Source organism: Collinsella sp. LCP19S3_H3 (genome assembly GCF_052119145.1).
GTDB lineage: Bacteria > Actinomycetota > Coriobacteriia > Coriobacteriales > Coriobacteriaceae > Collinsella.
In genome coordinates this window covers 1-57,671 of sequence record NZ_JBQKFW010000001.1, presented here as the reverse complement: position 1 = coordinate 57,671, position 57,671 = coordinate 1, and the positions used below count along the sequence as shown (strand labels likewise).

Sequence of the window (57,671 nt, the reverse complement as noted above, 5' to 3'; positions counted from 1 at the left end):
TTGCCGCCAGCGCCAGGCATACACGACCTACGCCGACCTCGGCGACCGCGCCGGCAAAGCCCACGACGCCCATCATGCTCGACACAAACCAGATGCAGACGGTGATCACGGCAGCGGCCGCAAACACGGCAAGGGAGCGCTGGCGCTCGGAGATTGGGCCGGCCTCCATGCGGCGCACGCGCTCGGGTTCGTTCATGCCCGAGAACACCAGCCCCACCGACACGATGACCGACGAGATAATCGCGTACGCGCCAAAGTTGAAATACGACTCAAGCGTGGCGGCGGCTGTCGAGTCGACCTTGACCTGCTCGATCTCGACCTCCGCGCGCTTGGCGGCGGCATGCTCGGCGGCCTTGGCGACGTCACCGTCGGAGGCAGTAGGATCAAGTGCGGCCGCAGCGCCCGCGAGCGAAATCCAGCGCGAGGCCTCGGCAGACGAAAGCGCCGCCGCCATGGTGCCGGCACCGTAGGTCACATCGAGCTTGGGCAGGGGCTCCCCCGCTCGGGCGGCTGCAACGAGGTCGTCCTCAAACCCCTCCGGAATAAAGAACACGCAATCGGCGCTACCCTTGGCGCTGTTGCTCTTGGAGAGCGCGTCCGCAAGGTCGTAGGTGTCCTCGCCGATACCCGTGACCAGATCAAAGCGCGAGCCCAGGTGCTTGGTAAGCGCACGCGAAAGATCGCTGTCGTCGCGGTCGACCACGATCACGTTGGCATCGTAGGGCTCGTACTCGGTGAGCTGCGACGAGTTCCAGCTCACCGAGGCCGCGATGAATACGCCCATGAGCGAGATGAACACCGTATAGATGAGCAGGTAGAACGGGTGCGCCAGCGCCATGCGAAGCGCAGTCTTAAAGGTGCTCATAGCGGCTCCTTCCAAAGATCAGCGTGGCGGCGGCAACGAACAGCAACGCCATAAGGACCAGCGCGCCGGCACGAACGGCAAAGGGACCCAGGTCCTCAAAGAAATACAAGCGGTTGAACATGTCGCAGATAAGCTTGACGGGGTTGAGCCAGCACTCGGCCGGACAGGCGCGGGCGACGTCGTCGGCAAGCGCCATCGCCGGCTCGCCGTAGAGACCGGCGAACAGGGCGCACGTGGTGGCGAAGCCCGTGAGGATGCCCGACTTGGATGCCTTGCCGCCTTTAACGGGAAGCGTGCCCACAAAGAGCCCCAGGCCCGTCGCGGCAAGCGCGGAGGCAGCGCCGCCCACCAGGCAGAGCCCCTCGCGCCCGCCAAAGCCGACGCCCACGACCAGGCGCACGTAGCCGATCGCGATCGTCATCGAGGCAAAGGAGACCAACCACGCGCCCACAAAGATGCCGGCCAGCGACGCCGTCTTGGAAAGGCCGCCCACGCAGCGACGCGCACCAAGGCCAGACAGATTGGGCTGCAGGTCGACAACGCCCAAGGCAGCAAACTCGGCAGACATCATCGCAACCAGGCCAAAGAGCGCGTAGTAGTAGATGACCGTGCCATCGGGCGTGGCACGCGTCAGGCTCACACGGCGGGTTCCGCCCTCAAGCGACAGAGCGCGCGCAACCACCTCCGGGTCGGCGAGCGCCGCCTGGTTGTCCTGGGCAATCTGGCGCATGAGTTCGGCATTTTGCGTATACGAGCTTGCCACCGTCTCCAGGATGCTGCGGTCGGTGAGCACCGACGTCGCACGCGAGCTGTCATAGCTCGAAAGCAATGTGAGTTTGGGCGTGCCCGCGGCATCGACCGTATAGATGCCCGCGACCTCGCCGGCTTTAAGCGCACGGCTCGCATCGACTGCGTCGTCGCACTCGTGGATCTCGAGCAGTTGGTTGTCGCCTTCCTTGGCAAGCGACGTCGCCACGTCCTTAAAGGTTGAGGCGCCCCAGGCCTCATCCGCCACGACGGCCACCGGCACCGGGTCGACCGTTCCGTCGGAGCTCAGGTTCGCAAACATAAACATGAACATCGTGGAAAGCGCGACGGGAAAGATCGCGCCCCAAACCCACGTGCTCGGCCGGCGCAGCAGCGTCTTGACCGTGATAATAATGGTGTTGAACATGGCCGCCCCCTAGTCGCGCAGCTCGCGGCCGGTGATCTCGAGGAACACGTCGTTGAGGGTCGGCGGCTCGCTCCACACGCGGCCGAGCGCAACGTCGGCGGCGCGCAGCGTGTCGAGGATGTCGACCAGATTGTGCGGGCTCGCTTCGCAGGTGCAGACGAGCTCGCCGCCGGACAGCTCGACGCTGAGCACGTGCTCGAGGGCGCGCAGTCGCTCGACCGTGGCGAGATCGACGGCGCCGACCTCGACGGTCACGCGCTCACCCATCTGAATCATGCGCTTGAGCTCGTCGTTGGTGCCCTGCGCCAGCACGCGCCCGCCGTCCATGATCATGATGCGGCTGCAGATCTGCTCGACTTCCTCCATGTAATGGCTGGTATACACCACCGTGGCGCCCTCGTCGCGCAGGCGGCAGATGCCCTCCAGGATGGCGTTGCGGCTCTGCGGGTCGACCGCCACCGTGGGCTCGTCGAAGAAGATGAGCTCGGGCTTGTGCGCGATACCGCAGGCGATGTTGAGGCGACGCGCCAGGCCGCCCGAGAGCTTGCCGGGGCGAAACTTGGCAAAGTCGCCCAGGCCGACAAAGTCGATGGCCTCGTCGACCAGCGCGCGACGGCGTTTGCGGTCGTTGACGTAGAGGCTGCAGAAATAGTCGATGTTCTCGCGCACCGTGAGCTTGTCGAACACCGCCACCTGCTGCGGCACCACGCCGATGCGGCGCTTGAGGTCGTAACGCGTGGGCGTCATGGGCTCGCCGAACAACTCGATGGTGCCTTTGTCGTAGGCGAGCAGCTGCAGAATGCAGTTGATGGACGTAGTCTTGCCCGAGCCGTTGGGGCCCAGCAGGCCAAAGATCTCGCCGGGGGCGATGCTCAGGTTAAAGTGGTCGAGCGCGATAAGATCGTCATAGCGCTTGACGAGGTTTTCGACGTGGACGATGTCTGTCATGAGGTGGCCCTTCCGTTGATTTCGGCCCGGTACGATTGCATCATCGCAGGTGCGGGCGGCGCGCACCAGTGAGCTTTGTCACGAGTGCGAGGCTCGGTCGCGTGGCCTGCCGGCACCCCCGATTTGCCGCGTGGGAGGAATGTCACAGTTGCGCAGGCGGCCCCTCCACCACGCGCGGCTTCGCGTACAATACCCGTATGAACAGGCTTTTCGACAAATCGATCGTGCTGGCGTGCTGTATTGCGGCCGCCATGGGTCTTGCTGTGGACGCTCGCCTGGTCGCGGCGTTTTGCCTTGGCGTTATTGCCACCTCGCTGGCCGAGATGGCGCAGGACAAACGCACGCGCCGTGCAAGCGAGGCAGCGAGCTACGTTTACATCATCGCGGCCGTCTTCATACCGCCGTTTGTGCCGTTTGCGCCCCTCGCCCTCTATGACATCGCGCAACGCGTGCGCCGTGAACACGTTTGGGTCGCGCTGGGCGCCGGCGCCATCTTTGTCTGCGCACTCGTCGCATATGCCCACGCCGGCGCGCTTCCCACCCGTGCGCTGCTGTTGACCGCCATCCTTTCAGTCGCCGCCACCTTGCTGTCTCTGCGCACCGCTCAGCTGGAGCGCGAGCAGGAGCGCATGCGTCGCACCCGCGACGAGCTGCAGGAGCGAGCCCTCGCGCTCGAGGCGCGCAACCGCGACCTTGCCGACCGCCAGGACTACGAGGTCGAGCTCGCAACGCTCGCCGAGCGCGCCCGCATCGCACGCGAGATCCACGATAACGTGGGACACCAGCTCACGCGCGCCTCGCTGCAAACCGAGGCCCTACGCGTGGTCCACGCCAACGAGGCCGGCGTCGCCGCCGACTTCGCTGACGTCAAGCGCACCGTGGACGAAGCGCTTCAGCTCGTGCGCTCGAGCGTCCACGCGCTCAACGACAACGCGGCGAATCTCTCCGTACAGCTCGAGCGCATCGTGGAGGGCGCGCGCTCAGATGGCGGGCCGCAGATTGAACTTGAGGTTTTGGCCGAGCATGCGCCCGCAAATGTCGCCAACTGCTTTGCGGCGGTCCTGCGCGAGGCGCTTTCCAACGCCATACGCCACGCTTGCGCCCAGACCGTCACCGTACGATGCATGGAGCATCCGTCGTTTTACCAGCTCATCGTTACCGACGATGGCGCGGGCGGGGTCCAAGCAAGCAGCCGCGGCACCGCAGAGGGCATGGGGCTCGGCTCCATGCGCGAGCGCGTCGAGGCGCTTGGCGGCACCTTCACCGCCGGCCCGCGCGCTGGCGCCAGCGGCTGGCGTGTGTTTGCCACCGTTCCCAAACAGCAAGGAGATGAGGGCCGATGAGGCTCATCGTTGTCGACGACGACCGCCTAGTGGTCGATTCGCTCAAGATTATCCTGGGCGCCCAGCCGCAGATCGAAGTGGTGGGTACCGGTGCCAACGGCAACGATGCAGTGGCTCTTTATGCCGAACACGCACCCGATATTGCGCTGCTCGACATTCAGATGCCGGGGCGCGACGGGCTTTCGGCGGCCCGCGAGATCCTTGAGCGCGACCCTGCGGCGCGCGTGGTGTTTCTGACGACATTCTCGGATGACGAGTACATTGTGTCGGCGCTCAAACTGGGTGCCCGCGGCTACCTGATCAAAACCGATGTCGCCGCCATCCCGCCGGCGTTGGCCCAGGTCATGGACGGTAAACGCGTGCTCGAGGGCAAGGCAATCGAGGATGTCGACTTTGATGGGGCGGGCGTCGAGGTGGGCACGACCCGCCGGCCCGCGGCCTTCGTCAGCCTGACCGACCGCGAGTTCGAGGTCGCCGAGCTCATTGCCCGCGGCCTCGATAACAAGGAGATTGCCGCCACCGCCTATATGGGCGAAGGCACCGTGCGAAACCACATCAGCTCAATCCTGGCCAAAATGGGCCTGCGCAACCGCACCCAAATCGCCATCGCCTACCTGCGAGGGTAGTTGCCCGAAGACCGACCGCCCCGACATAACAAAATGTCTGCTACCGGTTTAATGCCATTTCAAAACTATGCCGGTTTACGGGGCCAAACTCAGGACCCCCATCCATACCCGCGTTTTCTGTAAAATGACGGCTCGTCTACCTGCGGTTTTATTTTCACGAATATCAGCATGGTTGGGGACTCGTGACTCAGCCCCGTAAACCGGCCTAGTTTTGTCCGAGCGGCCACGTCAAGTGTCTCCGCAAGCCGCTTCAAGCCAAAAATGATCCGTTTTCCTCCGTCCCCAAGGGATCAGCCGGAACCGCTCCACGAAATCGGCCCATCTACTACGTTTAACTCGATACCCCTGACCATACCTTCGTTTTGAGCAAAACCGCAGGCGTACTACCTGCGGTTTTGTTTTCGCGTTTTTTGACATGGTTGGGGGTAAGGGACTAAACGTAGTAGATGGGCCGGTTTCGTGGCGAGCCCTCCTCGCCTACGCACAAAAGTGCCGCCACGGAGGAGGGAGATACCTCCGTGGCGGCTTGGGGTGGGGGTGGGGGCTATGTTCTGGCTCCCCGCCGGCCGCCCGGGGCCTTTTGGCCCCGGGCGCTGCCAGCGTGCCTAGCGCTTACGGATACCCCAGACCAGGGCTCCGACGCCGGCCATGGCGATGACGAATGCCATGAGCAGTGCGGCGGCCTGTTGGTCACCCGTGGTGGGCAGGAAACCCTTGACCGTCTTGACGATGTTCGTCACGGTCTTGGGCGTGCCGGGATCGGGCGTCGGCACGGGCGTCTCGGGCTTCTTGTACGTGTTGTTGAACACGATACCCTCGACGCTCTTATCGCCCTTGGCAAAGGCGACATTCGCCTTGAGGTTGCCCTCGCCGTCGTCGACCACGTTGACGGTCGCGGTAAAGACGGACTTGTCGTAGGTCATACCGGCCTCGTCGCCCTTGACCTCGCTGATGGTGTAGACGTACGTACCGGGCTCGTCGTACTCGAACTTGTCGAAGTTGATCTTGCCGTCGGCATCGTTGGTGACGGTGGACTCGATGTCCTCGCCAACGAGCTTAAAGCTAAACTCGTCCTTCTTGAGCTCGCGTCCCTCGAGCACCTTGATGGCGCCGATGGAAACCTGCGTGGGCATAGCGTGGTACTTGTTGGTAAAGCCAGCCGACTCGGTAGTTCCCTCGAGCTTGTGCGTCGCGGTCAGCGTGCCGTCGCCGTTGTCGGAGACGGTGGTCACGACGGTGTAGGTCGTGCCGTCATAGGTGACGCCCTTGTACAGGCCGAGCGCGTTGGGGCAAGCCTCGCGCAGCGTGTACGTGTGCGTGCCGGGTGCCTCGTAGCGGATCGGGCTCAGCGTAACGGTGCCATTGGCGTCGTTGGTGCCGGTCGCGACAACCACGCCGTCCTCGAGCAGCTCAAACGTGAACTCGCCTGCTGCAAGGTCGCGTCCGGTCAGGCGCTTGACCGTCTTGACCTGATCGGTCACCACAGAATCGGTAGGCGTCACGCTGTAGGTGTTGGTGAACGTGAAGGCAGCGCCGTCGTCACCCTCGCGCACGACCTTCAGATGTCCGGCACCGTCGTCAGTCACGGTGTAGGAAACCTTACGCGTGGCGTTGGCGTCGTTAGTCACGCCAGGGGCGCTACCGGACTCGGTCACCGTGTAGGCAAAGGTGTGCGAGCGCGGGGCGGTGGGGGCTGCGGGCTCGGACTCGCCGCCGGACTCGTCGGCATTGGCGTCAGCGTCGGCGTCGGCCTCTTCAGCCTCCGCCTCGTCGGCCTCGACTTCGTCAGCTTCGTCTGCCTCGGCCTTATCGGCCGCATCGTCCGTCACGCCCAAGGCGCGGTTGAGGTCCTCGAGCGTAAAGTGGATATTGCCAAAGTCCACGTTGCCGGCCGCGTCGTTGGTTGCGGTCGTGCGCTCGGGCATCGGGGCGCCCGCCTCATCGGCGGTCACGGTAAAGGTGAACTTACCCGTGATATCGGCCGGGGTCAGGCCCTCGGCAGCCTGGAGCTTCTTGGCGCCGGCGAGCTCGGCGTCAACGGCATCGGCGCCGTAGACGTTCTCGAACACGGGCTCGGTGCCACCGTAGTCAGGATTCGCCGTCAGAGTGCCGTCGCCGTTGTCGACGACGATGACCTTAAAGCTAAAGCTCGACTTCGCGGCAGTAATACCCTTTGCTGCGAGCGGGGACGTGTACTCAAACGCCGTGTAGTTGATAGTCCACGCAAGCTTGGCATCCGTGTCGGTACGGATGGCGCGTCCGGCGCTCACCAAATCGGCGAGCATCTCAGTCGTGTAATGCAGCGTGCCAAAGCTCACCTGGCCGTTGATGTTGGTCGCCACAGTGCCGTCAATGGCTTCCGTCTCGCCCGCATAGGCGATGCCAAAGTAGAACTCGCCGTTGGCCAGCGGACGACCGGTCAGGGTCTTGGTGGCGACAATCTGCGCAAGCTCGCCGCCCGGGTTATCGGTCGATGCGTGGTAGCTGTTGGCGAACGAGACCAAGGCGCTCTCGACCTTATTCTCGCCGCTCTTGTGGACCGCCACAGGCGTGCCATTGGGTCCGCCAGAAACGGTCGTCGTAGCGGTGAGCGTACCAGCGCCATCGTCGGCGATAGCGATCGTCACGGTGCGCACGGCCTCGTCGTAGGTGTAACCGGGCTGGCCATCGTTCTTCTCGGCAACGGTGTACGTAAAGGTCTTGCCCGCGTCAGCCTGCGTAAACTTGACCTCATGGCCAGCCAGGATGTCGATCAGGCCAACCGTTGCCTCTGCCGTTGCAGGGGACTTGTACACGTTGGCGCCCTCGTGCAGGCCGAGCGCGATGGCCGAAGCCTCGTCGGCGGGCGTCACGGTAAAGGTGAACTGACCCTCGGTCATGGGACGTCCGTAGAGGCTCTTGCTGAGCTTGAGGCCGCCGGCCGCGGTGTAGTTGAGCTCAGTGCGGTACGTGTTGGTAAAGCTTCCGTTTTCCGTGGTGACGTTGGCGGTCAGGGTGCCGTCGCCGTTCTCGGTCACGGTCACTTCGGCGGTTGCGACATGCGCGTCATACGTCATACCGGCCGCGCTGCCCGCGTTCTCGCGGATCTCGTACTTGTAGGTTCCGGCAGCCGTGTAGTGGATCTTGCCGAACTTGATGGCGGCGATGCCTTCGTTATCCGCATCCTGCTTGGTCACGGTTACGGTTGCCGGGTCGGGCAGTGGGGTGCCCTCGGGGGCCGTGATGGTAAAGCTGAACTTGTCTGCATCCGTCCAGTCGCGACCGTCGATGGCCTTGCTCAGGTCAAAGTCGAGCTCTTCGTCGAGCGGGGTCACGCTGTAGGTGTTCTTGAACTCGACGGGCTCGTCGTCCTTCAGGACGTGCTCGGCCTTGAGGGTGCCGTCGCCGTTGTCGGTGATGGTGGTCTCAACGGTGTACTTGGCGTCGCTGTAAGTGACGCCCTTGCTGGTGGTTCCGCCGTTGACCTCGCGCAGTGTGTAGGTGTGCTTGCCGGGCTTGTCGTACTTCACGGCGCTCATCGTGATCTTGCCTTCGGCATTGTTGGTGCCGGTGGCGACGACCTTGGCGTCCTCGCCCTCGCCCTCGACGAGCTCGAAGGAGAACTCGCCGTCCTTGAGGTCGCGGCCGTCCAGGACCTTGGTCGCGGCGATCTGGTCGGTGACGCTGGAGCTAGACGGCGTCAGGTTGTAGGAATTCTTAAACTCGGCGGTCTCTGCGCCCTGCAGCTTGTGCGCAGCGCCGAGCGTACCGTCACCGTTGTCGGTGATGGTGGTCACGATGGTATAGGTCTTGCCGTCGTAGGAGATGCCGTTGCTGGCGGTTCCGCCCTTGGCCTCGCGCAGCGTGTAGGTGTGTTCGCCGGCCTCTGTGTACTCGATGGGGCTCATCGTGATCTTGCCGTCGGCATTGTTGGTGCCGGTGGCGACGACCTTGGCGCCCTCGCCCTCGCCCTCGACGAGCTCGAAGGCGAACTCGCCTTCCTTGAGGTCGCGACCGGTCAGGGACTTGGTCGCGGCGATCTTATCGGTGACGCTGAAGCTCTTGGGGGTCAGATTGTAAGCGTTCTTGAACTCGATACTCTTAACGTCCTCGGCGCCCTCCAGCTCATGCGTAGCAACCAGCTGGCCCTTGCCGTTGTCGGCAATGGTCGTCACGATGGTGTAGACCGTGTTGTCGTAGGCAATACCACCGGCGTCGCCCTCAACCTCGTGCAGCGTGTAGGTGTGCTGGCCGATCTCGGTGTACTTGATGGGCTTGAACGTCACCTTACCGTCAACAGCGTTCACAACGGTCTCGATAAGCTCAGAATCCTCGCCCTTACCCTCGCGCAGCTCAAAGCTGAACTCGCCGGCCGTAAGGTCGCGCCCGGTCAGGACCTTGGTAACTGTAATCTGATCGGTGACGCTCGACTCGGCGGGATTGGTGGTATAGGTGTTCTTGAACTCGGCCTCGCCCGAGGTCTTCTTCACGGAAGCCTCGAGCTCGCCCTTTGCGTTGGGCTTCACCGTCACGGTGAACTCTGCAACGTTCTTGCTGTAGGCGATGCCATGGACCGTGGTTCCGGCATACTTCTCGCTAACCTTGTAGACATACGTGCCCGGCTTGTCATAGGCAATCTCGCCAAAGCTAATGTCCGCATGGCCCTTGGTCGCAGTCGCAGTCTTGGACGCAGGCATCGGGGCACTGTTCTCAGACGTCAGGCCAAACTCAAACTTGTCCTCATCCGTCCAGTCGCGACCCTCGAGCACCTTGGTCAGGCCAAAGTCGGCAGTTGCCAACGTTGTCGGCGTGGTATTGAGCGTAAAGCTAATCTTGCCGTTGTTGCCCAGATAAACATTGACCTTCGTCGCGCCGGAAACAACCTTCGTGTTGTTCCACTGGGGATTGATTACGTCGCGTGCGGTGTCAGTCGGGTTTCCGCCCACACGTTCCTTGGTGGTGTGGAGCTGATTGATAAAGGCGAGGCGCGCAGTACCAGCCTTAATCGACCAGTGGTCGCCATCCTTTACTAAAGCGCCTTCAAAGCTTTCAAGCTCGCTTCCCTTAATCGGGATCGAAACGGAATCATCGTACGGCGCACCCGACGAGTTCTGCGCCATAAACTCATCTTTGTACCAATAGGTCTTAGAGCCCGAAGGCTTTTCCGTTGCTAGCTTGGTGCAAGCTGCGTCCGTATAGACGGGCGTTAGCTTTTGGAAGTAGTAGTAGCTGTTCGTAGCAGCAGGCTCAAAGCTCGCGACCGTATCACCCGCATCGTCGCCGGTCCACTTGTTGGCGTAGAAGCTAACGGTATTGGAATCGGCGTCCTTGTGCTCATTGATGTAATCCTGCAGTCCCGGTACGTTATTGGGAGTAAACAGGTTTTTGCGTGCAATAGCCTTTACACTCGATGCATAAGCAACGCGGATAGGCGAGATGGCATCCGTGGAGTCAACCACGAACGTGCCCGCCGACTCGTCAACGGTAAAGCGGCGCAGCGGAATGAGCGATGCGGGGATCTTGACCGTCACGATGTCACCGCGCTGAGGGTTTTGCTCGTCCGCACGGTCGACCGTGATCACCAGGTGAGCGAGCTCGCCATCAAACGTATAGGTATCGATATTGCCATCGGTCGACTTGGTGGCGGCGCCATAGGTCTTGCCGTTGTACTCGGCACCGGTAAAGCTATCGACCTGCATAAAGGCGCCCAGCTCGTCCTCGAATGTGATGTAGCCGGAACCGTTGGGATTGTTGCCCTCGACCTTGGTCGGGAAACCCTTGCCCGACGTAATGGCACTCGAGATGTCCTTAAAGACCTGATCAAGCTCGGCGGCGTTGGTTGCCGACTTGTAGTAGCTGGCACCGGCAACGGGGTTGCCAAAATTGACATTCCACTCCTCAGTTCCAAAAAAGCCATGGCTTACGGACGATGTGGCATCCGGATAGTTACTCGACACGGCATGCATGAATTTATTCTCGTTGCTCGTGCGGCTGCTTGTTGGATCGTCGCCCGGCTTCGCACCGTTGAAGATACCGATGGTATAAATGGTCGCCCCGCCACTCTTTATGGTCTTGGCGATATTGATGGCATCCTTAGCAACCTCGGCCTCAAAACCATTAGAACTCGTAGGAGAGCCATCGGTGAAGAACACAACGATCTTCTGGGCGTCTTCACGACCAGCGATGCCCTTGGCCAGGTCCATGCCATAGTCGGCACGAGTAGAGCCAGCAGGCTCGATTGAATTAACCGTGTTCTTGAGGCTCATTGCGTCATCACCCGAGCACGCCGTCAACTTCTGCATCGTCTGCGAGTAGTTGTAGGTGTTGCGGTCGGAGCGGTATGTATCATTACCGACCTTATCGCTCTTCTTACCCGCAAACTTTACGATGGCAACCTGGTGCTGCTTGCTCGCGTCCTTAACGTTCTTGTTTTGCTCGGCAATGGTGTCGATAAAGTGGTTGGCAGCATTCTTGAGCGCAACGATACGCTTAGGGGACCCTTTACCACCCATAGGATCATCCATTGAGCCAGAGGCATCGAGCACCATCACGATGTCGAGCGGCTTGGAAACCAGCGACGTCGTATCGGATGTCGAAGACATCGCCGAAAGCGTAGTCAAAAAGTCCGATTTCCCGTCATCGATTGCCTGGACCGTCTTGTCGGTCCAGATTCGGCCGACATGTTGGGTCGATACTTTATTGCCGCTATGGCCAGCCTCCCAGATTTCCCAGCGGCCGCTGGTATCGGGGTCGACGACCTTTCCGCTCATTGTCGGTCCGTCCATTCCGGTGCTGGACCTGGCGTTGGCCTCGGGCAGCATGGCAAATGCTGCAGCCGGCAATACCAGCACTACGGCCAGTATCACCGCCAAGAGACCCCTCGTGTACTTACCCATCGCGTCTCCCTTCTCGCAGGCTCAGACCTTGCATCAGCCTAAAGTTACGGAATGAGACACAATTTGAGCAGGTGACACACGTTCCAGATTCGGTTTTGAACGTGAGACAAATGTCTCACCAAAGTTGAGACACGGGATTTTTGCAGGTAAACGAATGCGAATGAGGACCGGCGGGCATTTTTGCCCCACCGGCCCCTATTCCAGCGCTATTCCGGCTTGGTTTCTACCGTGGGAGTCTTGTCCGCCGCGACTGGAGTGCGCGCGGTGTCCATAGTCAGGCAGTGCTTGGGGCAGCTCTCGATGCACTCGCCACACACCACGCAAGCGTACGGGTCGATCGACCAGGTACCACCCTTGCGATCGACCGCAAGCGCGCCCGCCGGGCAGCGACGCGCACACATACCGCAGCAGATGCACACGTCCATATCGTTGACGATATGCCCGCGCAGGCGCTCGGGCGCCGTCAGCTCCTCCTGCGGATAGCACACCGTGACCGGCTGCTTGACCATAGAGCCCAAGGCCGTCTTGGCAAATGTCAGCAAACTCATGCCGCGCCTACCTTTCCGTGCAACTAATGCAGGGGTCGATGGTCAGGATAATCATGGGCACGTTGGCAATGAGCACGCCCTGCAGCGCATGCGTCAGGCCCGCCAGGTTTTGCGACGTCGGCGTGCGCACACGGAAACGGTCCAAATTCTTGGTGCCGTTACCGCGCACATAGTAGTACGCCTCGCCGCGCGGCTGCTCAATCACAACCTCGCCGCGCGCGCCATCGGCTGGCGTAAGCTTGGTACGCCCGCCGATGCCGTCGTGCGGAATCTTGCCCACAAGCTCCTTAATGATGTCCATGGCCTGCGTGACCTCGGCACAGCGCACCTGGCAGCGGGCATAGCAGTCGCCATCGGTAGCAACGATGGGCTCAAACGCAGCCAGGTCCGCATAGGCACCGTCGCCAAACATGCGCACGTCGTAATCCACGCCCGAGGCGCGCCCAAACGGACCGACCATCGACAGGTCCAACGCGTCCTTCTTGCTGATCACGCCCACGCCATGCAGGCGCTCGCCGCAGCTGTCGTCGTCCAAAAAGGTATGCACCAGGGCCTCGTAGTCGGGGCGCATGGCATCGAGCGTCTGGACAATGCCCGCCAGCTCGGAGTCCTCAATGTCATGCTTAAGGCCGCCGATCTCGTTAATCGACAGAATCACGCGACCGCCACACGTGCTCTCAAAGATCTTGAGAATCTGCTCGCGCAGGGTCCACGAACGATAGAACAGCGCCTCGAAGCCAAAGGCATCGGCGAGCAGGCCCAGCCACAGCAGGTGCGAGTGAATGCGCGAAAGCTCATGCAAAATGGTACGGATATACCGCACGCGGCCGGGCACTTCGATGTCGAGCATGCGCTCGCAGGCGCTGGCATAGCCGCAGCTGTGACCCACGGCGCAAATACCGCAGATGCGCTCGGCGATGTAGCCAAACTGGTGCATGTCACGCTTTTCAGTGAGCTTCTCGAGTCCGCGGTGCACAAAGCCGATCTGCGGAATTGCCTCGATAACGCGGTCGTCCTCAAGCACCAGGTCCAGGTGAAGCGGCTCGGGCAGCACCGGGTGCTGCGGGCCAAACGGAATAACGGAGCGATGTGCCATGGACCTTACGCCTCCTTTTTCTGCTTATCGCGGGCGGCTTTGGCGGCAAGCGCCGCGCGAACCTTGGCCGCTTTCTCGGGATCCATGGCGGCGAGCTTTGCCTCCATCTCGGCAGCCTTGAGCGCGGCCTTGGCGGCAGCCTCGTCATGCTGAGCATCGGAGCCGGCAGCCGCAGTGGGCTGAGCGACGGCAGCGCCCGCAGCATCGCCAGCGCCCTCCCCCGCAGCGGCCGCGGCAGCGGCGGCCTTCTCGGCCGCGGCTTTGCGCACCTTGGCCTCGGCAGCGGCACGGACCTTCATGGCCTTCTCGCGCGCAGCCTTAACCTCGGGCGTGATGACGCTCATGGGATCGGCAGTCGAGACCTGGTAGAAAAAGCCCTTAAAGTCAATCTGCATGTCGGTAATGGCAAGCCCAAACAGGTCGTGTGCCTCATTTTCAAACGGGAACACCGCAGGGTAGTACGAGCTGATGGATGGAATCTCCTGGTACTGGTCGATACCATCGACTACCAGGTTCTCAATCGCATAACTGCCGTCCTGCGCGATCTGCTCCTGGGCAGCACGAACGTTGATGAACGTATAGACCAGGCGATACGTGCCGTCGTCCACATTGCGCTCGGCGTGCATCTGTACAAAGCGGGCACCGGCACCCTTGAGCGCCTGGACATGCGACAGCAGCGCATCGAGCTCGACGGTGGTATAGATTGCCTTTTGCATTACTCGGCCCCCCTTGCAGCGGCGGACGCGGCGGGCGTCCCATCAGGTGCGTCGCCAGCGGCGGGCGCGTCGCCGGCCTCAGCCGGGGCCACAAATCCGTCCTCGCCCAGCTCAACACCACCATCCCAGGTAGCGGCACCGCCCACGGTAAGCGGGTCGCCGCCGGCGCGCATCACGGCCTCCTTCTGGTCCAGGATGCCGCACGCCTCCACGATGGCGTCGATAACCGTCTCGGGGCGAATGGCGCATCCGGGCGCGTACACGTCCACGGGAATTGCGCGATCCACGCCACCGATCACGTTGTACGCATCGCGGAACACGCCGCCCGAGCACGCGCAGATGCCGCACGCCACCACGCACTTGGGCTCGAGCATCTGGTTGTAGATCTGGCGCACGACGGGCAAGTTCTGGGCGTTGACCGACCCCGTCACCAAAAAGATGTCCGCATGTTTGGGGTTGCCGGTGTTGACCACGCCAAAGCGCTCCGCATCGAACAGCGGCGTGAGCGAGGCCAGCACCTCGATATCGCATCCGTTGCAGCTCGAGCCGTCGTAATGAATAACCCACGGCGAGCGCGACATTTTATGATCCATGGATGCCGCCTCCTAAATAAACACGTCGACGAGGATGGGCATAAGGTTGAGCAGGCCAAACACCAGCGCCACGCCCCAGCCGAGCTTAAAGCAGCTGCGCCAGGTGCTACGCGCGAAGGTATTGTCAATCAGCACCTCGACAAAATACGTCATGACCATAACGACCAGGGCGACCAACCAGCTCACCGGGTTGTCCCAAACAAAGAACATGCCCACCCACATCAAAAACAGCACGGTCTCGCACCAGTGCATAAGGGTCATCTTGGCCAGCGTGCCGCCGCTCATCTCGGTGGCGACGCCCTGGACGATCTCCTGATGCGCGTGATGCGAGTACGAAAGATCGAACGGTGACTTGCGCAGCTTGATGGTAAGCACCGCGAGCAGTGCGAGGAAGATGGGCGCGCTGTACACGATGATGGGGGCCGACTGCCCCGTCACGGCGATGGAATCGAAGCTATCGGTGGCAAGGTACAGGCCCACACTCATCAGCAAAACGGCGGGCTCGTAACTCATGACCTGCAGCAGCTCGCGGTCGGCGCCGACCTGGGCAAACGGGCTTTGCGTCGAGGCGGACGCCAGCACCACAAAGATCGCAGCGAGGGTAACCATAAAGGCGCATAACAGTGTGTTGGAACCCGACACAAAGATGCCGCCGCCCACCACGGTAAAGACGAGCGCGCACGCCATGTAGGTATCGTCCACGGTGTTTACGCTGGCAGGGGCTTTGCGCAGGAGCTTGGCTACATCGTAGAACGGTTGCAGCAGACGCGGTCCCACGCGGCCCTGCATGCGGGCGGACAGCTTGCGGTCGATGCCGTCGATCAGGCCACCAACCAAAGGCGCCAGCAGGGCAAACGCCACGGTGCCTATAAAGATGCCTACGACACCCGAGCCTTCGAAATACTTGCCGCGCAGCACCGAGGGCTCGCCCATGGCGAGCGTATCGGGACCAATCCATGCGCAGCATAGCAGCGCGAACAGAATGATGCTACAGCACACGATGCTGCCCGCGGGGCCAATACGCTTCTCGCCAAAGGCGTCCTCCAGGTACCAATTGCGCTTTTCGGCCTTCACCTCGTGTCCCATCGAGCCGCGGAAATGACGGTAATTGTCGGTTCCCACGCCCGAAAGATATACGTTTACGTGCGGTTTGTTGCTCACGCGGAATGAAGTCAGCAGCACCACGGCGATAAAAGCCACGATAACCACCATTAGATACATGGCATCCTTGCCAATAACATACGGCACGCGGCCAAACACCATGGCCAAGTAAGGCGACACCAGACCGCTCGAGATAATCGGGAACGCTACACAGCACAGAATCAGCAGCGCGGCGATAGTGTTGAGCGCTATCCATTCGGTCTTATGGACATTGCCCTCCACGTTTTCGGCCGTAGAATCCACGCCCGAGAGCTTGGCGAGCCACTTGCCCCAGAAGAAGAACGTCGCGGCCGAGCCAAAGGCCAGCACCATGATCATGAGCACATTACCGGTCTGCGCAAACGCCACCAGGGCGCCCCACTTAGACACGAGCATGCCAAACGGCGCCACGAACATGCCCATGATACCCAGCATCATCAGGCGCGTCAGGTGCGGCATGCGGCTGAACATGCCGTCCATGTCCTCGATATTGCGGCTGCCGATATGATGCTCGGCCGTGCCCACGCACAGGAACAGCAGCGACTTTGCCACCGTATGGAACAAGATTAAGAAGATGGCGGCCCACACGGCCTCGGGCGCGCCGACACCCAGGCAGGCACTGATGAGGCCCAGGTTGGAAATGGTGGAGTACGCGAGCACACGCTTGGCATTGCTCTGCGAGATGGCCATGAGGGCGGCGAGCAAAAACGTGATGGCGCCCACGCTCGTGACCATAAAGCCGGTCACGGGATAGGTGGCGTACAGCGGGCTCAGCTTGACCATCAAAAACACGCCGGCCTTGACCATGGTGGACGAGTGCAGCAGGGCGCTCGTGGGCGTGGGGGCGACCATGGCGCCGAGCAGCCAGGTGTGGAACGGCATCTGTGCGGCCTTGGTAAGCGCGGCGATCGACAGCAAGGCGACCGGCAGCACCAGCAGCGCGGATTGCGCGGTTCCGGAGCCGGAAAGCTCGATCATGCCCGAGATGGTCAGCGGCACGCCGTTGACGTGCAGGAACATAAGGCCCGCCAAAAACGCGATGCCGCCCAGCATGTTGAGGATGATCTGGGTAAAGGCGTTTTTGATGGCCTCGGGCGTGCGCGTATAGCCAATCATAAGAAACGAGCACACGGTGGTGATTTCCCAGCCGCAGAACAGCCACTCCAGGTTGTCGCTCGTCACGATGACGAACATGGCCGAGAGGAACAGGAACATAAGCGCCAGGAACTGCGGGCGTCGGTCGGGCGCGGTCTGCCCGCGCAGCGCGGCCTCGTGCTCATCGTGCGCCTGGAAGTCCTTCATGTAGCCCAGGGCATACACGCAGATCAGGCTGCCGACAATGCCAACGGCGAGCACCATGATCACGCTCATATAGTCCAGGTAGAGCGGCGTGGCGGTGACGACCTCGGCCGTGGGCAACGTCATGCCAGCGAAGGCAACCGAACCCACCAACTGGACTATGCCGAGCACCGTGGTAAGCACGCTCTTATATTTGTGCGCGTTGTACAGGATGACGGCGCACAGGATGACGTCGATGACGGAGCTGATGATCGAGAGCACATGCGAGGTGCCGGGGGCAACCTCAAAGCCCTGCGGACCCGTGCCAAAAAATAAGACGGCAACTACAACGGTCACCGCCATAATAATGCCGGAGCCTACAAGCCCTACCGCATCGCGGGCTCGGTCACTGCGCGCGAGCAGCATGCCCATCGCCGGTACCAGCGGAAACAGGGTAAGGAAATACAGTAGCGTCATACCATCACTCCCCCATGCAAAAACGCTGCAATTATTTAACGTTATAGCTCAAATTGGGAGTTCAGGCGGCAGGTTTTCGGTCAACTGGGGAGTTTTAGGCGTATGGGGTAAGGACATGTCCGCTTTGGAGTAGAGAGGCAACGCTCCCCCTCTCGTAGCGGCGGGCGCACGGGCCACTGCGCGCGGTTTATTGACCACTTTGAAGGATGTCCCGATAGACTCGCGGCGGTCCAAAAAGTTGGCGCGGCAAGAAAAATGCGCCCCTGCGGACGCACCATCCCGTTCGCTATTCCGCCTTTTTAACGCGCGGTTTACGACCCCGCGGCTTATCGACCAAGGCGGCCTCGCCACCGTCGCGATACTGTCGGCACCAAGCTTTAACCGAAGACTCGCTGGGGATCTTGTGCTTGACCATGACCTCACGCACCGTCAGACCATGTTCCAAGCGGTCCTTAACCACGGCAAGCTTAATGTCAAACGAATATGTGTGGTGATGAGAGCCCGCATTGAGAACGGCGTCGGCGCCGCCCACGGCATACGCACGGGCCCACTGACGAGCTGTGGCCTGGGGGATGCCAAGCTCTGCGGCGAGCGCGCGATGGCCGACCCCTTCTTGGAGGATCTCGACAGCGCGCTGCCTAATCTCGGGCGCATGCGTGCGAGTCCTTGTTGTTTCTGACATACCTGCCACTTCTACTTCTTAGCCTTAAACGTTAAATTGCTTTCTTACGTGCAAGTTAGATAGTAGCATTTTACTGTTTGCTCAAAGCAGTTAATTAAAATAGACGCGGCGCTATCTGGGAATTTGACACCAATTTACGACATTTCTTTATTGATTATTTACGCTGGTAACTAGCTCGCAGCTAATCCTCATTCGCTTGCCAGCAAAATTGGCATCTCTTTATATCCTTTGGAATAGAGGGTATGATTATTAACCCCTCCTCCAATAATTTTGAGCAGCCTGCAAGGCAGTAGACGCCTCACTCCCCATGATTAGCGCGCATTGCCGTCCACCGGGGCAAAACAAAAAGGGCGGGACCTGCTGCGCTTGCAGGCCCCGCCCCGATTGACACCCGATGGGACGCGGCCGGGCGAGACAGATCCGTGCTACCGCCCCGCCTGGCCGCGATGTTCAACTACAGCTCGTTGGCCGCGTGATATGCCGTGCGAATGGCGTTCGCAATGTCGGCGGTGCGCTCGCCCGAGCAGTCGCCCACGCAGGTCACGGGCACCGTAACGTCATCCAAGTCAAACGCGTTGGCCTTGGAACCGACGGCCATCACCACGTAATCGCAGGCGATCTTCACCGGCTCCTCGGCGCCGTCATCGGCAGTGCGAATGGCCTCCACGCCCTCGTCGGTAATGGCGGTCAGACGGGTCTTCACGTGCTGCTCCACGTTGTGCTCGGCAAAGTCGCTCATAATCAGCGGCAGAATGGTCTCGGACTCGCCCGCGGCAATCTTGTCGAGCATCTCCACGATCGCCACTTCGCAGCCGTGCTGCAGCAGGTACTCGGCAGTCTCGGTGCCCACCAGGCCACCGCCAATGACGGCGACGCGGCCCGTAAGCTCCACCTTGCCGGCCAGCACGTCCCAGCTCGAGACGACCTTCTTAGAATCGGCACCCGGAACAGGAATGACCACGTCGTGCGCGCCCACAGCCACAATCGCGGCGTCGGCGGCGTTGAGGTCCTCAGCGGTAGCGGCATGGTTGAGCTCAACCTTCACGCCCAGGCCGGGCAGAATCTTCTCGTAATACTCGACCGAGCGCATGATCTCGTCCTTGCGCGGAGGCGCGGCCGCCAGCACAATCTGGCCGCCCAGATGATCGCTCGCCTCGTAGACGGTCACGTCGTAGCCGCGCTTGGCCGCCACGCGCGCGGCCTCCAGACCGGCAATACCGCCGCCCACAACGGCGATCTTCTTGTCGCCCTCGCCCGGCTTAATGGCGATGGTAGCCTCGTCGCCGTTCTCGGCATTGAGCACACACGAGATGTACTTGCGGTTTTGAATCGCATCGACGCAGCCCTTGTTGCAGTTGAGGCACTCGCGGATGGGCTCGCCCGTGGCGGCCTTCAGCGCAATGTCGGGGTCGCACATGAGCGAGCGGCCATAGGCGATGATATCGGCCGCGCCGTCTTCCAGGATCTTCTCGCCAGCCTCGACCGAGACAACACGGCCCACAGTTGCCACCGGCACGGAGACCAGGGCCTTGACGCGCTCGGCCACGGGCAGCGTCCAGTTGTAGGGCATGGCGCCCATGGACGGAATGGTGTCGCCCATATTGCCGGTGTGGTTGGCTTGTGCAACCTGGATCATATCGATGCCCGCGCCCTCGAGCAGCTTGGCAAACTCGCAGGCCTCATCGGGCTGCAGGCCGCCCTTGCCACGCAGCGTGCCGTCGGGGTTCTCCATGATCACGGGGAGCTTATACTCCACCATCAGCTGCGGCGCGGCTTCCTTGATGGCAGCGACGACCTCCAGCGCGTAGCGAACGCGGTTCTCAAACGAGCCACCGTACTCGTCGGTGCGCTTGTTGAGGATCGCGGAGCACAGCGAACCCACCAGGCGGTCGCCGTGGACCTCGATGGCGTCGATGCCGGCCTGCTGCGCGCGAGCGGCCGAGGCAGCGATGGCCTCCTTGATCTGGGCGAGCTGCTCTACGCTCGCCTCGTTCACAAAGTGCTGCATATCGTGGTGCAGCTTGGCATATGCCTGCTTGCGGATCTCGTTGGACTCGGCCATCTTGGCGGCAAAGGTCTCCTCGTCGCCGGCGGCCTTGGCCTCCTGCGCGGCTTTGGCCGCAGCCATGGAGCCCATGACCATGCGGCCGACACCGGGCACGTCGTACTCGGGGTGGAACAGCTGCAGCGCGACCTTGGCACCGTGCTTGTGGACGGCGTCGGCCAGTGCCTTAAACGTGGGGATCTGGACGTCGGTCGCCAGCTTGGGCGTGGGGCTTGCGGTCATGACGGGAGCGACGTCGCCGATGACGATGTAGCCCACGCCGCCACGGGCCAGACGCTCGTAAAAAGCCAGGCTGCGCTCGCCGATGGAACCGTCGCGCTCCTCATAGCCGGTGGTCAGCGGCGGGAACATAATGCGGTTCTTGAGCTCAAGGGGGCCAACCGTAATGGGCTGGAGCAGCTTGGACGCAGGTGCGGTCATGGACATTCCTCTCTTGTAGACGCGGCGGCGATGGTGCCGCGTAGTTGTTTAGAGGATATGGCATGGGGGTACAGCGGCACAACGAAAATCGGCGGATAGCAGGCAGCGGCAGGCGGATGGGGCGGGGCGGCCCGTCGGTTTGTCTCAATCTGTAACAGCTACCCAGCAAAACCGGGTCTTACTGTTACAGATCGAGATGTTCCTCTCGACCCATCCTCAACAATCTAAATCTGTAACAGCTAGACCCACTTTTGACCCCTACCTGTTACAGATCAAGACAAACGGAAGCGTTCCGTCGGAAAATCTCGATCTGTAACACCTACAGGCCAAAAACGACCCCAGATGTTACAGATCGAGACGAACAAACTCGGTCCAACCAAACATCTCAATCTGTAACAGCTAGACCCACTTTTGACCCCTACCTGTTACAAATCAAGACAAACGGCAACTGTCCGTCCGAATATCTCAATCTGTAACAACAACTCGGCAAAATCCGTCCCTCGTGTTACAGATCGAGACAAACGGAGCCCCGCTCGCCGGAAATCTCAATCTGTAACATCTACAGACAAAAATCGGACCCACCTGTTACAGATTGAGACAGCCCCAACAACACCGTCCCCGTTCGAGGAAACGACCGCCACACTCACCTTTTTAAACAACCTAATACTGCGCAGCCTGCGATAATAATTTGGTCACGCGTCGACTACGGCGAAGACGCGGCAGAGGGGACACCCATGCAACCGAGTACCACCGATAGGTCCACCGCAAAGCAAGCGCTGCTCGAGGCGCTCTTGAGCGACGCGGGGCTCAAGAACCTCACGCAAACAGCCTCTACCGTTATGGGCAACCCGGTGCTCGTCGTCGATCCCGTCTACCGCTATGGCGCCCGCGGTGGCTTTGAGCTCGACGATGCCGACGACCCCCCCCCTTGCAGCCATCACCCGCGCCGAGCTCTCCGAAGGCGATATGCTGCAGGACGAAGCCGTGCGCTACATCATCGAACGCGATCTAGACGAGAAGATTGCCCGCTCGACAGGCCCGCTCACACGCTATAACGACATGTTCTGCCTCAACACCATGACCGGTGCGATCAAGGTTCACGGCACGTGTCTGGGCCGGGCGATGATGATCGAGCGCAATCTCATGCGAATCCTCCTTTATAGGGCTCTCGGACGAGCCCGGGTTTCATGCGAATTGCATGCGTATCGACAGCCATACTTTCGCTCGAAAACAGGCTCAAAACCATGTGCAGGAGCACCGATGTTTGCCCATAGCGACCATGGGCTTTGTGCGGATGAACCATGCGTTTGGGCAACGCTTTCGAGCGCATGGTCCTGGCGCCATACGCACAAAGGGGGGCGGTGTGCCTTATGGCACCCGCCCCTGATAATCGAGTTTTCTTATGTTTAGTCTTATAAACAGTCCAATATCTTTAGGCAAGATCACCCCGACGACGCTCATCCTGCCTGGAAGGCCAGACTCCACCCGCCGCTCGATGGGATGAGTCCGCGCATCACCTGGACTCTCTACGCCTCCAATGGATCGGTAGCCTCTTACGAACACTTTCAAAAGTATGACAAGAGAAAGAAAAGTCCGTAGATTATGCATCTTTAGACTCGTGAAAAAGCGCATCGTGCCCGTCAGCGGCGACGCACCGGCCTTCGGGACGCCTGAAGGCTACTGGGCACGGCGGCGATGTTCATAGCGAATGATGCGGACGCTGCAACTGGTATTATATGACGTACTATTGAAAGGATGCTGAAGAGGTTGCGGGAAAAGACTTGCTTACTAGAAGCAGAGCAAGGAGATCCAGAAGACGGATTGCGGTTAAATGATATGAATTAAATAGGGCACTGCGCGCTATAGAAGGAAAAGGGTGGTGGGTCCTGATGCTGGTCCTGTCTGCTGTTTTAAGTTTATTAATAAAATCTGGCTGTGTAATCTGTGCAGCCCTTTATTTAATCCTCTATATCGGAGGTCAAAAGAAGGAATATCTGTATATCGCTCTGTTTATGCTAAGCCAGTACTTGATTGAGCTAATAGTTCGAGGATACGAAATTAGTTCGCCCCTTTATTATTACTTTCATAATTTTTTTTCGGTGCCCGTAGTAATCAAGTCGCTATTATATTTCGCCTGCGCCTTTCTCATATGTCATTTATTCAAGGGGGCTGTTGGAGGGTCAAAAACGTGGATATTGACATTGGTGGAAGCGCCATTGTTCATCTGGCTCATTATGTTCCCTTTGTTAAAGGTGCGTACAGGATTCTTGTATATTTGTTATTTGTTGCCATTCCAACTTCTGGTTATCGTACTGGCCTTTATCGGTAGCAGGTCCTTTGGCAAAACAGCGCATAAGAGCATGTTTTTAAGGTTAGATATGTTCTTGCGACTGGTTGGAATCCTGGGATTAATGACTGTCTTTGAGGATGTTCTTACGGGGTTACATTATGGGCTAAATAATGATGTTGCAAGCCTAGTAACTAGCGGCGCGATTCGAAGCCGCAATTTTGGCGAAAGCGTCTCCCAGATAGTTGTTGCCGCATATCTTATTGTTGTTGCGGCGCGTTTTTTTGTTGACAAGATCACAGTGAAACCGATTAGCTATGAAGCCTTGACAGGAGAGCTTTCGGAAGAAATCATAGACGCCTATGCGACATCTATTGGCCTTAGTCTCAGAGAACGAGAGATTCTGGGATTCTTGCTCAAGGAGAAAAGCACACAGGAGATATCCGAACTGTTGTTTATTTCGACTGGCACCGTCAAATCTCATACACATAACATTTACCAGAAGGCCGATGTTAGCAACAGGATGCAGTTGCTGCAGAAAATCAGATGTTCATAACGTTGATTACGTTGGGCTAATCAATATGAATCCCACTTCCTTTTGTTTATACAGCTTAGCGCTTTATGAACCCTGGTTCATAAAGCGCTAAACCAGGGTATAGGCTAAGATTGAACATATTTATCGAGACCAGTTCATGTGAAAGCGGATCGGAAAATTACATAATTTTGTCATTAGGTTGTCGGCAACGAGGGGTCTTTGCTTTAGCCATCAAGTTATCGGCAACACGGAACCTCTGAAAGAGAAGGTGACAAGATTATGAGAAGAAAGATAGCCTGCGTATTGTGTTGCGCCAGCCTATGTTTAAGCATGGTGGCAGGCCCAGGATGCTCTGCAAACAATACGCAAGGTGGGTCATCAGACGGCACGCTGGCAAATGCCGGATCAACTTCTGAAAACGAAGAGTTTGACGGGAAGTTCGATGCAACCGTCAACGCAGGAAATGCGCAAGAAGTTGTGTATGTAAATGGCTCCTGGTTTGACATGGGAAAGCAGTATGGCTTACAGCAAAAGGATCAGTTAGAAAGTAACTGGACAGCTGTAATGGCTTCAATTTATGCAGAGGCAGACGATGCCGCATATAACGAAGCTATGGGTAAGATTCTGAAACATTATGAAGAGGATGATCCGTCTGTATTTAATTTCTTGTCGGGAGTAGCTGAGGGGGCAGGAGTCTCAAAGGAAGATGCAGTAGTTGCAGTTATGGGCTCATCTGTTCTTAACTATGACCTCATGATGCATTTTGATCCAGAGAGCTCAAATGATCCAGAGCGTTCAAAAACATGTATGAATGTATCTGCTTGGGGAAGTATGACTCAGGATGGTCATCATCTTGGAGCCGCTAATCTTGATGCAGTCAGCACAACACCCGCCGCAATGTTCTCGAGCATGGTTTCTTATCCGAAACATGGCAATGCAGTCATTGCATCAGGTGGATTGCAGGGAAATGCGTTCATGAACTCTAAGGGCCTTATTATTACCTATGCCGGAGGACCTACGGCATCGCCAAGCGATGATGCTAAGACAATCGATAGGGAAGGCACCTTCCTCGATACTTTGTTTGCTTATTGGTACACAGCCACAAAGTGCGATACGGCAGACGAAGCAGTCAAAATGCTTACGAAAACTGAGTGGATTCACACGGGTAACATCAACGTTTCCGACAACAAGGGAAATGCGTATCTCATCGAGCAAAAAGATAATGCATATGTAGTGCGCAAAGCCGGTGACTACGGTGAGACGGACTATCTAATTGCAGCGAATCATTTCAAGGATGAGCTCTGGATGAATGATTCATATGAGGCATATCCGGATAGCGTGCCAAGAGCCAATACTCTAGAAAAGGTTATGCAAGACGAGAGCGGCAGCGTTACCCCACTCACGCTCGCGAACGGACTCGGAAGCATTCGTTACTATGACGAGGGCAAATGGAGTGAGGAAAATTGGGACTTCGGTGGTTTCTATCAGTTCCACTCTCCAGAAGGCGATGACATAGAATTCAAGACGATTTTCAGGACAATTTTTGATGCAACTGATCAGGAAATGTATGTCTTGAGAGGTCATGACGAGAAATTCCGTTCAGACGTTCCCTATGGTACAGCTAATTACTACAGGCTTACTCTCGGAAAGAACATGCAGGCCACTAATAAGAGCGCAGAAGTCGACGCGCGTATTGCGGTAAGAAATGCAGGAGCTGAATTGTATAAGAAGGGCTCAGTGGATGACGAGTCCATGGAGTATTACAATAAGGCTGCTGAGGCGGTGCACACGGGATGCAATTACACCACTATGGCTGATTGCGCCAATGCGAAAGGCGATAAGGAGCAGGCTGCGATTATGTATGGCCTTGCTACTTCGCAGTTTGCCAATGCTCAGCGATACGCACAGGCATCTTATACTACTGAAAATGTAATTATTCAGTAATCTTGCGTAACGCTCAGCTCGTCATTTAAAGAAAGCGGAAGTGATCTCGAACCCTCCCTAAAGATAACGCTCGAGATCACTTCCAAGATGTACCATCATGCCGATCATCTCGGCATGATGGTACTTTTCGTTTATTCGCGCTGCCAGGCTTTCCTGCGTCTGACCCGGAGTTTTGATCGTGGAGGCCGGATTCGAACCAACAACCTCCAAGGCGCAGAGATTGACACGGGGGATCCAAAATGCCCGCTCAGCAACTAGCTCGCCGTGCTATTTATCCAAAGAAAAACAGCCCAGAGAACAAGGCCTCTGAGCTGCTAAAAGTTCTTGGTCGCGGGGGCAGGATTTGAACCTACGACCTCCGGGTTATGAGCCCGGCGAGCTACCAGACTGCTCCACCCCGCAATGTCTGGGCGCCTCATGTGCGCAAGAAAGAATATTACTCGGGAGTTCGGTGGACGGCAAGGAAACTCTCGTAGAGCATAATTCCTTCATATTTAAAACCTCTCAGCCCATATCACCGTAAACGAATCGCAGCCGAGCGCCGTCGACAGCACGTATACAATGGTGCGCGTCCTTTTATGCCGAAACCGGGAGTAGACATGCTGCTCGCTATCGATATGGGAAACACGCAGACGGCCATGGGCCTGTTTGACGGAGACGAGCTGGTGCAGTCGTGGCGCATGCCCACCGACCGCTCCTATACCGCAGATGAGATCCATGTGCGCCTGATGGGTTTTTTTAAGATGTACGGCCTTTCGCTCGACGCGGTCGACGCTATCGCCTTTGCGGGCGTGGTGCCGCAGCTCTCGCGCGAATGGCATGCCGTGGCCAACCGCATTGCCGCAGACGCCATCGTCATTGGGCCGCAGACGGCCGCCGTGACCAAGCTGCGCGCGGCGCGTCCCCAGGCCGTTGGTGCCGACCGCGTTGCCAACGCCGTTGCGGCCGAGACCTTCTACGGCGCACCGGCGATCGTGGTGGACTTTGGCACCGCAACCAATATCGACGTCATCGATGAGGACGGTTATTACATTGGCGGAGCGATCGCGCCGGGCATCCGCATCTCCATGGATGCGCTTGCCGCCCGCGCCGCCAAGCTCGCCAGCGTGCCGCTCGAGGCGCCCGAGCACGCCATCGGCCGCGATACCGAGGAGTGCATCAAGGTCGGCGCCGTGGTGGGCACTGCCGCTATGGCCGAAGGCCTGGTCGCGCGCATGAAGCGCGAGCTGGGCCGCGAGGATGCCACCGTTATCGCCACGGGAGGCCTCGCCGGCATCGTCGCCGATTCGACCGATGCCTTCGACGTGGTCGATGGACAGCTCACCATTAAGGGTATCTGCGAAATCTACCGCCGCATGCAGGAGCTGGGGTAAGACAGGGACCGGAGCCAAGCGTGAGCACTGTCTTATCCCCTCAGTTTCTCTGACGCACGGGCTAGGTGACTCTAGTTCTCCAACCCCTCCGTGAGCCAGTTTAAGGGACTACGTTTCATCAAAACAGAAAGACCGACACAAATGCGACAGCGTCGCTTTCGTTTCGCGACGCCGCCCCCTCGGCAAACACGGCGTAGTGTTGCACTAGGTCCGAATGCCAGACGCACAAGCCCGGCCTCCGTCCGCATCCCGCCTTTCGAGGGCATCCGCAAGCACTTGATAGTAGATAACCGGATCCTGCGCCGCAGCGAGGCCCGACACCTGCCCGTCGCCGGTCTCCACCACAATCCAGGTTCCATCCACTCGCCCCGCAAAGTCCACGGTGTAGTAGGGGCTCCCAAGATTTGAGCACGCCAGTACAAGCTCCTCGGGCGGCTTCGCAACATTGGTCGGCTGATTTGAATTCCGGCATACGTTGAGGAGATTCCTGTCGAGATAGAAAGCTCTCCATTCATTCGTTGCACCACCGTAGCGGGCCAGATCAACGTACTCTTTGCAGACAATACCGACCGTGAAAAGGTCCCCGCGGAGTTTGACGAACTCTTTAACAATCCCGTCCATGCGCTCCTGGCTCACGGGAGTGTGAAAGCTAACGGGAAACCTCGTCCCTTTGACCGACTTTGCATAGTCCTTGACCATAAACTCCGTGAACATGCGGTTGATTACCACCGCATCAGCCCGATGGCCTAGAAAAGCAGAGCGCAAGCTCTCCACGCTCCTCGAACAGTTCCAGATCGAAAAGCCCCACGTCAAGACGCCCCTCAGCACACGCAGACTCATATTCGATACGCATCAACCCATCTGGAACTATCTTTTCAAAATAGTCAGCTGGAAAGAGTACGTTGGCGACCCTTGGCATAGCAGCCCCCCTTCGCAAATCTCAACCTCACCTTTCTTGCACGTCCACCGACGGCAGCGCGACGCTTGCCACAAAGAGCGGTACGCCGGTGCGAGACACGAGCGCTGCATAGAAAGGCCTGTCAAGCGTTATCTTGCGCGGCTCTGGCGGGTTCTCCGGCGGAAGGCCCGCGACAGCGACCATCACCGTGTACGCGCCGGCCTCTACGCCGTTCTCATCGACAGCGAACTTCGCGCCATGGACAATCTGCGTTGGAGTCCCCTCTACCCCCACCATAGGTGTAAGCTCCATCGCAGTTGCCGTAGAGATGCCGGCGGCCTTTAGCAGCGAGCAGACGTCCGAGAGCGTCGACTCGCATTCAAAGCGAGGAATCCCCAGGTCGACGGGCTCCCATTCTCCCTCGCCTTGGGACAGACGCTCGAATAGCCCAAGCGCGTCATCAACATGATCATCCTCGCCGCTCGGAAGAACAAAACACACGCCGGCATCGGAGCTGAGCGGCAACAAGAAGGCAACCCTGCCGTTCTCGACGATCACCGCGCAATCGCGCTTGCCACGCATAAACGCTGCTTGAACATCGCCGCTCTTTGCATGGAAGGTCTCAACTTTGGTCGATTCACCATCAAACGGATCCGCCCATGCATCCTTCATGTAAAGCGCACTCACAAGACAGGCAAGAGCCACTGGTGATAACTCGATGCTTGGCGACAGCAGGCCGTGAGTTTGTTCGGCTATCCAATCGGTCACCCGTTGGCTAACGCGCGGATCGGCCAAGTCATCGATTGACACATGCACGCTGCATTTGTCGCACTCGTGCAGAAACGCCTCCGATGGGCTCGCGGACCTGGAAAGCCAAGCTGCCGTTGCCGAGCTCGCATCATAACCGTCATAGCCCCAGTTCCGCTCCAGCTCGATGCCGAAGGGATCACGCTCGCTAAACATGTCGCCATCGCCCAGGAGCATGTCGAGCTCCCGACATGTGGCGCCCGAGGCACCCTTTCGTACAATCGTCAACAAGCTCGCGACGCACGCAGGCGACCAAACCCCGTTCTTGCCTTGAGCGAGTATTTTCTCGGATAGGGATTTTGCAACCCTCCATGCCTGTGGACACGCCGAATTTGCTTTGTCAGTCATAGTCTGCTCCCATCGTTAGGATATAAACTATTATTTCGCACGGCGCGGACACAAATCTCGCACCGGAAAGGCCGCCCAATGGCTTTCTAAGAGGCTCAAAGCCTTTCTATTCCTCAAAAACGAAAAATTTTCAGTTTTGAGGAATAGGGCCGCGATGCCACCCTGTAGTCGCGCAAAGACCCTCCCCGGCTGAACCGCCTCCCATTTCTCGTGTCCAAGAAATGGGAGGCAGTTCAGAGGCCGAGGAGGGTCTTGTTGTCATCATTATCTTTGAGCGCGGACATCTCGCGTTACAGCCCGCGAATCCGTACGGCCTCGGGCGGAAACTCCTGCTCGCCGGCATCGGTCTTGATGGTCGCGCGACCCCAGATGTCCAGGCCCGCAAACACACCGACCGCAAGCGGCAAGCCGTTGGGCGACACCGCCGCAACCTGGCGGCCCAGCAGCGGCACCATGTCGAAGTACTCGCCCAGCACGGGAGCCAGCGGGCCGGCGGCGCCCTGCGGTGTGTTGGCGACAACCGCCCAGGCGTACACGCGGGCCAGCACGGCGGTAGTCAGCGCTTCGACCAGCGCTTCATCGGCCACATCCACGCCAAGTTCGCCCAGCGCAGCGCGCTCAATATCCACCGTCACGGCACCGAACATGCCTGCGGCACCGGCGCCACCGTTGACGGCGACGCGTGCAAACGACGTCTCAAACGCGGGCGCGCCGTACACGATATCGCTCGGCCACTGAATGCCCACCTTGCCGGCAAGGCCCAGCCCCGGCGTCGATGCCGTTCCCGCAAGCGCGTCCATCATGCCCATCGCCGCCACAAACGGCAGGCCATGGAAGGCGTGCATATTCACATCCGGGCGCACGACCAGCGAAAATGCCAACGATGTGTCGCCGGCACTCCAGGCGCACCAACCCGCGGGCACACCCTCGCGACCCGCGTCGCGCGCGGCGTCAAGCTCGGCACCGACGGTTACAGTGTTCATCTCAATCATCTACATACGCCCCAATTCGCCCACGATATGGCCCACGCGATCCTCGGGCTCCTTGACCTCGACGCCGTTGTAGCGGAAGAACCGCGCCGGGTCGTGCATCAGGTCCTCGAGCGGCACCAGCACAAAGTCGCGTTCGCCAATGAGCGGATGCGGCAGGCGCAGCTTTTTGCCGCCGTGGATCTCGCCATCCATCCACAGCAGGTCCAGGTCGATGGTGCGCGGGCCGTTGACCTTGGCCCTCTTGGATCGGTCGCGCCCCAGCTCGGCCTCGATCTTCATAAGCTCGTCGAGCAGCACCAGCGGCGCCAGCTCGGTCTTGATCTCGATGACAGCGTTGGCAAACGCGTCCTGGCGCGTCTCGTAGGCCGGCTCGCTCTCGTAGATGCGCGAGCAGTTGGACACACAGGTGAGCGGAATCTCGGCGATCATGTCGCGCGCGGCGCGGATGTTGTCGCAACGATGCCCCAGGTTGGAGCCCACGGCCACAAACGCGCGACGCGGCTGCGGCTTGGCAACAGCCCAGTAGCCGTTCAGGAACTGCGCAAAGCCGGTGACATCGTGCACGCGCACGATGTTGGCACCGGCCTGGATAGCGCCCAGGCACACGCCAAATGTGGCGGCATCGCGCTCGGCGGCCTCGGTCACGCCCGAGACGGCGCCCACAAAGCGCTTGCGCGACACGGCGCACATGAGCGGATAGCCCAGCGACGCCATCTTGGCGGTCTCGCGCTGGATGACGATGTCTTCGTTGGCCGTCTTGCCAAAACCCGGACCCGGATCGATGCAGATACGGTCGCGTGACACGCCGGCGTGGATGAGCGCGCGGGCCTGATCGGACAGAAAGCCCATGACGCGGCGCATGATGGGCGCCGAATCGGGCAGGGTAAAGCGGCGAAGCTGCGAGGTGGGCACATAAGCCTCCTCGCGGCGGGCGCTGCGGCGCATCATGGCGGCCAAGTGATCGCTGGGCTCCGGCGCGGGCTCAGGGGTCGCGGTGGCCTCGGCGGCAGGGGCAGCCTGCTCGGCGGCCGGCGTCTCCTGCTTCTGCTCGCCCGTTGGCTCGGGCGCTGGCTCCGGATCGCCAAACGGCAGCGAGGGCTGCACCACGCCACCCGGCAGTTTGGCCTCCGTCTTGGGCTCGCCCAGCAGCTTGCCACGACGACGGCGGGCGGGCTTCTCGGCCTCGCGCGCGGCCTCGGCAGCCGCCTCGCGCGCCTTCTCGGCAACAAACGCCGCGGCAGAGGTATCGAGCTGCACCGTTGCATGCGTGCGAGCAGGCGCGGCGACCTCGCCGGCGTGCATCACGATGACGCCGCAGGTGCTCGTCGCGACAAACTCGACCATCTTGGGGTCGGTGAAGCCCGTCACGTCGTTGACGATCGAGGCGCCGCAGCGCACGGCCGCCTTGGCAACCGCCACGTGACGTGTGTCGATCGAGACGATGGCGCCCTCTTTGGCCAACGCACGCACAACAGGCAGCACGCGGCGAGCCTCCTCGTCGGGGTTGACCGGGGTAAAACCGGGGCGCGTGGACTCGCCGCCCACGTCGATGATGTCGGCACCGGCATCGAGCATCGCCAGGCCGTACTCGATGGCGGCATCCGGGTCGAAATGCTCCCCGCCGTCGCTAAACGAATCGGGCGTCACGTTGAGGACGCCCATGATGCGCGGACGGTCAAAGCTGAGCTCGTACTTTCCGCACCGCCATGTCTTGCTGTCGTTCGCCATGAACATCCTCCTAAAATGCCCGCGCCGCCACGCTCGGGCGCAGGCGGCGGGGTCGCTTTGCAATCAGTCTTTCTATTGTATCCGCGCACGCGGGCTAGAACGCAAACGCGGCAGCGATGTCGCAAGAAATCAGCAGGTCGGCATTTGCATCCTGATCGGTGGGAGCAAGATTGCATATGGCCAGCGTATCGCCGGTAAAGTATCGCGTAAGACCCGCCGCCGGATACACCACGAGCGAGGTCCCGCCCACAATGAGGGCATCGGCCGCGGCAATGGCGGCAACGGCGTCGGTCAGCACATGCTCGTCGAGCGGCTCCTCGTAGAGCACCACATCGGGCTTAATGCGCCCGCCGCACGCGGGGCACACGGGCACACCCGCGGCGTCCTCGTGCCCGCGGGCGCAAATCCACTCGGCGCTATAGACCGCGCCGCACGACTGGCAAATGTTGCGATGGACCGATCCGTGCAGCTCGAACACGCGCTGCGAGCCCGCCATCTGATGCAGGCCGTCGATGTTTTGCGTCACCACGGCATTTAGTTTGCCGGCACGCTCCAGCTCGGCCAGCTTGGTGTGGCAGCGGTTGGGCTTGGCGCCAAGTGAGATCATCTTGGTGCGGTAGAAGTCGAAGAACTCGGCCGGATGCGCCTCGTAAAAGCTATGCGAGAGCATGGTCTCGGGAGGGTAGGCAAACTGTTGGTGATATAGGCCGTCCACGCTGCGAAAATCGGGGATGCCACTCGCCGTGGAAACACCGGCGCCGCCAAAGAAGACCACACGCTTGTGGGTACCAAACAGCTCCGCCAGTGCGGCGGAGGCCCGCTTGGGATCCGATATCGTCTGCGTCATATGAGTCCTCCGTCCTTGTTGGTCGGGCAGCGTCGGGCGACATCCCAGCATGCGGTCTTTGAGTCAGCACGCGCGGAGCCCACCACCGCCCCTTTTGCGCTAATCTTAAGCCTGCAAACCCCGTCGAAAGGACACCATGCCTCAGACTTACACTTTCGCCTCGTGGAACGTCAACGGTCTGCGCGCCGTGCTCAAAAAGGACCCGAGCTTTATCCAGATCGCACAGGAGCTCAATGTCGATATCCTGGCGCTGCAAGAGACCAAGCTGCAGGAGGGCCAGGCCGATATCGACCTGCCCGGTTATCACCAAACCTGGAGCTACGCCGAGCGTAAAGGCTATTCGGGCACTGCGGTCTTTAGCCGCCAGGAACCGCTGCGCGTGCTGCGCGCCGATGCGCTGCTGCCTTACGCCGGCGAGGGCGCGGCAGCCGAGCTCGTGGCGCAGGCCGCGACCGAGGGCCGCGTCTGCGCGCTCGAGTTCGACAAGTTTTGGTTTGTGGACGTCTATACGCCCAACGCCCAAAATGAGCTCGCGCGCATCGATGTGCGCATGGCCTGGGACGATGCCTATCGCGGCTTTTTGGCGGGACTCGAGCGCGAGACCGGCAAGCCCGTGGTGACCTGCGGCGACTTTAACGTCGCGCACGAGGAGATCGACCTTAAGAACCCCAAGTCCAACCGCGGCAACGCAGGCTTTTCGGACGAGGAGCGCGGTAAGTTTACCGAGCTGCTCGACGCCGGGTTTACCGATACCTGGCGCGCGGCAAATCCCGACGTCGAGGGCGTCTACAGCTGGTGGAGCTACCGCTTTAATGCCCGCAAGAACAACGCGGGCTGGCGCATCGACTACTTCCTGGTGAGCGACGCCATCGCCGGCAACGTGCGCGACACCGGCATCCGCGGCGACATCTTTGGCAGCGACCACTGCCCCGTCACCCTCACCCTAGAGCTCTAGCCCCAGTCGACCCCTCGGGGACGAAGCAAAACGGATCATTTTCACCTCGCGAGGGAATCCACACGGCACACCCGCCACGAAACTGCCCCATCTGCTACGTTTAAGCCACTACCCTCAACCACAGCGAACAACGCAAAAAGAAAACCGCAGGTAGAAAGCCTGCGGTTTTTCATAAAACGCGGTCATGGTCGGGGGTATCAAGCTAAACGTAGTAGATGGGCTAGTTTCGTGGCAAGCGCCGTCAACTGATTCCCTGGGGACGTCTGGGGGTGGAAGAAAGCAGATCGATTTGGCTCTCTGAGGGCCACGACGCCCGTCATATCAGCCGGCCATTTTAAAACTATGCCGGTTTACGGGGCTGAATCGCAAATCCCCAACCAAACGCAATTCAAGCAAAATAAAACCGCAGGTAGACGGATCGTCTATTTTCGGAAAAAGCCGGTATGGTCTGCCTGTGCCAATCTAGCCCCGTAAACCGGCATAGTTTTAAAATGGCACTTCGACAGTATTGATTCTCGCCCCGGCGCAACCGCCACTACAGCCCGTATTTCACGACGACACGGTTAATGCGACGACACCAAGGTTTGTAGAGAGCGGCCAAGAACACGCAGGTCGCAAGGCCGTGTGTGATATCGAACGGTACCGCCGTGGCAAGACGCGCCACGGCGCCCGCCCACGTGAGCGGTTGCACAAAACCAATGATGTCGTAGGCGTTAATCACGGCGCCATAGAGCAGGCCCGACGCAAAGCCGTACGCCATCAGCGCCGGCATGCGCACGGTTCCATCGGCACGGTCGAACGCACCCGCATGCGCCAGCGCGCCGCCAACATAGCCGACCAGACCCCAGGCATACATCTGCCACGGTGTCCACATGCCCTGCCCAAAAAAGAAATTGCTGGTCAGCACCGCCAGTGCACCGACCATAAAGCCGTTACGACGACCGAGCGTCGTCCCGGCGATAATGGCGATGGCGCTCACGGGTTTAAAGTCGGGAATGGGGCCAAACAAGATACGCCCCGCCGCGGCCAACGCCGCCAGAACCAGCGTGGGCATAATCTGGCGTAGGCCCGGTCGCGACGCCTCGTAGCCCGCAAAGAACAGCGCGAGCACCAGCGCCACCACGATAAGCATGGCAGGCGCCGCCTGCTCAACGCCTGCTAGCAACGCCGCGGCCATTACCGCTGGCACCGCCAGCAGCAGTGGGATCTCCAGTTTTGCGAGTAGGCGCAAGACGCGATAATCCGCCATCCCATCACGCCCTATAAAACACATTGTCGGCAAAAAAGTCGGCGGGCGGCTCCATGCAGGCAATCTCACCGTCGAACATCATGGCAATGTCATCGGCAACCTGCTCGGCAAAATCCAGATCGTGCGTTGCCATGATGACGGTACCGCCAGCCTCCGCATGGTCGCGCAGGGCGCGGGCGATGATGCGACGGCTGGCCAGGTCCAGACCCTTGGTGGGCTCATCGAGCAATAGCAGCTCGGGGCCGATCAACAGCAGCTTTGCCAACGCAAGCAGCTGGCGCTGCCCGCCCGAAAGATCGTACGGATGGCGCCCATCCAAGCCGGACAATCCCAGACTCGTCGCGCGCTCTCGCGCCATAGCCTCGTCATATCCGCAGGTCGAAGCCCATTCCATCAGCTCCTCGCGCACCGTCTCGGCAACCAGCAGCGCCTTGGGATTCTGAGGCAGCAATGCCGCCGAGGCCGCCCCACGCTCCATATGCCCACGCTGCAACTTAACCGTCTTGGCCAGCACCGAAAGCATTGTCGACTTACCGCAGCCGTTACCGCCCACAACAGCATGCACCGCGCCTGCCGAAAACGACGCATCGAGCCCGCGCAGCACCCAGCCGGACGCTCGATCGTAGCGAAACCAGCCCCCTGCCAGGGTGGTAGCCGACCCAGCGTGCATTTTTGGGAGTATTCGGCATCCACCGGCGCACGATGGCGCCCCCGAGTCGTCTTGCGACAGGATTTGCACCTCAAATTCAGCCGATTTATCCGATTTCGGTCTTTTTTTTGCGCCCGGAGCGCCCACGCGCGGGCCCAAATAGCCCGGCCGGCCACTGGCGCTGCTGAAAACTCCGTTTTTTGCACGCCACGAGCCACCCCACCCTGGCACCTCGCCAGAAAACAGCTCTTCGCGATGCCCCAAGGAGGCGATGTCAGCGACCTCGCATACGCGCCCGCCCTCAATCCGATACGCGCACGTCGCGTATTCAAGCATCGGGCGCGGCTGGTGCGTTGCCACAACAACCGTGCAGCCCAGCTCGCGATTCACGCGAAACAGCGCATGCAGAAAATTTTTCTCGGCAACGGGATCCAGTTGGGACGTGGGCTCGTCGAGCAGCAGCACGCGAGGGCGCAACGCCAGCACGGCTGCCAGCGACAGCAGCTGCTTGCGTCCGCCCGAAAGCGTATCGGTATCGCGGTGGAGCCAATCCTCCACCCCAAAGAAATAACTGGTCTCGGCCACGCGACGGCGCATCTCGTCGCGCGACATGCCTAAGTTTTCCAGGCCAAACGCCATCTCGTGCCACACGGTTTCGCACACAATCTGGTTCTCGGGGTCCTGAAACACATAGCCCACGCGCTCCGCGGACGCGCGAACGTCCATGTCGGCAACGCTTTCGCCCAGCATGCGCAGCTCGCCGGAGCATTCGCCCGCCGGCGAAACCTCGGGCTTGAGCAACGAGAGTAATGTCGACTTGCCCGACCCGGTACCACCGACAAGCAACGCAAACGTCCCTTGGGGAACACGCCAATCGAGCTCCTCGAACACCGGCACTTCGGCCCCGGGGTAGGCAAAGCGCAGGCCCCGCACTTCAATCGCCGGTATATCCGAGCCGCACACCGCGTCCGCCATGATGCTCCCGTCCAACCGAGCCATCAGCCAAACCTCTTCTCGTCAATCGCATGCACCACGCAGGGCAGCGCCATCCAGGTCGCGTATACAACATAGCCAGGCCACGGCGCTGGCACCGAAAGCTGCGGGTAAAACGAATACTGCATCGTCGCGGTCCACGCCACTGCCGCCGTGGCCACGCCAAACAGCGCAAGCCCAACCAGCGCGGCAACGTCGCCGCGCGCCAGCCGATACCGCGCGTACGTCGTGCGACGCGCCGCGGCGCCCCACCCACGGGAGCGCATGGCGTCCGCACGCTCCAGCGAATCTTCCATGCCCCAGCCCATCAACACGCTCGATGCCCGTAGGCGCGAACGCACGGGGTCGGCCGGCGCGCGGCCCGGCACATCAATCGCATCCTGCACCGCCAGCACCGTGCGACCGCGACGCAAAAACTGCGGGATAAGCCGCATACACATCGAGATCATGAGCGCGATCACCGGCGCGGTGTTACCCAAAAGCGCAAGCACCCTGTCGTAGCTAAGCATGGACGCCGCGGCCTCAAACCACAGCACGCTCGCCACAAACAGCCCGCCCATGCACAGGCCGTATACCATGCTCTCCAGATACACCGCACGCATGCCAATACGGAACAGTTCCGTCGAGCCCGAAGCGCTAAATAACGGGTTGAGCACCGCGATAATCAAAATCACCGGCAGCTGCCAGCGAAGCGCCCCCAACGTGCGTGCGACGCCGCGCGTCGCAAACCCATACGCCAGCCCGCCCGCAAGCGACAGCGCAAGCAGCACCGGTTGCATCGAGAACATGGTGAGCCCCAGCGTCAGCACCATGTAGAGCGCCGGCACCGCCGGATGCGACATCGAGAATGCCGCGACGGGTTCGTTGCCCGATTCCTCTCGCATGATATCCACGGACACCCCCATCCCCTCGCTCAAACGCCAACGCCGCAGTGCCGCCGCCATGCACAACCAGCGCAAACGTCACGCCGGCGGCACCGACATCAGCCGCCATGCGCCAATCGTTACGCGCTCATCATATGCCTGCGGTATCATATTGCGCCGTGTATCGTTTCCAAACTCACGTGTCTATAACGTAACAGGAGATCACATGGACGCAACCGCAATTATCCTCGCCGCCGGCGAGGGCACCCGCATGAAGTCGAACCACTGCAAGGTTTCGCACAAGATCCTGGGCAAGCCCATGGTCCAGTGGATCGTCGACGCCACCATCAAGGCCGGCTGCAGCCGCGTCGTGGTCGTCATCGGCAGCCACGCCGACGAGATGCGCGCCCTTATCGACGGCGCCTACGCCAACAGCACCACCAAGGTCGAGTGCGTCGAACAGACCGAGCGCCTGGGCACCGGCCACGCCGTAAAGGTCGCGCTCGAGGCATGCGGCATCATGCAAGGCCCCGTCGTCGTGCTCAACGGCGACCTGCCGCTCATCACCGCCGACACCGTCGCCAAGTTCGCGAAGACCGTCGCCGGCGGCGAGCTCGCCTGCACCGTCATGACCATGACCCCGCCCGATCCCTTTGGCTACGGCCGCATCAAGCTGGGCGCCGACGGCCAGATCGAGCGCATCATCGAGCAGAAGGACTGCACGCCCGAGCAGGCCGCCACGTTGCTCGAGTGCAACGCCGGCTGCTACGCCTTCGACGGCGCGCAGCTCGCCGCCCACATCAGCGAGATCGGCAACGACAACGCCCAGTCCGAGTACTACCTGCCCGACATGCTCGAGATTCTCAAGGGCCACGGCCAGGCAGTCTCCATCTTCCACTGCGACGACTACCGCGACGGCCTGGGCGTCAACAGCCGGATCCAGCTCGCGCAACTCACCGCTATCGCGCGCGACCGCATCAACGAGCACTGGATGGCCGAGGGCGTTACCTTCATCGACCCCACGCAGGCCTGGATCGGCCCCGACGCCGTCATCGGCCGCGACACCGTCGTGTGGCCGCAGACGCACCTGATCGGCCACGTCACCGTGGGTGAGGAGTGCCAGCTCGGCCCCAACAGCCGCCTCACCGACACCACCGTTGGCAGCGGCTGCACCATCGATGAGACCATCGCCATCGAGGCTGTCATCGAGAACGGCGTCGACTGCGGCCCGCGCGCCTACCTGCGCCCGGGCACCCACATGCTCGATGGCTCCAAGGCCGGCACACACGTGGAGATCAAGAAGTCCACGATCGGCGAGGGCTCCAAGGTGCCGCACCTGTCCTACATCGGCGACACCACCATGGGTTCCGGCGTCAACGTGGGCGCGGGCTCCATCACCTGCAACTACGACGGCGTGCACAAGCACAAGACCGTCATCGGCAAGGATGCCTTCATCGGTTCCGATACCATGATGGTCGCGCCCGCCCAGATCGGCGACGGCGCGCTCGTGGCCGCCGGCTCCGTCATCACCGAGCCGGTCCCGGCTGACGCACTCGGCCTGGGCCGCGCCCGTCAGGTAAATATTGAGGGCTGGGCCGCCGATTATCGCCGCCGTCTGCACGAGGACGACGAGGTATAACGTTTTACCAAGCATCTAAGGAGCTGTTCCCATGGGGATGGCTCCTTTTTCTATGCTGACCTGCGCGACCGGATGAGTGGTCGGTTCGTGTCCGTTGACGGTAAAGACGTTATCAAGACCCGATAAACCCCGCCGCGCGGTTACAATGCAACAAGGCATCTATATGGCATTCGATATATAAAGGAGAAGGGTAATGCCGATTAATGATCCCGAGAAGTCGGAGAATATGCGCAAGTCCATCCGCGTGTATTCCGGTTCCTCCAACCGTCCCCTCGCTCAGAAGATCGCTGAGTACCTTGGGGTCGAGCTTTCGGGCCTTACACTAAAGCAGTTCGCCAACGGTGAGATTTACGCCCGCTACGACGAGACCGTCCGCGGCGCCGACGTCTTCCTGATTCAGTCCGTGGCCGGCGGCAACGTCAACGACATGCTCATGGAGCTGCTCATCGCCACCGACGCTGCCAAGCGCGCATCCGCCCGCTCCATCACCGCCGTCATCACCCACTACGGCTATGCCCGCCAGGACCGCAAGGCCGGCCCGCGCGAGCCCATCACCGCCCGCCTCGTCGCCAACCTGCTCGAGCGCGCTGGCGTCAACCGCATCATCACCCTCGACCTGCATCAGGGCCAGATTCAGGGCTTCTTCGATATCCCGGTTAACCACCTGTCTGCACTGCCGCTGTTTGGCCAGTACTACAACGACATGCACTTCGACACCGACAACCTGGTTGTCGTCTCCCCCGACGTGGGTCGCGCCAAAGCTGCCAAGAAGCTCTCCGACATGCTCGGCTGCAGCCTCGCCATCGCCCACAAGGGCCGTCCGCGCCACAACGCCGCCGAGGTCATGGGCATCATCGGTGACATCAAGGGCAAGACCTGCATCATCAATGACGACATGATCGACACCGCTGGCACCCTGTGCGCCAACGTCAAGGAGCTCAAGGCCATGGGTGCCGGCGACATCTACGTGTGCGCCACCCACGGCATCTTCTCGGGCCCGGCCATCGAGCGCCTGAACGACGCCCCCATCGTCGAGTGCCTCGTCACCGATGCCATCCCCGTCGAGGTTGGCGGCAAGATCAAGACTATCTCGGTCGCCGAGGAGTTCGCCGAGGCCATCTCTGCCGTTTACCACGAGGAGCCCGTCTCCACGCTCGTCGGCGGCGACTTCGCGCTGTAATCCAGCGCGCAGCGCATCATCTTTGGTGTTTTTAAAGGGTCGGAGGCTCGCTTCCGACCCTTTTTTCTGCCCCTCGACAACCCGCCTTGGACAGTTAGTTCAGATTTGTATTAATGTGGCATTCGTTTGGGCCATTTAATGCGTCGAAAACTCTCTTGCCGGCATAATTCCGCTCGATTCCTCCACCTATGGATCTCTTCACCATGCCATTGGCCCCATTTTGCCCACCGAGTCCCTCAACAACGGCAATACACCCCGGTCGCCTTGTACAAATCTGAACTAACTGTCCAGCACCCATCTCAGTAGATGCCTCCAAGGCCAACCCATCACTCCATTCTCCACTTTTCCAAGGCATTCCGTATGATGTCGTTACCGCCCGCGGCGCGCGACGCCCCTTTGAGCGAAAAGAACGGCACGGCCATATCATTTCGCCAACGGCTTAGTACCTTATAGCTATGACAACCGTAATTTCACACCTCTCCGCCCTCCGCGCAATTCGCCGCGCTCGACGGGCGTACTCCGCCCTTCCCTGGGACGCCATCGATGACGAGCAACAGACACAAGCCCTCGTAGGTTGCGTTCCGAACAAGGACGCCATAGACTTTGCGGCCCTTGCAATACTTGACGCCTGGAGCGAAGACGACTCCGAGCGTCTAGACCTCTTTGTTGCAAGCGGCAGCAACAGACGGCCCGACGGACGGCTCCTCCAGCACACCATCACCGCCCCTCTCCCCCAGGGCGCGATCATGCACATCGAAGCCGACATCTACGCAACGTCTCCCGCCATGACGGCCATGCTTTGTTCCAAAAATGAATCGGTTGCCAAAACCTTGATGCTTCTCATGGAACTGCTCGGGACCTACTCACTTCCGCCCGAAGCAACTTACCCCATCGCCTACGACGACACGTGGCCCGAGGCCAACAGCTTCGAAACGATGGACGACCTCGATTGCCAGGGCGATCAACCGACACCCGAAAAGCAATCCGAAACCCGCTACGAACAGGCACACTACAAATGCGAGCCCGCCACAACCATCGAAGAGCTCGAGGCGGTCGCACGGTTTGCCAAAAGTAGTTCCTACGCCTCGTTTCGCACAGCTATCAAACTCGCCCGGGCCGGATCCGCATCCCCAGCGGAATCATTGATGTTCGCCGTCCTGGGCGCACCCATGCGCTTTGGCGGATTCGGGTGTTGCAGCCTGCCCATGGGAGGCCTGCTGCTCAACTATCGAGTCGATTTCGACACCCTTGCGATCAACATGTCCTCGGGCATCCCTTACGCCATCTGCGACTTATATTGTCCAGCCGCCGGAGTCGACAACGAATACAACGGAATTGGACATGAGCTTCAAAACGCTCGCATCCACGATGGCAATCGCAACAATGGCCTTAAGGCCATGGGTATCCACGTCCTGGTTATCAATCGCGACCAAATGAAGGACCTTGTTGCACTCGAAGCCTTCGCCCAGACGATGCATCGACTTGCGGGAGTTCGATTCCGCTACCGCATCAAGGGTTATCGCAAGCGTCAGGCCGCCTGGCTCAACACCCTGCGGGCCGGAATCGGCCTCGCGCCGGTCTAAAAGACTTTTACCCAGTGTTACCGAGCATGGCTGGACAGTTAGTTCAGATTTGTATAAACAGACGGCTAATGTCGAGATGGTTTGCCGCCATCCCGGCGCCAATCACCTCATTTGAAGACTCAAAAGATCTGAAATAGCACAAATTGTGCTCCCCAAAGCGCCGTGACAGTTCCGTGGCCCCGATTTTGGCAGTCAAAGATCTCTTGGTTTATACAAATCTGAACTAACTGTCCATCCCGGCTTCCGACGACTGTCCAAACGCCCTCATGCAGCCTCAATCACCCTCCATTTGACAGCAGCAACGGGGTCGCTCACCATAGCAGGCGACAAATCGATGAAAGGAAGCACATGGCAGCTGCACAGCCGCTTAAGATTCGCATGGTTGCCGGACTTGGCAACCCTGGCGATGAGTATGCCGAGACCCGCCACAACGCAGGCTTTAAGGCGATCGACGAGCTGGCGCGTCAGGCCGGCGTCACGTACTGGAAAAACCAGGCCGGCGCCGAGGTCGCGCTCATCAACATCAACGATCCAGAGGAAGAGGGCGGCAAGCGCCAGATTGTGCTGGTCAAGCCGCAGTCGTACATGAACACCTCGGGCGGCCCCATCTCCAAGCTTTGCCGCGAGTACAAAATCAAGGCCGAAGAGCTGCTCGTAATCCACGATGAGCTCGACATTCCCGCCGGCGACGTGCGCGTCAAGGTGGGCGGCGGCCACGCCGGCCACAACGGCCTGCGTTCCATCATCGACAAGATGGGCAGCCGCGACTTTAGCCGCATCCGCACCGGCATCGGCAACCCTCCCGGCAAGATGGCTGTCGCCGACTACGTGCTCAAGCAGCTGCGCGCCCGCGAGGCCGAGGACTTCCAGGACACCTGCGCCCGCGCCGCCGACGCCGCCGGCCTGGCGATTGTGCACGGCGTAATCTATGCCCGCGACCACGTCAACGGCTCCGCCTCTGCCAACGGCAAGCACTAAAACCTACCAAAAAGGGATGTTTATTTTGGCAGGTTTTATATGCGAAAACGCCGCAGCTGCCGCATCGCAATAAACCCTGTGCCGCCATACATACCCAACGCCCTAAAAGGGGTCGGCCTCACCGATGTGCAAGGCCGGCCCCTTTTGTCGTTTTATCTGATAAAACCCGCCAAAATAAACCTGTCTCTTTGTGCTAGATCACTTTTCCCGCCTGCCAAAGATACACGCAAGCAACATGTCCATGAGGGTATAATTTGCACCGTATGTCTGCACAACGCCTGTGCGCGTACGGTTTTATTCGGGCTGCCGTCCATTTCCGTGGAGGCACGGTTCGGTTGCCCTAACAAGAGAGGGGTTCTATGTATAAGATCCTGGAGAAGACGCAGTTCTCGGAGAAGGTGTTCAAGTTCCGCATCGAGGCGCCTGCAATCGCCAAGCATGCGCACGCTGGACAGTTCCTCATGGTTCGCGCCAACGAGACGGGCGAGCGTGTCCCGTTTACCCTGGCCGGCTGGAACGGTGACGAGGGCTGGGTCGAGTTCATCTTCATGGTGATCGGCAAGACCACCGAGATGCTTTCCACCTACGAGGCCGGCGAGTCGCTGCGCGACGTCGTGGGCCCGCTGGGCGTTCCCACCGAGATGGCCGAGGGCCCCTGCGCCGTCATTGGCGGCGGCGTCGGCCTGGCAATTGCCTTCCCGGTCGCCAAGCACCTGGTCGAGACCGGCCACGAGGTGCACGCCATCATGGGCGCTCGCACCAAGGACCTCCTGCTCATGGAGGACCAGTTCCGCGAGCTCCTCGACGAGGACCACATCCACATCACCACCGACGACGGCTCCTACGGCGAGCAGGGCGTTGTCACCGCTCCGCTGGAGCGCCTGCTGCAGGACAAGGCCGTGAGCCAGGTCTTCTGCGTCGGCCCCGTTCCGATGATGAAGTTCTCGACCCTCACCGCCCAGAAGTACGACACCCCCATCACCGCGTCGCTCAACCCCATCATGGTTGACGGCACCGGTATGTGCGGCTGCTGCCGCGTCGAGGTGGGCGGCGTGACCAAGTTCGCTTGCGTCGACGGCCCCGACTTCGATGCCACCCTGGTCGACTGGGATGACCTTCGTGCCCGCCAGGCCGCTTACCGTTCCGAAGAGGGCGAGTCCCTCAAGGCCTATGAGGAAAAGAGCTGCGCATGCCACTAGTTAACGGTCGTTTCGTTGCCGATATGAAGTCGCCCCGCACCCCCGATAACGAGGAGCCGGCTGCCGAGCGCGCCTGCGACTTCCGCCCCGTCGACAAGGGCTTCACCGAGGAGATGGCGCTGGCCGAGGCCGAGCGCTGCCTCAACTGCAAGAAGCCGTTCTGCGTCGAGGGCTGCCCCGTCAACATCAACATCCCCCGCTTTATCGAGCAAATCCGCGAGAAGGACTTCGGCGGCGCCCTCGATACCATCCGCGAGGACTCCATGCTTCCCGCCATCTGCGGCCGCGTCTGCCCGCAGGAGAACCAGTGTGAGGGCAAGTGCATCCGTGGTAAGAAGTCCGAGCCCGTGGCCATCGGCCAGCTCGAGCGCTTCCTGGGTGACCGCCCCGAGCTCGCTTCCACGCCCAAGATGGCTCCCAAGAACGGCAAGAAGGTCGCCGTCGTCGGCTCCGGCCCGTCCGGCATCACCTGCGCCGGCGAGCTCGCCCGTAACGGCTTTGACGTCACCGTCTTTGAGGCCTTCTTCACCGGCGGCGGCGTGCTGGTCTATGGCATCCCCGAGTTCCGTCTGCCCAAGGCAGTCGTCAAGCGCGAGATTGACGGTCTGGAGGACATGGGCGTCAAGTTTGAGTACAACTCCGTCGTGGGCAACATGGCCACGGCCGATGAGCTGTTCGAGCAGGGCTTCGACGCCATCTACGTGGCGACCGGCGCTGGCCTGCCCAAGTTCCTCAACGTCCCCGGCGAGAACCTGCCCAACGTCTTCTTCGCTAACGAGTACCTCACCCGCGTGAACCTGATGAAGGCCAACAAGTTCCCCGAGTACGACACCCCCACCAAGCATGGCAAGAACGTCGTCGTCTTTGGCGGCGGCAACGTGGCTATGGACGCCGTCCGTACCGCCAAGCGCCTGGGCGCCGAGCACGCCATCATCGCCTACCGTCGTACCGAGGACGAGATGCCCTGCCGCCGCGCCGAGCTGCACCATGCCAAGGCCGAAGGCGTCGAGGTTCTGCCGCTCGTCTCCCCGCTCGAGTTTGTCGCTGGCGAGGACGGCTCCGTGTGCTCCGTCAAGGTCCAGAAGATGGAGCTCGGCGAGCCCGACGAGTCCGGCCGTCGTCGCCCGGTGCCCATCGAGGGCGCCATCGAGGAGATCCCCTGCGACGTCGCGATCTCGGCTATCGGTACCAACGCCAACCCCTTCGCTGCCAAGATCGGCGGCAAGATGGAGCTCAACAAGTGGGGCTACATCGTCGCCGACGAGGAGACCGGCCAGACCACCGATCCCCGCATCTGGGCCGGCGGCGACATCGTCACCGGTGCCGCTACGGTCATTCTGGCGATGGGCGCCGGCAAGAAGGCCGCCGCTTCCATCACCAAGAGCCTGCTGGGTGAGTAATCACCTACAGCGCTAGCCACCAAACGGCAAAGTCCCCGTCGGGCACACGCCCGGCGGGGACTTTTTCTATGCCAGCCGCCCGATCACCATAAAGGTGCCTGTCCCCTTTGTGATGGCTTTTGGTCGGCTAGCCTTCGAGCTGCGCCACCTTGTAGCGGTAGGCAGCGGCTATGACGTCTTTGCAGCCCTCGCGGCCCAGCTTGGCGCGGTTGACGACGATATCCTTGCCACTCGTCATCTTCCACTTTCCGGCGCTGTAGCGCTTATAGAACGCCTCGCGTGCCTTCTGCTGCTGCTTGACCAGCTTGGCGCCCTTCTTTTTGTTGAGCCCACGCTTCTTGCGCACGATCTCGACGCGGTCCTCAAAGGGTGCGGTCACCAACACGGCAATGTGATTGGGGTTGTTACGCAGCAGGTAATCGGACAGGCGGCCTTCGATAATGCAGCTCTCGGTCTCGCCCAGGTCCAAAATCACCTGACTCATCTTTTGGAACAACTTGTCCGAGTACGAACGCGCATCGTAGCGGTCGGGCAGAAACGCCATGTTCTCCACGGCCAGACGCTCGTCATAGGCGGCCATCTTATCGAGCGACTCACCCGCGCGCATCGACGCACGCACCAGCAGCTCGTTATCGTACAGCGGAATTCCCAACTCGTTGGCAAGCATGCGGCCAATCTCGTGGCCCTCGGCGCCAAAGTCGCGCGCGATGGTAATGACCACAGGATTCTTCTTGTTCTCCAGATCGCTCATCGCGATTCCTTTCTCTATGTGACAAAGGGACAGTCCCTTTGTCACATTCATTTTGCCCCCACCTTCGTCCTGGTTTCCCAAGTGCGGCAGATTGCCCCGAAAGAGGAGCGCCGCGTACTAAATGTACGCAAGCGACGATTGAGGAGCAAGGTGCCGTGCTTGGGGAAGCAGGACTATGCGGCCACAATGCGACGTTGATATGCCCTCACCAGCAGCGAGATACCAAAGTTGAGCACAAAGTACATCGCAAACACCAGGCCGTAGAGCATAAGCACCTGCGACAGGTCGATCGCGTGGGCCATCACGACGTTTGCCGTGTACATGAGCTCGGCCACGTTAATGCCCGAAAGATACGAGCTGTCCTTGATGACGGTCGTGCACTGGCTAAACAGCGCCGGAATGATCGTCTTAAACGTCTGCGGCAGAATGATGTAGCGCATGGTGGCAAAGAAGCCAAAGCCCTGGCTCTGCGCCGCCTCAAACTGGCCGCGCGGAATCGAGTTGAGGCCGCCGCGCACAATCTCGGCCATAACGGCGCTGGTAAACAGCGTAAAGGCGATGGTCGAAATCACAATGTCCAAACCCTGCACCGTAAAGTAGATAAACAGGATCCACAGCAAGTTTGGCGTGCAACGGAACAGCTCGATATAGGCGCTCACCAAAATACGGAATGGACGGGGCGCGTAGCTTTTAACGAGCGCCAGCACCGTGCCAAAGATGAGCGAGAAAAAGATCGACAGCGCCGAGATCTCGATCGTCTTAACAAAGCCGCCCCAAATGTAGAGCAGGTTGGTCGCGTTGAAGATTTCCATGCGCTAGGCCTCCTCTACGTTGTCGAGCCCCAGCTCGGCCAGGCTCACGCCGCGCGGGCGCTCCTTGGAGCGGCGCTCGAGCCACTGCACCAGCATGGCGAGCGGAAAGCAGATGATGAAATACATAAGGCAGCAGACGATGTATCCCTGCAGGTAACCGTACAGACTCACAAAGTTGTCGGAACGGTACATAAGGTCGCCGCCGGCCACAAGCGCCAGCGCCGACGTGTTTTTGACCAGGTTGAGTGCCTGGTTACACAGCGGCGGCAGAATGATCTTGAACGTCTGGGGCAGCACGATGTAGCAGTATGCCTGCGCACGGGTGAAGCCCTGGCTCTGGGCCGCCTCCATCTGGCCACGCGGAACGGCCTCGATACCGGTACGGATGACCTCCGAAATGTAGGCAGCGTGATACAGGCCCACGCCCAAGAAGCCCAGCACAAACGGCGCGATACGCACCGGCTGGTCGGCACCGGTTATGGCCTGCAAAAACTGCGGACCGGCCATGTACATAAAGAGCACCTGCACGGGCAGCGGGGTGTTCTGGTAAAACTCCACGTACACGCGGCTTATGGCGCGCAGAACGCGAGAACGAGTGGTAGAGAACACGCCAAGCAGCGTGCCCAACACCAGCGACAGCAGCAGGCCGGCAACGACCACCTGCATCGTCACGCCAAAGCCCTCCCAGAAGGGCCCCATGTTTTGGAATGTCGTCGACCAGCGGTCGGCGTCAAACAATCCTTCGAGCATTTGATTCCTTCCTTGGACGATGCGCCTATACAAGACCCCAGGTCTTGACCTCTTGGTCGAGCCAGCCGTCGGCCAGGCGATCGCATATCACCTGATCGACCACGGCCGAAAGATCGCAGCCCTTCTTGGTCGCCACGCCGTAGCCCTGCTCGCCAAACTTGACCTCGGGTTGCAGCAGCTCAACGGTCTCGTTCATGTAACCGGCCAGCGTGGAGCGGTCCATGGCAAAGACGTCGATGTTGCCGGCATCGAGCGAACTCTTGATGATGGGGTAGCCGCTAAAGGCCCTAAACTCGGGCTCGCAGCTAAAGCCGTTGTCCTTGATCATCTGCTCGATCAGGCCCTGCGTGGTGGCACCCTGGCTCACGCCAATGACCTTGCCGTCCAGGTCCTCAATCGAGGTAAAGCCCGAACGCTTCTTGACCATGAGTCCCACGTAGTCGGTGCGGTACGGCGTCGAGAAATCCCAGCTCTTCTTGCGCTCGTCGGTGATGGTGTAGGTCGCCGCGACCACGTCGAGCTGGCCGTTATCGATCAGCGGGCCGCGCGTCTTGGGCGTTACGTCGGTAAACTCGACAAGCTCCTGGGCACGGGCCTCCTTGTAGCTCACGCCAAAGACGGCAGCGGCGATCTGGTAGCACAAATCGACCTCCATGCCCTCAAAGCGGCCCTTGGCGGTGTCGTAATAGCCGTAGCCAGGAACGTCCTTCTTAACGCCGGCATTCAGATGGCCACGCGACTTGATGGCCGCAAGCTTAGACCCCTTGTCGGAGTCCTCGCCGCCGGTGGAGTTGCCGCAACCGGTAAGCGCGGTCCCCGTCAGCGCGAGCATACCGGCGCCCGCCAGCTGCAAAAAGTGGCGGCGCGACACGGCCGCCCTCGTCATATCCGTCATATCCATCACCGCGCCTAGTGCAGAATCTTGGACAGAAACTCGCGGCAGCGCGGGTTCTCGGGGTTATCGAAGAAGTGCTCGGGCGTGCCCTCCTCCAGGATGCGGCCGTCCTCCATAAAGATGACGCGGTCGGCCACCTGGCGCGCAAAGCCCATCTCGTGCGTCACGCAGATCATGGTGATATCCTCCTGCGCGAGCTCGATCATAACGTCCAGGACTTCCTGGACCATCTCGGGGTCGAGTGCCGAGGTCGGCTCGTCAAACAGGATGATGGGCTGCTTGGTGCACAGGGCACGGGCAATGGCGATGCGCTGCTGCTGACCGCCCGAGAGGTTCTGCGGGTACTCGCCGGCCTTATGCGCCATGCCGACGCGCTTGAGCGCGGCGATGGCGATCTCGGTCGCCTCCTCCTTACTCTTCTTTTGCAGCTTGATGGGCGCGAGCGTCAGGTTGCCCAGCACCGTCATGTTGGGATATAGGTTGAACTGCTGAAACACCATGGAGCTGTACTTGCGAGCCATCTCCAGATGATTCTTCTTGGTGAGCGGCGTACCGTCGATGATGACCTCGCCCGACGTGGGCTCCTCCAGATAATCGACGCAACGGATGAGCGTGGACTTGCCCGAGCCGGAAGGCCCGATCATTACGAGCTTCTCGCCGCGCTTGACGGTGAGGTTGATATCTTTGAGCACATGCAGGTCGCCAAAGTACTTGTTGAGATGCTTGATCTCGATCATGTCTGCCATGAATATCCCTTCCCTGCGCTTACACGAATTGCTCTATTTTACGGAAAGAACCACGTTTCCGCAGCCCACACTACATTCCCGTAAAGAACCCGCAACCTTCCACCCACTCATTGGGGACAGACTTAAATGAGTACCCAATGAGTGCCCAATGACCAGCCAAGGGAGGCGCCCTTCATCGGCCAACAAAAAAGGGGCGCGACCGCAATGGTCACGCCCCTCAACACCAACTATGTACCGCTCGACCCTACACGAGTTTGCCGCCGACGATCTTTGCCGCGGCCGGCTTATCGAAGTTGCCGCCGGTGGCCTTGCCGAGCGCCCCCATAACCTGGCCCATCTGCTTCTTGGACGTGGCGCCCAGCTCGGCGATGACCTGCTCAATCAGCGCCTCGAGCTCCTCGCCCGAAACCTGGGCGGGCAGCAGGCTCTCCAGAATCTTGACCTGCTCGGTCAGGTTGTCGGTACGATCTTGATCGGTACCGGCCTTGATGGACATCTCCAACGTCTCGCTTGTCTGCTTAATCAGGCGCTTGATCATGCTGTTGACGTCTTCCTCGGTCACGTCGCGGCGCTCGTTGACCTCGATGTTCTTAACCTCGGCCTTGACCTGGCGAATGATAGACAGGCGAACCTTGTCCTTGGCCTTCATGGCGGCAATCATTTCCTGCTGCAGCTCTTCGTTGGTCATCTGCAAATCCTCCTCAATAACATGGGCGGCACTCGCACGAGCACCGCCCCTTGATTACTCAGTCGTCGACGAATCGTCGGTCGAGCTCTTGGTGACGCCCTTCAGGCTCACGTTATAGGGCACGTCCTTGGGCATGGGGTTGACGGTAATGTCGGCATCCTTCGTGTACTTCTCCAGCCACTCGTTGTATGCCGTGCCCGATGCCTGGGTCTTCACCACATTGGAAACGTACTTCTTAATAGCCTTGGGCACCTGATTGATGTCATCGACCTGGCCATCGACATGGAAGTAGTCGGTGCACTTGATGATGTGGTAGCCATACGTCGACTCGACCACGTCGCTCACATCGCCCTTGTTAAGGCCCTCGAGCGCCGTCTGGTAGCTGTCGACAAAGGTGGTGAGCTTATCCCAGCCCACGTCACCCTTCTTCTCCTTGGAACCGGTGTCGTCGGAATACTGCTTCACGGCATCCTCAAAGCTCAGCTCGCCGGAGTTGATCTTATCCAGGCACTCCTGCGCCTTGGCCTTGGCGGCGGCCTTGTCCTCGTCGGAAGCGTCGGAATCAACCTTGATCAGGATGTTCGACGAGCGGCGGGCATCGTTGTAGTTAGACAGGTTCTCGTTAATGTAATCGACAATCTCGCTGTCCTTGGGCTTGCTGGTGGGAGCAACGGCATCCTTAAGCTTCTGCTGCGCCAGGCTCTCCTTGAGCGAATCCTTGTAGGTGTCCTCGGTATAGCCGTAGGTCTTAAGGGTCTCCTTAAAGGTCTTGGCGCCGCCCGCGCTCTTGCAGGCGTCCTTCCAAGCCTTCTCTACTTCCTCGTCCGAAACCGTCACGCCGTTCTCCTTCTGCGCCTGCTGGAGCAGAATCTGCTGCGTATAGGAATCGATGAGCTGTTTGCGGTACTTCTTGGGCGTCAGGTCGTTATTGACCAGGTACTGCGCCCAATCCTTGTCCTTGGTATAGCCGTAGGACGTGCGCATGCTCATGATCTGCTTGGTCACGGTGTCCTCGGTGAGGTTGGTGCCGTTGATAGTAGCAGCCACGCCGCCGGTCAGTTTGTAACCCGAGTTATTGTTCTCGGTCTGCGACATCAAACCGGAGCACGCCATGGCCGAGACGGAAAGCAGCATCGCCAGCACGCCGATAACCACCAGGACGATCTTGACGGTCTTAGACACGTACGTCTTGCGCTGCTTCTTGCGAGAGCTGGAGGCGGCGCGGGCCTGCTGCTCGGGCGTCGGCGCGGCCTCGGAGTTCTTTTTCTTATTTGCCATAGTTGGCCTTTCGCATCACGAATCGAACAAACGTCATTGTGTCACAACGCAGCTCCGCGGCACACCTGGTGCATGGGAGACAGGTCAATCTGCACCATTTTGGTGCAAAGGGGACAGCTCCGACAGCTGGGGACGCTCCTTTTCTGCCGGCAGTTAGGGACAGCCCCCAAATGCCGGCCCTAGAAGTGGCGGCGGATGGCGTCGACCATGCCCTGGGATGAGGTCTGACCGAGCACGTCGGCTGCGGCGTCAGCATCCATAAAGATATTCATAAGCGCTTGCAGGGCCTCGACCTGGCCGCCCGGCTCGGCAATACCCAGATTGATGATGATCTGCGCCGGCACGGGGGCACCCATGCCCGCCATAGCATTGAACGTCACGGGCGCGGAGGGCTTCATCACCGCGATATAGGGCTTAGCCACAAACCCCGGATCGGTATGCGGAATGGCAATATTGGCCGCCGGCATGGCGAGGCCCGTGGGATAGATGTCCTCGCGCGTACGGACGGCATCGAGCCAGCCGGACGCAATGTAGCCGTGCGGAGCAAGCTCGCCCTCGAGTCGCGCAAACACCTCATCCGGCGTCGCGCACTCCCAATCAAAAAACACCAGCTCAGGCGCGAATAGCATCTCGGCGTTATCCGCCATACCGTCCTCCAAAGTTGCATGAGGTTCACAATGCCCCATATGATAGCGAAACCAGACAGGCAAGGTTAGCCGAGGATCCCAATCATCTCGAGTGCGCGGGCAGGCGTCAAGCACACCTCGGGCATCGCCTCCAGCATGCGCCGGTCGCTCGTGACCACGTAGTCAACATCTGCCGTCTCGCCCGAAGCGATGATGAGGTTGTCTTCGAGATCCGGCATGCGCTTGCCAAGCATGCGCGCCATCTCGCACTCTGCCAACGAAAGCGGAGAGGCAGTTGCCACCTGCATCATATGCTCGATGCAGGCCCATGACGCCGAGGCAAACGACATGTTAATCCCATTCGCATTCCGCCGGGCCAGACGCCGAGGCAGGATATAGAACACATCCTTTGCCGTCGTGGGCGTGTACAGAAGGTCAATCTTTCCCGCCTCGGCCAGTTCAACTAATCTCTTCGCTTCGTCGAACGCCCCCTCTTGCAGGTAATAATCGAGCCAAACGTTCGTATCTACCAAGAGATGCTTTGCCTCGATCATCGACAATTCGCCTCAATATCGGCAATCATCGTGTCATACATATCATCTCGTACGGCGTCCCAGTCTTCCGCAGATGATCCAACTGGCGCAAAATCCGAAGCACTTAGCCCCAGCGATGAAAAAGCTAGGCCACACCCCTGCTCAGCCAGGCTCTCCGCGCGGGGTGCCTCGCGCTTATCCGTCACCATAAATCCCGGCAACGCTTGATGCTCGACAAGATAGGCCCAAAGCGCACGAACGGCATCGCTCGGCCCCAATCCATTGCGTGTCAGGACCGCATCGCCACCAGCCTTGAGCATAGGATCGATTCGTGTGTTGAGCTGCACCGTTGCTGTACCCATAGCGGCTCCTCTCTACTTGATAGCAGTATAGCAAACATAAAAGGCCACGCAAAAGGGCCCCGCCCACACACAGACGAGGCCCTATCGGATTTCTTGGAATGGGAATGGTGCCCGTCACGTTATCCAGAGCCCAAAATCAAAGAGGTATTAAGCTGATTGGGGCACATGTGATTCCATATGCCCCAATCAGCTTTTTGATAGTTAAGTCACAACAGCGCTTCGTCATTAACAAACACAAGCTGTCTCATTTTCCCACTTCTGACCTTTAGGCCCAATACGGAATATACCTTCGATATTTGGCACCCGCATCCTCGTCCTCTTCCTTTATCAATGCCTCTTCTAGGCACTCTCTGATTAGACGAGACATCGCCACCGTGTTTTTCTTTTCATCGGAAAGTCCGAAACGTTCTCGCAACGACTGATTGCTCATCGACTCGCCTTGGGCGTACAAAAGACAAGCATGCCAGTACACAGCATTTTTTCGTTCGCTTTTTTTCATTCGAGTATATGGGCAATCGCAATAGAGCGTCACGAGCGTTCCCAGCCCGCCCTCACTCTTGATGACCGGTGAAGGCATACCCGCCTTTTCAAGTGAATCGACAATTAAATCCCAGCCCGTACCGCCTTCTTCGCAAAGATCCATTTGGCGCATGAGGCACGCCATCATCGAATTGCGCGTTTTCGGCTGCGCGTTGAGCACGCGTTCTGCCGGAATAAGGGTTGTCCCGGGATTGGAAAACTCAATGCGATTGTCGTAAATCGCAACAAGAGGCCCCGCCGTGTTGTCAGCAATGTCTTGATGGATCACGGCATTTGATAGTAGTTCGCGAATCGCCCTTTGGGGGTAGGCCGTCTGGATGCGTCGAAATGCACCATCCAACGTCTCAACAGCCGGAATCATCGACATGATCAATTGCTCAGCCTGCGGAAGCGCTAAAGCGTAACCCTTATCGATTTCAGTATCACCAACAATGTCAAAGCTGCCTTTTCCCGCATATCGCACAATTCGCAGCATGCGTTTTCTGAGCTCCGGATAGCGAGAGAGCCTCTTTCCCACCAGAAGCACCCCCAGCCGCGTCATGCTATAACGGCCGTTGTCTTGGCGATGAATCAACTCTTGCTCACAGAGAGCAAGAGTCACTCCGTCCAGATTGACGGGCCTCCTCAATCTGCACAGCTCAAAATATGCATCAATATCCAGGATCTCGGCGACCTCTTGAGATGTCAGATCTCTCCCAACTACAGCAAGCTCCGCGTTCCCCGCCTGCAAGCGACGCCAGAGCTCCGCCTCTCGCGCGCTACCGGGAAGCAGTTCTGCCGTCGAAGATCCCTCTCGGATGTAAGCGGTCTTATCAAAATAGACCGGCTGAGCGTTCGCGGCGTGCACTTTCAACACCACAAAGCGCTTTGTCTCATGATCAATAACCGCAAACTCGTAATTCGCATTGTTTGAGAGCGCAATCTTGAGCCACATCAGAAGCTCTTGGTTTCCCTTGCCCTTTGCGTGATATGGGCTGAACTGGGTGCCCACGAGCTCATGAGTATCGTCACTCACGCCCCAGATCTTATAGGCATATGCACGGCCGCAGTAAGCTGCAGCATTAGCAAGCGCCGAGATGTCACGCCCCGTTCTAACGGGGTCGCTATTACCCTCTTTAAACTCAAGCCACTCGGTTTCATCGGGATAGCCGATAAGTGAATAAATCAGCTCCATGCCATCTGCTTCACCCATTGAGCCTGCCTCCTTGTGCCCATTTTGATAACAAGATGTTAAATAGATGATAAATAGAATTGTGCGCAATTTGAAGCTGAAGGCAAAGTTTTCTGATCGTTTTCCCAGATAATCTCAATGCCGGAAGCTTTGTTCTCTGCGAAAGAGTCGACTACTGTAATTGACAGGCAAGAAGAGATGCCCCGGTGTCAAAAGAAACTCAAACAGCAGGGAATGTAATTAAACCAGCAACTATCGCCAAGTAAATGGGCGTTGTCCTTATCCAGCATCATGTCCTTCGAACAAATCGGGCGGCAGCGGCACAGCAACGATAATCACAGCTGGCAAATAGTGGCGTAGCGGTACTCCATTTTTATGTATTTCTGAAATTTCCGAAAAAGCCAGAATCTCATTAGCATTTGATAATGCCCTCCCCCAATGGCATATCTTATTCTTGGTTAGCATTTGTTAACGATATGTGCCCGTTGGAGCGATTCTGTGTCCCTAGATCCGAATTTTTTCTGTCAGTACGTCCCGTGCGACAACCAAAACCTATTAACCGAGCTAGTAGCAATGGCTTCAATCCAGCAATTTCAAAAAAGGGAAATTATCCTTGAAATGGGTACCCAACAAAAATGGTTTTACTTTTTAAAACAGGGGGTAGCCTGTTCGTATTCTCTACAAAGCGATGGTTCGGAAATCACTGACTGCATAATGGCGGAGCCGGGCATGCCTGTAATGCCTAGCCCCGAGTTTGACATTCCATCCCCGACTTATATTGAAGCTTTAACAGACTGCACGCTCGTTCTTCTTGAGATAAGCGATGTTCAAAATAAAGCCCAATATAATCCAGGACTTGCAACTCTCATTAACCGATATCTATCAAGGGCTTGGCACGATCATTATAAAACCGAATCCGCGCTTAGGCTGCTACCAGCTCGTGACCGCTACAAATGGTTTCTCGAGGAGTATCCGGGGGTTATCGACAGGGTCCCCCATTCGCGCATCTCATCATTTTTGGGCATGTCACCAATTACGCTTTCACGCGTAAGGGCAAGCATATAGCAACGAGACGCTATTTCCTTTTACGTTTAATCTCAACGGTTATTGCTGAGCCGCATTCAGGACAAAAGTTGATCTCTCTACTGTATGCAACCCTACACTTCTTGCAATAACTCCATATGTCGCCAATATCAATAGGACTAGCGCAATTTGTACAGAATTGAACATCTATCTCGTTTTTAGTGCCGCAGCATTCACACTCGATTTCATCGCAGCAATTGGGACGTTTTTCCATCGGAGGGACCGTGTGGGGATGACGCCTAGGTATCAAATCTTCAATTTGGACATAGCAGAGGCGCTGACTCTCCTTGATGTCTATCAGCACGTCAGTTCGCTGCTCAATACTCGACCGTATTTCATCTTCACCTTCGCTTTTAATGATATCGTCGCATAATGCATCCACTAGAACCTGATAGTCATCTTCAAGTCGATCGCGTCGAAAATGTTGGTGTAAGGTTGACGCCCTAGCGCCCGTTTAACGAAGAACGGCCTTCGTCCTAGAATCTGAAATCACCACAACAACAGGTTCTAGGAAAGGACGAAGACCGCTATGGAAATCTTATCAGACCCGACGCCGGACATGCTCGCAATGCCCCGTTTCGACGACGGCGCCATCGATATGCAGGAGCTGCTTCGCAGACTCGCCGAGCAGGTCGTGAACGCCGTGATGGACGCCGAGGCCGACCAGCTCTGCGGTGGCGGGGCGAACAGCCGAAACGGCTACCGCGAGAGGTCGCTCGCCACCTGCGTCGGCACGCTGACGCTGCGCATCCCCAAGCTGCGCTCCGGCAGCTTCTTCCCGGAGGACGTGCTCGAGCGCCACCGGCGCGTCGACCGCGCCCTCGTTGCCGCCGTCGCCGAGATGTACGCCACGGGCACGAGCACCCGCAAGGTGCAGAGGGTGGCCGAGAAGATGGGCGTCTCCAGGCTCTCGAAGGACCAGGTGAGCGCAATCGCCTCGAGCCTGGACGCAGACATCGAGGATCTGTGCGGAAGGCCGCTCGACGGCTCGCCGGTGCCCTACGTCTGGCTCGACGCGACCTACGTCAAGTGCCGCCGCGAGGGGCGCGTCGCCTCCACCGCCGTGGTCACCGCCATCGGCTGCGATGCGGGCGGCTGGAGGCGCGTCCTTGGTGTCGACGTGGTTGACACCGAGTCTTACGACTCGTGGCTCGCCTTCCTGCGGGCTATCCGCTCGCGCGGGGCGGCGGGCGTGCGGCTCGTCGTCTCGGACGCCCACCCGGGGCTCGTCCGGGCGCTCGGCGAGGTCTTCCAGGGCGCCGCGTGGCAGCGCTGCGCGGTCCACTGTTAGCGCTAATCTAAAATTGACCACTTTCGCAAACGCATCTCGCCGAATGCGCTAACGCGCTTTCGCCGACCCCGCTAACGTACTTTCACCAACTGCGCTAACGGAACTATGCTCCGATCGGGTATCCGACCCGGGAGGAGCGGGATATGGAGCGAAACGTAATGGGAGAACTGAACGTCTACAGGTGGTCCGGCGCGAAGCCGAACTTCAGCGAGATCGCGAGGAGGCACGGCATGGACCGGCACACGGTCGCCAAGTACTGGCGGGAGGGCGAGTCCGCCGCCGACGGGAGGTCCGCGAGGGGCAGCGCCTTCGACCCGCTCGAGGAGGTGATCCGCGCGAAGGCCCAGCTGCCCGGGATGACCAAGATGGCCGTGTACGCGTTCCTGCGCGAGGGCCGCGGGGAGGGGCTGCCCGGGTACGGCGCCTTCACCGCGTGGTGCCGGGCCCGCGACGTGCCCTTCGGGGGCGCGGGCGGCCGCGAGCCGCACCCGCGGTTCGAGACGCCCCCGGGCAGGCAGCTGCAGTTCGACTGGAAGGAGGACATGAGGCTCGTCGACTCGGAGGGCGAGGTCTTCGAGTTCAGCGTGTTCACCGCGACGCTCGGCTACTCCCGGAAGCACCGCTTCATACCGGTCAGGAGCCGCACGCTCGACGACCTGCCGTCCTGCCTGCTCGCCACCTTCACCCGCCTCGGCGGCGTCCCGGAGGAGTGCATCACGGACAACATGTCGTGCCTGGTGATGTTAATGCCAATATAAAAAGGGCCAGTTACACCAACGTAAAAATCCAATAGCACCAAGATAGATGTGCCAACAGCGCCAACGCATTTTGCCCAACCGCGCCAACGAAGGT

General features: G+C 59.6%; 46 protein-coding genes, 1 tRNA gene and 1 pseudogene (1 of these 48 running past the window's edge). 16 read left to right on the top strand and 32 right to left on the bottom strand.

The genetic code is table 11. The features are described 5' to 3' along the window. The 3 genes in view from ACTQZF_RS00240 to ACTQZF_RS00230 are tightly spaced (at most 9 nt apart) and all read right to left on the bottom strand, a layout consistent with a single transcriptional unit that may run on beyond the window. A protein-coding gene (locus ACTQZF_RS00240; RefSeq protein ID WP_441554219.1) for an ABC transporter permease crosses the window boundary here: on the bottom strand, positions 1–865 show its 5' portion. It extends 341 nt beyond the left edge of the window; the window shows 865 of its 1,206 coding nt (coding positions 1–865); the start codon lies at positions 863–865; the stop codon falls past the left edge of the window. Continuing rightward, on the bottom strand, positions 852–2,039 hold the full coding sequence (locus ACTQZF_RS00235) for an ABC transporter permease (protein WP_427795584.1): 1,188 nt from the start codon (positions 2,037–2,039) through the stop codon (positions 852–854). The genes ACTQZF_RS00240 and ACTQZF_RS00235 overlap by 14 nt, the downstream gene beginning before the upstream one ends. Before the next feature lie 9 nt (positions 2,040–2,048). After that, the gene (locus ACTQZF_RS00230) at positions 2,049–2,987 is read right to left on the bottom strand and encodes an ATP-binding cassette domain-containing protein (protein ID WP_441554218.1); all 939 of its coding nucleotides are present in this window, start codon (positions 2,985–2,987) and stop codon (positions 2,049–2,051) included. Between the two features lie 197 nt (positions 2,988–3,184). Between ACTQZF_RS00230 and ACTQZF_RS00225 the strand changes: the two genes are divergently transcribed. Both ACTQZF_RS00225 and ACTQZF_RS00220 read left to right on the top strand, forming a co-directional pair. Next, positions 3,185–4,330, top strand: coding sequence for a sensor histidine kinase (locus tag ACTQZF_RS00225; protein WP_441554217.1), 1,146 nt, complete (start codon positions 3,185–3,187; stop codon positions 4,328–4,330). Beyond that, positions 4,327–4,956, top strand: a complete 630-nt coding sequence (locus tag ACTQZF_RS00220; RefSeq protein WP_441554216.1) for a response regulator — start codon at positions 4,327–4,329, stop codon at positions 4,954–4,956. Before ACTQZF_RS00225 ends, ACTQZF_RS00220 begins: the two co-directional genes overlap by 4 nt. A gap of 605 nt (positions 4,957–5,561) precedes the next feature. Here the strand turns inward: ACTQZF_RS00220 and ACTQZF_RS00215 are convergent. From ACTQZF_RS00215 to bilR, 8 genes are all read right to left on the bottom strand, one after another. Then, the gene (locus ACTQZF_RS00215; protein WP_441554215.1) at positions 5,562–11,831 is read right to left on the bottom strand and encodes a Spy0128 family protein; all 6,270 of its coding nucleotides are present in this window, start codon (positions 11,829–11,831) and stop codon (positions 5,562–5,564) included. A 206-nt stretch (positions 11,832–12,037) separates the two neighbouring features. Continuing rightward, positions 12,038–12,379: a 4Fe-4S dicluster domain-containing protein gene (locus tag ACTQZF_RS00210; RefSeq protein ID WP_117759792.1), complete on the bottom strand. Its 342-nt coding sequence runs from the start codon at positions 12,377–12,379 to the stop codon at positions 12,038–12,040. Between the two features lie 7 nt (positions 12,380–12,386). Beyond that, the gene (locus ACTQZF_RS00205) at positions 12,387–13,475 is read right to left on the bottom strand and encodes a hydrogenase large subunit (protein WP_441054776.1); all 1,089 of its coding nucleotides are present in this window, start codon (positions 13,473–13,475) and stop codon (positions 12,387–12,389) included. 5 nt (positions 13,476–13,480) lie between these two features. After that, complete coding sequence (locus tag ACTQZF_RS00200) at positions 13,481–14,191, bottom strand: NADH-quinone oxidoreductase subunit C (RefSeq protein ID WP_441554214.1); 711 nt, start codon at positions 14,189–14,191, stop codon at positions 13,481–13,483. Beyond that, positions 14,191–14,784, bottom strand: a complete 594-nt coding sequence (locus ACTQZF_RS00195) for an NADH-quinone oxidoreductase subunit B family protein (RefSeq protein WP_441554213.1) — start codon at positions 14,782–14,784, stop codon at positions 14,191–14,193. The genes ACTQZF_RS00200 and ACTQZF_RS00195 overlap by 1 nt, the downstream gene beginning before the upstream one ends. 12 nt (positions 14,785–14,796) lie before the next feature. Next, entirely contained in the window at positions 14,797–17,679 is a 2,883-nt protein-coding gene (locus tag ACTQZF_RS00190) for a proton-conducting transporter transmembrane domain-containing protein (RefSeq protein WP_441554211.1), read from the bottom strand. Between the two features lie 286 nt (positions 17,680–17,965). Next, positions 17,966–18,361: a helix-turn-helix domain-containing protein gene (locus tag ACTQZF_RS00185; RefSeq protein ID WP_441554288.1), complete on the bottom strand. Its 396-nt coding sequence runs from the start codon at positions 18,359–18,361 to the stop codon at positions 17,966–17,968. 454 nt (positions 18,362–18,815) lie between these two features. Beyond that, positions 18,816–20,846: a bilirubin reductase, long form gene (gene bilR, locus ACTQZF_RS00180; protein WP_441554210.1), complete on the bottom strand. Its 2,031-nt coding sequence runs from the start codon at positions 20,844–20,846 to the stop codon at positions 18,816–18,818. Between the two features lie 879 nt (positions 20,847–21,725). On the opposite strand from bilR, the gene ACTQZF_RS00175 reads away from it, so the two are divergent. From ACTQZF_RS00175 to ACTQZF_RS00165, 3 genes are all read left to right on the top strand, one after another. Beyond that, the gene (locus ACTQZF_RS00175; RefSeq protein ID WP_441554209.1) at positions 21,726–22,256 is read left to right on the top strand and encodes a hypothetical protein; all 531 of its coding nucleotides are present in this window, start codon (positions 21,726–21,728) and stop codon (positions 22,254–22,256) included. Positions 22,257–22,735: 479 nt separating this feature from the next. Then, a complete protein-coding gene (locus ACTQZF_RS00170; protein ID WP_441554208.1) occupies positions 22,736–23,689 on the top strand; it encodes a helix-turn-helix domain-containing protein in 954 nt (317 codons plus the stop codon). 258 nt (positions 23,690–23,947) lie between these two features. Further along, positions 23,948–25,612: a C45 family autoproteolytic acyltransferase/hydolase gene (locus ACTQZF_RS00165; RefSeq protein WP_427795109.1), complete on the top strand. Its 1,665-nt coding sequence runs from the start codon at positions 23,948–23,950 to the stop codon at positions 25,610–25,612. A gap of 325 nt (positions 25,613–25,937) precedes the next feature. Here the strand turns inward: ACTQZF_RS00165 and ACTQZF_RS00160 are convergent. Beyond that, positions 25,938–26,014: transfer RNA gene (locus ACTQZF_RS00160), tRNA-Met, on the bottom strand. Positions 26,015–26,211: 197 nt separating this feature from the next. Here ACTQZF_RS00160 and ACTQZF_RS00155 point away from each other — a divergent pair. Then, on the top strand, positions 26,212–26,985 hold the full coding sequence (locus ACTQZF_RS00155; protein WP_441554206.1) for a type III pantothenate kinase: 774 nt from the start codon (positions 26,212–26,214) through the stop codon (positions 26,983–26,985). Positions 26,986–27,189: 204 nt separating this feature from the next. Here ACTQZF_RS00155 and ACTQZF_RS00150 read toward each other — a convergent pair whose 3' ends face one another. The 5 genes from ACTQZF_RS00150 to ACTQZF_RS00130 all read right to left on the bottom strand — a co-directional run bounded on the left by ACTQZF_RS00150 (position 27,190) and on the right by ACTQZF_RS00130 (position 32,605). Then, positions 27,190–27,825 carry an ATP-grasp domain-containing protein gene (locus tag ACTQZF_RS00150; RefSeq protein WP_441554205.1) on the bottom strand — a complete coding sequence of 212 codons (636 nt, stop codon included), beginning with the start codon at positions 27,823–27,825 and terminating at the stop codon, positions 27,190–27,192. 106 nt (positions 27,826–27,931) lie between these two features. Further along, positions 27,932–29,038, bottom strand: a complete 1,107-nt coding sequence (locus ACTQZF_RS00145; protein ID WP_441554204.1) for a serpin family protein — start codon at positions 29,036–29,038, stop codon at positions 27,932–27,934. 290 nt (positions 29,039–29,328) lie between these two features. Continuing rightward, a complete protein-coding gene (locus tag ACTQZF_RS00140; protein WP_441554202.1) occupies positions 29,329–30,030 on the bottom strand; it encodes a hypothetical protein in 702 nt (233 codons plus the stop codon). Then, a complete protein-coding gene (gene folP / locus ACTQZF_RS00135; protein WP_441554201.1) occupies positions 30,031–31,758 on the bottom strand; it encodes a dihydropteroate synthase in 1,728 nt (575 codons plus the stop codon). Positions 31,759–31,852: 94 nt separating this feature from the next. Beyond that, positions 31,853–32,605 carry an NAD-dependent protein deacylase gene (locus ACTQZF_RS00130; protein ID WP_441554199.1) on the bottom strand — a complete coding sequence of 251 codons (753 nt, stop codon included), beginning with the start codon at positions 32,603–32,605 and terminating at the stop codon, positions 31,853–31,855. Positions 32,606–32,741: 136 nt separating this feature from the next. Here ACTQZF_RS00130 and ACTQZF_RS00125 point away from each other — a divergent pair, with 136 nt between their 5' ends. Continuing rightward, a complete protein-coding gene (locus ACTQZF_RS00125; protein WP_154516667.1) occupies positions 32,742–33,560 on the top strand; it encodes an exodeoxyribonuclease III in 819 nt (272 codons plus the stop codon). Positions 33,561–34,095: 535 nt separating this feature from the next. Here the strand turns inward: ACTQZF_RS00125 and ACTQZF_RS00120 are convergent. The 3 genes from ACTQZF_RS00120 to ACTQZF_RS00110 are packed head-to-tail and all read right to left on the bottom strand — an operon-like array spanning position 34,096 to position 37,335. Next, positions 34,096–34,809: a DUF6580 family putative transport protein gene (locus ACTQZF_RS00120; RefSeq protein WP_441554198.1), complete on the bottom strand. Its 714-nt coding sequence runs from the start codon at positions 34,807–34,809 to the stop codon at positions 34,096–34,098. 4 nt (positions 34,810–34,813) lie between these two features. After that, complete coding sequence (locus ACTQZF_RS00115; protein WP_441554197.1) at positions 34,814–36,433, bottom strand: ABC transporter ATP-binding protein; 1,620 nt, start codon at positions 36,431–36,433, stop codon at positions 34,814–34,816. 23 nt (positions 36,434–36,456) lie between these two features. Continuing rightward, a complete protein-coding gene (locus ACTQZF_RS00110; RefSeq protein WP_427718158.1) occupies positions 36,457–37,335 on the bottom strand; it encodes an energy-coupling factor transporter transmembrane component T family protein in 879 nt (292 codons plus the stop codon). 205 nt (positions 37,336–37,540) lie between these two features. Here ACTQZF_RS00110 and glmU point away from each other — a divergent pair, with 205 nt between their 5' ends. From glmU to gltA, 6 genes are all read left to right on the top strand, one after another. Further along, positions 37,541–38,953: a bifunctional UDP-N-acetylglucosamine diphosphorylase/glucosamine-1-phosphate N-acetyltransferase GlmU gene (glmU, locus tag ACTQZF_RS00105; RefSeq protein WP_441554196.1), complete on the top strand. Its 1,413-nt coding sequence runs from the start codon at positions 37,541–37,543 to the stop codon at positions 38,951–38,953. Between the two features lie 193 nt (positions 38,954–39,146). Further along, positions 39,147–40,133 carry a ribose-phosphate diphosphokinase gene (locus tag ACTQZF_RS00100; protein WP_154516678.1) on the top strand — a complete coding sequence of 329 codons (987 nt, stop codon included), beginning with the start codon at positions 39,147–39,149 and terminating at the stop codon, positions 40,131–40,133. Positions 40,134–40,588: 455 nt separating this feature from the next. Beyond that, positions 40,589–41,716 (top strand): hypothetical protein, encoded by a 1,128-nt coding sequence (locus tag ACTQZF_RS00095; RefSeq protein ID WP_441554195.1) that lies wholly within the window; start codon positions 40,589–40,591, stop codon positions 41,714–41,716. 348 nt (positions 41,717–42,064) lie between these two features. Then, positions 42,065–42,694 carry an aminoacyl-tRNA hydrolase gene (pth, locus tag ACTQZF_RS00090; protein WP_427717993.1) on the top strand — a complete coding sequence of 210 codons (630 nt, stop codon included), beginning with the start codon at positions 42,065–42,067 and terminating at the stop codon, positions 42,692–42,694. A 359-nt stretch (positions 42,695–43,053) separates the two neighbouring features. Then, positions 43,054–43,893, top strand: a complete 840-nt coding sequence (locus tag ACTQZF_RS00085; protein WP_006235793.1) for a sulfide/dihydroorotate dehydrogenase-like FAD/NAD-binding protein — start codon at positions 43,054–43,056, stop codon at positions 43,891–43,893. Beyond that, positions 43,884–45,293: an NADPH-dependent glutamate synthase gene (gene gltA / locus ACTQZF_RS00080; RefSeq protein ID WP_441554194.1), complete on the top strand. Its 1,410-nt coding sequence runs from the start codon at positions 43,884–43,886 to the stop codon at positions 45,291–45,293. Before ACTQZF_RS00085 ends, gltA begins: the two co-directional genes overlap by 10 nt. 127 nt (positions 45,294–45,420) lie before the next feature. Here the strand turns inward: gltA and ACTQZF_RS00075 are convergent, their stop codons facing one another. The 11 genes from ACTQZF_RS00075 to ACTQZF_RS00025 form a co-directional block, all read right to left on the bottom strand. Then, positions 45,421–46,044, bottom strand: coding sequence for an AAA family ATPase (locus ACTQZF_RS00075; protein WP_427717988.1), 624 nt, complete (start codon positions 46,042–46,044; stop codon positions 45,421–45,423). Between the two features lie 173 nt (positions 46,045–46,217). Beyond that, positions 46,218–46,856 carry an amino acid ABC transporter permease gene (locus ACTQZF_RS00070; RefSeq protein WP_055285379.1) on the bottom strand — a complete coding sequence of 213 codons (639 nt, stop codon included), beginning with the start codon at positions 46,854–46,856 and terminating at the stop codon, positions 46,218–46,220. Positions 46,857–46,859: 3 nt separating this feature from the next. After that, positions 46,860–47,606, bottom strand: a complete 747-nt coding sequence (locus ACTQZF_RS00065) for an amino acid ABC transporter permease (protein ID WP_441554193.1) — start codon at positions 47,604–47,606, stop codon at positions 46,860–46,862. 25 nt (positions 47,607–47,631) lie between these two features. Next, positions 47,632–48,507: a transporter substrate-binding domain-containing protein gene (locus tag ACTQZF_RS00060; protein WP_441538476.1), complete on the bottom strand. Its 876-nt coding sequence runs from the start codon at positions 48,505–48,507 to the stop codon at positions 47,632–47,634. 8 nt (positions 48,508–48,515) lie between these two features. Further along, complete coding sequence (locus ACTQZF_RS00055; protein WP_055251548.1) at positions 48,516–49,247, bottom strand: amino acid ABC transporter ATP-binding protein; 732 nt, start codon at positions 49,245–49,247, stop codon at positions 48,516–48,518. Positions 49,248–49,491: 244 nt separating this feature from the next. Then, positions 49,492–49,935, bottom strand: a complete 444-nt coding sequence (locus ACTQZF_RS00050) for a GatB/YqeY domain-containing protein (protein WP_427717979.1) — start codon at positions 49,933–49,935, stop codon at positions 49,492–49,494. 54 nt (positions 49,936–49,989) lie between these two features. Continuing rightward, the gene (locus ACTQZF_RS00045) at positions 49,990–51,213 is read right to left on the bottom strand and encodes a peptidylprolyl isomerase (protein ID WP_441554192.1); all 1,224 of its coding nucleotides are present in this window, start codon (positions 51,211–51,213) and stop codon (positions 49,990–49,992) included. 179 nt (positions 51,214–51,392) lie between these two features. Continuing rightward, positions 51,393–51,860 carry a PTS sugar transporter subunit IIA gene (locus ACTQZF_RS00040; protein WP_441015250.1) on the bottom strand — a complete coding sequence of 156 codons (468 nt, stop codon included), beginning with the start codon at positions 51,858–51,860 and terminating at the stop codon, positions 51,393–51,395. A gap of 65 nt (positions 51,861–51,925) precedes the next feature. Next, positions 51,926–52,393, bottom strand: a complete 468-nt coding sequence (locus ACTQZF_RS00035; RefSeq protein ID WP_229770654.1) for a PIN domain-containing protein — start codon at positions 52,391–52,393, stop codon at positions 51,926–51,928. Beyond that, positions 52,390–52,734: a type II toxin-antitoxin system RelB/DinJ family antitoxin gene (locus ACTQZF_RS00030; protein ID WP_441554191.1), complete on the bottom strand. Its 345-nt coding sequence runs from the start codon at positions 52,732–52,734 to the stop codon at positions 52,390–52,392. Before ACTQZF_RS00030 ends, ACTQZF_RS00035 begins: the two co-directional genes overlap by 4 nt. A gap of 265 nt (positions 52,735–52,999) precedes the next feature. Then, positions 53,000–54,466 carry an ATP-binding protein gene (locus tag ACTQZF_RS00025; RefSeq protein WP_441554190.1) on the bottom strand — a complete coding sequence of 489 codons (1,467 nt, stop codon included), beginning with the start codon at positions 54,464–54,466 and terminating at the stop codon, positions 53,000–53,002. Between the two features lie 552 nt (positions 54,467–55,018). On the opposite strand from ACTQZF_RS00025, the gene ACTQZF_RS00020 reads away from it, so the two are divergent. Then, complete coding sequence (locus ACTQZF_RS00020) at positions 55,019–55,510, top strand: Crp/Fnr family transcriptional regulator (protein WP_441554189.1); 492 nt, start codon at positions 55,019–55,021, stop codon at positions 55,508–55,510. A gap of 10 nt (positions 55,511–55,520) precedes the next feature. Here ACTQZF_RS00020 and ACTQZF_RS00015 read toward each other — a convergent pair whose 3' ends face one another. Then, on the bottom strand, positions 55,521–55,742 hold the full coding sequence (locus ACTQZF_RS00015) for a double zinc ribbon domain-containing protein (RefSeq protein ID WP_441055828.1): 222 nt from the start codon (positions 55,740–55,742) through the stop codon (positions 55,521–55,523). Positions 55,743–56,057: 315 nt separating this feature from the next. Between ACTQZF_RS00015 and ACTQZF_RS00010 the strand changes: the two are divergent. Next, positions 56,058–56,813 (top strand): annotated as a pseudogene (locus ACTQZF_RS00010) (IS256 family transposase); the annotation flags it as partial. Between the two features lie 149 nt (positions 56,814–56,962). Then, positions 56,963–57,577 carry a hypothetical protein gene (locus ACTQZF_RS00005; protein ID WP_441554188.1) on the top strand — a complete coding sequence of 205 codons (615 nt, stop codon included), beginning with the start codon at positions 56,963–56,965 and terminating at the stop codon, positions 57,575–57,577. Positions 57,578–57,671: the final 94 nt, after the last annotated feature.

What these genes read in the sequence shown, in the direction of transcription:
- ACTQZF_RS00220 (WP_441554216.1), top strand. Translation starts at nt 4,327, where the DNA reads ATGAGGCTCATCGTTGTCGACGACGACCGCCTAGTGGTCGATTCGCTC.
- ACTQZF_RS00110 (WP_427718158.1), bottom strand. Translation starts at nt 37,335, where the DNA reads ATGCGAGAGGAATCGGGCAACGAACCCGTCGCGGCATTCTCGATGTCG.
- ACTQZF_RS00015 (WP_441055828.1), bottom strand. Translation starts at nt 55,742, where the DNA reads ATGGAAAAACGTCCCAATTGCTGCGATGAAATCGAGTGTGAATGCTGC.
- gltA (WP_441554194.1), top strand. Translation starts at nt 43,884, where the DNA reads ATGCCACTAGTTAACGGTCGTTTCGTTGCCGATATGAAGTCGCCCCGC.
- ACTQZF_RS00095 (WP_441554195.1), top strand. Translation starts at nt 40,589, where the DNA reads ATGACAACCGTAATTTCACACCTCTCCGCCCTCCGCGCAATTCGCCGC.
- ACTQZF_RS00025 (WP_441554190.1), bottom strand. Translation starts at nt 54,466, where the DNA reads ATGGGTGAAGCAGATGGCATGGAGCTGATTTATTCACTTATCGGCTAT.
- ACTQZF_RS00165 (WP_427795109.1), top strand. Translation starts at nt 23,948, where the DNA reads ATGAGAAGAAAGATAGCCTGCGTATTGTGTTGCGCCAGCCTATGTTTA.
- ACTQZF_RS00125 (WP_154516667.1), top strand. Translation starts at nt 32,742, where the DNA reads ATGCCTCAGACTTACACTTTCGCCTCGTGGAACGTCAACGGTCTGCGC.
- ACTQZF_RS00035 (WP_229770654.1), bottom strand. Translation starts at nt 52,393, where the DNA reads ATGATCGAGGCAAAGCATCTCTTGGTAGATACGAACGTTTGGCTCGAT.
- ACTQZF_RS00115 (WP_441554197.1), bottom strand. Translation starts at nt 36,433, where the DNA reads ATGGCGGACGCGGTGTGCGGCTCGGATATACCGGCGATTGAAGTGCGG.
- pth (WP_427717993.1), top strand. Translation starts at nt 42,065, where the DNA reads ATGGCAGCTGCACAGCCGCTTAAGATTCGCATGGTTGCCGGACTTGGC.
- ACTQZF_RS00200 (WP_441554214.1), bottom strand. Translation starts at nt 14,191, where the DNA reads ATGCAAAAGGCAATCTATACCACCGTCGAGCTCGATGCGCTGCTGTCG.
- ACTQZF_RS00045 (WP_441554192.1), bottom strand. Translation starts at nt 51,213, where the DNA reads ATGGCAAATAAGAAAAAGAACTCCGAGGCCGCGCCGACGCCCGAGCAG.
- glmU (WP_441554196.1), top strand. Translation starts at nt 37,541, where the DNA reads ATGGACGCAACCGCAATTATCCTCGCCGCCGGCGAGGGCACCCGCATG.
- ACTQZF_RS00065 (WP_441554193.1), bottom strand. Translation starts at nt 47,606, where the DNA reads ATGCTCGAAGGATTGTTTGACGCCGACCGCTGGTCGACGACATTCCAA.
- ACTQZF_RS00205 (WP_441054776.1), bottom strand. Translation starts at nt 13,475, where the DNA reads ATGGCACATCGCTCCGTTATTCCGTTTGGCCCGCAGCACCCGGTGCTG.
- ACTQZF_RS00120 (WP_441554198.1), bottom strand. Translation starts at nt 34,809, where the DNA reads ATGGCGGATTATCGCGTCTTGCGCCTACTCGCAAAACTGGAGATCCCA.
- ACTQZF_RS00020 (WP_441554189.1), top strand. Translation starts at nt 55,019, where the DNA reads ATGGCTTCAATCCAGCAATTTCAAAAAAGGGAAATTATCCTTGAAATG.
- ACTQZF_RS00155 (WP_441554206.1), top strand. Translation starts at nt 26,212, where the DNA reads ATGCTGCTCGCTATCGATATGGGAAACACGCAGACGGCCATGGGCCTG.
- ACTQZF_RS00150 (WP_441554205.1), bottom strand. Translation starts at nt 27,825, where the DNA reads ATGAGTCTGCGTGTGCTGAGGGGCGTCTTGACGTGGGGCTTTTCGATC.
- ACTQZF_RS00210 (WP_117759792.1), bottom strand. Translation starts at nt 12,379, where the DNA reads ATGAGTTTGCTGACATTTGCCAAGACGGCCTTGGGCTCTATGGTCAAG.
- ACTQZF_RS00055 (WP_055251548.1), bottom strand. Translation starts at nt 49,247, where the DNA reads ATGGCAGACATGATCGAGATCAAGCATCTCAACAAGTACTTTGGCGAC.
- ACTQZF_RS00190 (WP_441554211.1), bottom strand. Translation starts at nt 17,679, where the DNA reads ATGACGCTACTGTATTTCCTTACCCTGTTTCCGCTGGTACCGGCGATG.
- bilR (WP_441554210.1), bottom strand. Translation starts at nt 20,846, where the DNA reads ATGACCGCACCTGCGTCCAAGCTGCTCCAGCCCATTACGGTTGGCCCC.
- ACTQZF_RS00070 (WP_055285379.1), bottom strand. Translation starts at nt 46,856, where the DNA reads ATGGAAATCTTCAACGCGACCAACCTGCTCTACATTTGGGGCGGCTTT.
- folP (WP_441554201.1), bottom strand. Translation starts at nt 31,758, where the DNA reads ATGGCGAACGACAGCAAGACATGGCGGTGCGGAAAGTACGAGCTCAGC.
- ACTQZF_RS00185 (WP_441554288.1), bottom strand. Translation starts at nt 18,361, where the DNA reads ATGTCAGAAACAACAAGGACTCGCACGCATGCGCCCGAGATTAGGCAG.
- ACTQZF_RS00060 (WP_441538476.1), bottom strand. Translation starts at nt 48,507, where the DNA reads ATGGATATGACGGATATGACGAGGGCGGCCGTGTCGCGCCGCCACTTT.
- ACTQZF_RS00225 (WP_441554217.1), top strand. Translation starts at nt 3,185, where the DNA reads ATGAACAGGCTTTTCGACAAATCGATCGTGCTGGCGTGCTGTATTGCG.
- ACTQZF_RS00040 (WP_441015250.1), bottom strand. Translation starts at nt 51,860, where the DNA reads ATGGCGGATAACGCCGAGATGCTATTCGCGCCTGAGCTGGTGTTTTTT.
- ACTQZF_RS00230 (WP_441554218.1), bottom strand. Translation starts at nt 2,987, where the DNA reads ATGACAGACATCGTCCACGTCGAAAACCTCGTCAAGCGCTATGACGAT.
- ACTQZF_RS00050 (WP_427717979.1), bottom strand. Translation starts at nt 49,935, where the DNA reads ATGACCAACGAAGAGCTGCAGCAGGAAATGATTGCCGCCATGAAGGCC.
- ACTQZF_RS00140 (WP_441554202.1), bottom strand. Translation starts at nt 30,030, where the DNA reads ATGATTGAGATGAACACTGTAACCGTCGGTGCCGAGCTTGACGCCGCG.
- ACTQZF_RS00030 (WP_441554191.1), bottom strand. Translation starts at nt 52,734, where the DNA reads ATGGGTACAGCAACGGTGCAGCTCAACACACGAATCGATCCTATGCTC.
- ACTQZF_RS00170 (WP_441554208.1), top strand. Translation starts at nt 22,736, where the DNA reads ATGCTGGTCCTGTCTGCTGTTTTAAGTTTATTAATAAAATCTGGCTGT.
- ACTQZF_RS00130 (WP_441554199.1), bottom strand. Translation starts at nt 32,605, where the DNA reads ATGACGCAGACGATATCGGATCCCAAGCGGGCCTCCGCCGCACTGGCG.
- ACTQZF_RS00175 (WP_441554209.1), top strand. Translation starts at nt 21,726, where the DNA reads ATGGCGCCCGCGGTGGCTTTGAGCTCGACGATGCCGACGACCCCCCCC.
- ACTQZF_RS00195 (WP_441554213.1), bottom strand. Translation starts at nt 14,784, where the DNA reads ATGGATCATAAAATGTCGCGCTCGCCGTGGGTTATTCATTACGACGGC.
- ACTQZF_RS00075 (WP_427717988.1), bottom strand. Translation starts at nt 46,044, where the DNA reads ATGAGCGATCTGGAGAACAAGAAGAATCCTGTGGTCATTACCATCGCG.
- ACTQZF_RS00100 (WP_154516678.1), top strand. Translation starts at nt 39,147, where the DNA reads ATGCCGATTAATGATCCCGAGAAGTCGGAGAATATGCGCAAGTCCATC.
- ACTQZF_RS00005 (WP_441554188.1), top strand. Translation starts at nt 56,963, where the DNA reads ATGGAGCGAAACGTAATGGGAGAACTGAACGTCTACAGGTGGTCCGGC.
- ACTQZF_RS00215 (WP_441554215.1), bottom strand. Translation starts at nt 11,831, where the DNA reads ATGGGTAAGTACACGAGGGGTCTCTTGGCGGTGATACTGGCCGTAGTG.
- ACTQZF_RS00085 (WP_006235793.1), top strand. Translation starts at nt 43,054, where the DNA reads ATGTATAAGATCCTGGAGAAGACGCAGTTCTCGGAGAAGGTGTTCAAG.
- ACTQZF_RS00145 (WP_441554204.1), bottom strand. Translation starts at nt 29,038, where the DNA reads ATGACTGACAAAGCAAATTCGGCGTGTCCACAGGCATGGAGGGTTGCA.
- ACTQZF_RS00235 (WP_427795584.1), bottom strand. Translation starts at nt 2,039, where the DNA reads ATGTTCAACACCATTATTATCACGGTCAAGACGCTGCTGCGCCGGCCG.